Consider the following 56,188-nt stretch of genomic DNA (forward strand, 5'->3'; position numbering starts at 1 on the left):
GCCGGCGCCGCCGCTGCCGCTTCCGCCAGCGCCGCCGCTGCCGCCAGCGCCACCGCTTCCGCCCACGCCGCCGCTTCCGCCGCCGCCGGTGCCGCCGACGCCGCCGCTTCCGCCCACGCCGCCCGCGCCACCACTTCCGCCCACGCCCCCCTGCCCTCCCGCGCCGCTGGACGAGGCTGAGGACGATGACGACGAAACAAACGACCCGTCAGCCCCCGCATCCACGGGCGCAGGCGACACCGTCTCGACCGGCGAGCACGCGAACACGAGGGCGGGGAGCGCGAGCGCGGAGAGCACCCCCGCGCTGCGCAAAAACGAGCGATCTCGGCGGCGAATCACCCCCGAGACCTTATCAGGCAGCCGCTCCCGCCGGGCCGCTTTTCAGATGCCGCCGCGCGTGCGGGCCTCGCGCTCGAGCTGCTCCTGGTACTCCACGCTGAAGCGCGCCCACGGCCGCGAGCGCAGGCGCGGAAAACCGATCGGCTCGCCCGTGCCCTCGCACAGGCCGTACGTGCCGTCGCTGAACTTCGCGAGCGCGCGGTCGATCTCCGAGAGGAGCTGCACGTCCCGTTCGAGCAGGCGCGAAGCCATCGCCGTCGCGCCCTCGATGTTTGCCTCGTCCATCTCGTCGCCGACTTCGCGCCCGGTGTCGCGCTCTTGCTCCTGGCGCGTCTCGATGCTCGCCAGGATCTCCGCGCGCCTCGTCTCCAGCAAGGTGCGCAGCTCTTCGCGCTGCTCCTGCGTGAGCTCGGGTTGCTCGTCGATCGACTCGGGGTTCAGCGCACCTGCGCGCGTTGCCGGCCTCGCACCGGGCCCTCGCGGCGCGATGCTCCCGATCCCTACTCCCTTTCGAGCGTCCATGGTCCCCTTTGCCGTTCGGCGAATGTTTTCCGGACGAACGGCAAGGGACATGCCCCTCGCCCTGCGCACGAATCGCACGTCGTGCCGGAGACGAGGAGCCTAGCAGGCTCAGCGGCGCGCGCCGCCCACTCCGAGCGTCTTGATGAGCCAGCCGATGTCCTCGAACGTCGCCTTCGAAGCCGTGATGCCTACCTCACCACGGGGTGCGTCCACGGTGCCCGTCGAGCTCGTCGTGACGAAGATCGGCGTCTCGCCTTGGTGCGGCATCGTGGAGACGGCGCGGACGAGCTGCTCGACCTTCGCATCTCCCTGCGAGCCGAAGACGTCCTTCATGCGCTCCAGGCTCTTGACGAGCGGGCCCATCGAGAGGAAGCCCGCGCCCATGAAGGTGCCGCGGCGGAGCGGCTCGAGATCCGTGCGCGACGCGATCGTCCCCGCGTCCGGCGCGCCGGTCTTCACCGCGAGCAGGCGCTTGACGAGCCCGTCGGGCTTGCCGCCCCCGACGGCGAGCCACGTGCGCGACTTGCCATCGGTCATGAGCAGGACGTGCACCTCGAAGCTGACGAGATCCTTCTGCGTGGCGCCCTTGATCTCGAGCAGCGCCGCCGGGACGTTCTCGATCTTGATCGACAGATCCAGCGAGTCGGGCCCGAGGGCCGCGGGGCCAGGGCCGACCTTCACCTTGGGCAGCGCCTTCGAGAGCTCGGGTCCGAGCTCCTTGCGCAGCGGATCCTGAAAACCCTTGCGGTTGTAGACGTCCGCGACCTTGCGGAGCTGCTTTCCGAGGTTCGCCGAGCCCTCCTCGTAGCCGGCGAGGCTCCAGCCGAGCCAGCCGTTCACGAGGGCGTCGGCCTCTTGCTGCGGGGTGCGCTTTCCGCCCTTCACGTCCACGACCTCGCCGCGGCCGCTCGCCGTGACCGTCTCGACGTCCTTGCCCATGGGCCAGTCGAAGAGCTCCCCGACCGCGCGATGATCGGCCTCGGAGCCGATGTTCACCTTCGCGAGGACGCCTTCGACGAGGAGGCGCGCCGTGCGCAGGATCGGCTGGAAGCGCTTCGGGTCGGAGCCGCGGCCGTAGAAGACGCTCGCGCTGTCCTTGGGCGCGCGCCAGAAGATCGCCGGCGGCGGGCCCGCGCGCTCGGGCCGCTCGCCCATGAGGCCGCTCACCCAGGAGTTTTTCCCGCGCATCGCGAGCGAGGTGCTCGAGCGCAGGCACGTGGCCGGATCCATGGAGACGTCGACCGTGAGTTTGTCCGCGTCCTGCGCGAAGGCGACGATCTCGTCCGCGAGGCCCGTGGCCGCGTCGACGATCGCGCGGTCGAACTTGGGCTCACCGATGGCGAGCTCGGCCTGCGCGATCACGGGCAAACCCTGCACCTGCGTGCGAAGCAGCGAGCCATACCGGGCCTCGGCCGGCGCGATGCGCACTTCGAGGTGCATGTCCGAAGCTGCGCCGGCCTGCGCCGGCAACGTGCGCGTGAGGTACGGGGCGAGCGTGGTGACGTCCTTCTCCTTCGGCCCGCACACGAGCCGCGCCGGCGTCGCGCCCGCGGACGCCGCGATCACGCACGTCGAGCTCGACCTGCCGCCGATGCGAAACATGCCCGGGCCGAGCTCCGTGACGGGGCCCGCGCCCTCGACGGCCATCTTCGCCTTTTCGATGGAGGTGAGGCCGAGCGAGAACGCCACGAACGCGCCGGGGCGCTTCGACTGCGTTTCGAGAGAGGCCACCGCGAAGACGGGCGCGTCGAGGGAGACGACGGCCGCGAGGCTGCGCACGTCGACGTTGCTCGACACGACGTCGCGCAGGAGCTTCCGGAGCTCGCCCTCGACGCCGCCCATGAGCGGCTCGGGCGGAATGGCCGCGCACGTCCCGAAGTTGTTCAGCGTGGCCGCGGGGTTCTTCCAGCCGAAGTACGCGACGACGTCCTCGGGCTCCGGCACCGGCGAAAGATCGTAGGCCGTCTCGGTCGGCTGAGGGGCGGCGACTTGCGCTGCGCCCTTTTCTTTCGAGGCATCGGCCGGCGTCTTCGTGGGTTCGACGGTCGCAGGCGACGGGCCACACGCGAGGGCGAGGAGAGCAAAGGCCGGAAGGAGCGACGTACGCATGGGCCGCCTTATACGGCGGGCCGATGCGGGCGTCGAGGAGAGCCAGATTCACGCGCAGGCTCGGGCTTGCGTTCCGCGCGACCTCGTCCTACGCCGAGCTTCATGCGTCTACGGCCCCGCTTCGACAAGCTGCTCCGCATCTCGACCCTCGGATTGCCGGCGCTCGTTGCCGCCTTTGCCGCGGCGTGCGGCGGCGAGTCGACCCCGCCCCCGGCCAACCCCGAGCCGCCCCCCGCGGCGACGACCGCGCCCGCGCCGACGGAGGCCCCGACGGCCGCGCCCGAGACGCCTCCGCCCCAACCGACGGCGTCGGCGAGCGCCGAAGCGCCGCCCCCGCCGAAGTCGTCCGCGGAGGAGCGGCCGCCGGTGCTGATGAGCTCCGACAAGGAGCTGCAATCGGTCTTCACCACGAGCCCCGGCGCGAAGCTCGAGCTCGGCGACGACTCGGGCCGCGCCGTCTTCCGCATCCGCGAAGGCTCGCTCGGCTCGCCGCACATCATCACGTTCAAGATCGACACGAAGGGCAAGTCGACCGGCGTGCCGATCGGCAAGATCTACCGGCTGCTCGTGCAGATCGAGAACTCGCCGGATCTGCCCACGCTCGAGACCCTGGACAAACCCTTCGAGTTCAGCTTCCCCGCGGGCAACAAGAAGGACGCGAACCTCGCGATCGGCGAGTTGAAGGTCGACGACAAGGGCCGCGAGAAGATCACGTGGACCGTGGTCGCGCCCGAGAAGATCGACGACTCGACGGGGATGGCCTTCTTCAAGATCAAGTCGATCGGCAACTACTTCATGCACGTCACGGCGAAGCCCCCGACCGAGGCGCCCAAGTGAAACGCGCCTGATCGATCGCCCAGCCGAACAAAGCCCCCCCGAGATCGAGCGCGCTCCTGCCGAGCGCGCGCCGATCGACTCGTTCACCCGCGAAATAATCCATCCCCGCCCGCGCGAGCGCGTGCGAGCCCGTGACCCATCGTTCGATCACGGGGCGCGCGCCGCCGTACACGAAGCGCGCCGCACGCGCGCGGAGTCGTAGATCCAAACCGAGGCGGCTCGCGCGGAGCACCGAGGGGAACGCGGCGAACGAGAGGTCGCCCGCGTCGAGCGCACGCGCGAGGAACGGGCCTGCGACGGAGCCGTACTGGATCGCCTGCGCGATGCCCTCGCCGAGCGCCGGATCGATGCCCGCCGCCTCACCCACGAGGAGCACGCGCGGCCGCGCGAAGGGCTCGTGCAAGGAGAGGCCTCGTTCGGCGAAACGTCGCAGCGAGGACGCGGGCACGGGCACGCCCTGATCGTTCGCGCGGGCGAGGAGCCGCTCGGCCGGCGCAGGTTCGGTCGCGGCGCGCTCGGGTACGCCGTCGGCGCGGAGCTCGTAGATGCCACGACAAACCAAGGCTTCTCCGTGGACGAGCGTCGGAAAATCCCACGCGTACCCGGGCAAACCCCGCGCAGCCATGTCGAAATGGAGGACGTCGCGCGGGCCGTCGCCGCGCGCGTCGGGCGTGTCGACCTCCACGGCCTGCGCCATGAACGCGCCGCGCGGCAAGCCGAGCGCGCGCCGCACGACGCTGCCGACGCCGTCTGCGCCGACGACGGCGCGGGCGCGAATCTCGCCGATCGAGGTCTCGATCCGCGCGTCGTGCGCGCCGACCACGAGGCCGGTGACCTTCACGCCGTCGCGCACGCGGATGCCACGCGCCAAGGCCTGCCGCGCAAGAGCGTGATCGAACTCGAAGCGGCGGACGACACGGCCGATCGGCGGCCCCTCGGCGCGCGCGGCGAGCCTTCGGCCCGAGGCGTCCACGGACAAACCGTGGATCGGGACCGACGGGACGAAGGCACGCACGCCGATGGACGCGAGCAGCCGATCCGCGCGCGCGCCGATCGCACCCGCGCAGATCTTTTCGCGCGGATAGGTCCCTCGTTCGAGCACGACGATCCGCTCGGCGAGCCGGGGCGCGGCGTGCGCGAAGAAGAGCGCCGTCGAGATGCCGGCGGGGCCTCCGCCGACGATCACGATCTCCGCGTCGAGCATGGCGCGAACGCGGGCTCAGCCCATGGGGAATTCTTCGCCCTCTTTGGGCGCACCGGCGCGGATCATCGTGCCGACGCCGCGCGAGGTGAAGAGCTCGGCCACCACGTTGTGTGGGACGCGGCCGTCGATGATGTGCACCGTCTCCACGCCGCCTTCGAGCGCGCGCAGGATCGACGCCGCCTTCGGGAGCATGCCGCCCGTGACCGTGCCGTCGCGCATGCGCGCGTCGAGCTCTTCCGCGCTCATCTCCGACACGAGCAGCCCGTTCGAGAGGATGCCCGCGACGTCGGTCAGGTAGATGAGCTTGCGCGCGCCGCACGCGACCGCGACCTCGGCGGCGACGGTGTCGGCGTTGATGTTGTACGTGTTCCCGTCCTTGCCGAGGCCGATCGGCGAGATGACGGGGATGTACCCCTTGCCGAGCAGAAGCTCGAGCACGTCGGGATCGATCCGCGCGACCTCGCCGACGTAGCCGAGGTCCTTGCCCGGCGGCATGTTCATCTTGCGCGCCTCGATCAGGCCGCCGTCCTTGCCGGACAAACCCACGGCCTTCGTGCCCGCGCGCGCGAGCGAGGCGACGACCTCCTTGTTGATCTGGCCCGTGAGGACCATCTCGACGACACGCAGGCTCGCGGCGTCCGTGACGCGCAGGCCGTCGACGAACTCGGTCGTTTGCCCCATCTGCTCGAGCGTGCGCGAGATCTCCGGGCCGCCGCCGTGCACGATGATCGGCCGGAGACCGACGGCCTGGAGCAGGCGCACGTCCTCGGCGAAGCGATCCTTGAGGTCGGAGCGCACCATCGCGGCGCCGCCGTACTTGATGACGGCGCGCGTGCCGGCGAAGCGCTCGATGTAGCGGAGCGCCTGCACGAGCGTGTCGGCCTTGAGCTCGGGCGTCTTGTGGTCGAGGCTCGGGTCGCGGCGGACCGGGCCCTCGGGGTCGACGAGCACCGCGGCGTAGTCGGCGTTGATTCGTACGTAGTCGTAGGAAAGGTCGCAGCCCCAGGCCGTCGCCTCACCCACGCCCGTGCCGACCTCGATGTCGACGAAGACCTCTTCGCCGCGGAGGAGCGCGCGGAGCGCGTCGGCGTCGAACGGCTGCGGCTTGCCCTGCGCGTAGACGAGGACGTTCTGCAGGCGCACGCTCGCGACGGCCGGATCGAAGCGAAGGTGCTGCTCGGCCGCGCGCGAGCCGACCGCCGCGAGGACACGGCCCCAGTTCGGGTCGGTCCCGAAAAACGCGGCCTTCGCGAGGTTCGACTCGGTGACGGCGCGAGCGAGCGCGCGCGCGGACGTGAGGTCCTCGGCGCCGCGCACGGTGACCGTGATGAGGTGCTGCGCGCCCTCGCCATCAGCGGCGATGCTGCGCGCGAGCTCGCGGCAGATGTCGATGAGCGCCGCCGCGAAGCTCTGCGCCTCGGGCGAGTCGCGGCGCGTGATCGGGTCGTTCTCCGCCATGCCGTTCGCGAGCACGAGGACCTGATCGTTCGTCGACGTGTCGCGATCGACGCTGACCATGTTGAAGGTCTCGTCGACCGCCGCGTGCAAGATCCCGTCGAGCACGGAGACGTCGATCGCCACGTCGGTCACGAGGAACGCGAGCATCGTGGCCATGTTCGGGTGGATCATGCCCGAGCCCTTGGCGATGCCCGCGATGCGCACGCGATCCCCGCCGAGGAAGATCTCCCGCGAGGCGAGCTTCGTGCACGTGTCCGTCGTGAGGATCGCCTCGGCCGCAGGCGTGGGATCCTGGCTGAGCTTGGCGATGAGGCCGGGGACCGCGGCGGAGACCTTTCCGTGCGGCAGAGGCACGCCGATGACGCCGGTCGAGCACGTGAGGACCGCGTCGACGGGGACGCCGAGCGCATCGGCGACGGAGGCGGCCATGCGCTGGTTCGCCTGGACGCCTTCTTCACCCGCGAGGCAGTTCGCGTTGCCGCTGTTCGCCACGATCGCGCGTGCGTCCTTGCGAGGCAGCCGCGCGACGTTCCAGTCGACGCACGCCGCGCGCGACTTCGAGCGCGTGAAGCATCCGGCCGCGACGGCGGGCACCTCGGAGAGCACGAGCGCGAGATCGGGGCGTTTGACCTTGATGCCGGCAGAGGCCCCGGCAAACGAGAATCCAAGCGGTATTTTCACGGGCCACCTCGGGGTAGGGGGAAGCCGCGGCGCGCGTCGCGACGCGGGGGAGCCCTTCTTGGGTCAGTCAATGCGGCGAAAGCGGCGGCGCGCCGATCATGGCGCAGAGGTTCTGGAGCGCCTGGGAGGCGGCCCCCTTCAGCAGGTTGTCGAGCGCAGACGTGACGACGACCGAGCCCCGCTCGGCATCGGCACGAACGCCGAGGCGCGCATACGGAGTGTACGCGACCTGGGCGAGCGTGACGTCCTCCGGCGCGCGCACCTCGACGAGGTCCGCAGGAGCGTACGCGCGGCGGAAGAGCGCCTCGATCTGGTCGGGCGCGACCGTGCCCGAGAGGCGCGCGAAGGCCGTGACGAGCAGGCCGCGGCGCACGGGCAAGAGGTGCGGGACAAACGTGACGGAGGCGCGCGCGCGGCCCGCGCGCGAGAGCGCTTGCTCGATCTCGGGTGTGTGCTGGTGGTTGCCCACGCGATACGGCGAGAGGTTCTCGTCGACCTCCATGAACGTGTAGCGCTCTTCGACCTTGCGGCCCGCGCCCGACACGCCGCTCTTGCCGTCGACGTACATCGACGCGGGGTCGATCGCGCCCGCCTCGACGAGCGGCGCGAGCGCGAGGATCGCGGCCGTCGCGTAGCAGCCGGGGTTCGCGATGAGGCGCGCGTCCTTCGCGCCGCCGGTGCGCGTCGAGGCCGAGGCGACCTCGGGCAAACCGTAGTGCGCCTCGGCGAGCAGCTCGGGCGCGGGATGCTCGAAGCCGTACCAGCGCGGATACGCGGCCGGATCTTCGAGGCGAAACGCGCCCGAGAGATCGACGACACGCACGCCGTGCGCGAGCAGCTCCGGCGCGAGCTTGGCCGAGACCTCGGCGGGCGTCGCGAGCAGCGCGACCTCGCTCTGCCGCGCCACCGCGACGGCGTCGCTCATCGGCGCGACCGGGAGCTTCGAGACGCTCGCGGGCACACGCACGCGATCACCGAGCTTCGATCCTTGCCACCGATCCGCGGCGACACCGACGAGCGAGAGGGAACCGTGGTCGGCGACGAGCCGCGCGAGCTCGCTGCCGGCGAAGCCGCTGACGCCGAGGATCGAGACGGGGACTTTGGACGCGCTCACGGGCGCGCTTCCCTACAGAGCGTCGGAGCCCTTGTCAAACGGTTGTGCATGCCCGCCGCATGATGGCACCTCGGTTGCTCGTCCCAGTCGCAAGCGAGGTGACCTGTGCGGATCAGAAGCAACGTTGGCGCCCGGGACGGACGATATCGGCAAGCGAATCGCGGCGCATGGATTTTGCTGCCGTTTTTCGCATTCTCGATGCTGGCCGCGGGCTGTACCGCGACGCTGTCGGCCGGGACCCCGAACGTGGGCGGGTACGACGTGGCGTACGCGGAGGCCGTTCCCATCGATGTAAATCGGTACCCGGCCGCCGAGTATCGGGGCCGGCTCGCTTACCTCGTCGAGGGGCGCTGGTACTGGCCGACGGACAGCGGCTGGGTCGTGTTCCTCGATGAGCCGCCTGAGCTCGCGTATTACCGCTCGCGCGTCCAGGCCGCGCCGCGCGCCGTGCCGCCGCCCGCGGTCGAGTACGGCTATCCGCCGGTTCGTCCCACGAAACCGCGCGAGATCCATCGCGAGTACCGGCCTCAATGACGGACAACTGACAGGGGGAGGTGTTTCCATGCGCGATTCGATCATCAAATGGGCAGGCTCCGCGGCCTTTCTGCTTTCGCTCGCGCCCGCCGCGATGGGGTGCCAGGCCGAGGGGTCGGTCGTGTACGTGCCCGTCGGCCGCAACACGGGGACGGTGACGCAGAGCTGGTCGATCGGAGGACGCTTCGACCGGAGCCTCTGCCGAACCTACGGCGCCGATCGCATGGAGCTCGTCATCCGTGACACGTCCGGGCGAACCGTGGCGCGCGCGTATCAGCCCTGCGAGGAGATGCAGATGAGCGTGAGGCTGCCCGAAGGGACGTACAGGGGCGACGCGACGCTCATCGCCCGCGACGGGTCAGAGGTGAGCACCACGCTCGAGCTGCAGCCGTTCCGCATCCTTTCGAACACCGACACGTTGATCGACACCGACTTCCCGACGTCGTCGATGCTCACGGTGCTCTCGGTCGACGCGGTCGCCGCGAGCGAGTCGGTCGACGAAAGCGCCCCCTGATCCAAGGGACGCGCCGAGGGGACGCGAGAGACGCGCGCCGACAGACGCGTCGGTCTTGATCTGCGTCCCCCATTTCATCCATGCTCTTCGCGCTCGCCTCCTTCGTCCAGCAAGGCGGCGCCTCGCCCACGTGCTCGTACCCGACGCGCTTTTTCACGGCCGATACCGCGTCATCCGCTGCATCAAGGCGGGCGGCATGGGCGCCGTGTACGAGGTCGCCGACGAGGCGACGCGTCGCCGCCGCGCGCTCAAGGTGATGCTGCCGGGCACCATCGAGGACCCGATCCTGCGCGAGCGGTTCGCGCAGGAGGCCACGATCACGGGCGGCATCGAGAGCGACCACATCGTCCACGTCTCCGACGCAGGCATCGACGAGAGCACGCGCATGCCGTTCCTCGTGATGGATCTGCTCTCGGGCGAAGAGCTCGGCAGCATGATCGCGCGGCGCGGCGCCCTGCCGCCGGCCGAGGTCGTGCTCTACCTGGGACAGGCGGCGATCGCGCTCGACAAGACGCACGCGGCGAACATCGTGCACAGGGATCTCAAGCCCGAGAACCTGTTCGTCACGACGCGCGACGACGGAGGCCCGTGCGTGAAGATCCTGGATTACGGCGTCGCCAAGGTGATGGTGGAGACGACGTTCCAGCGCCGCACCGCGATCGTCGGCACGCCGCTCTACATGGCGCCCGAGCAGGTCCAGGGCGACGGCGCGATCGGCCCGCGCGCCGACGTCTACGCGCTCGGCCACCTCGCCTACACGCTGCTCTCGGGCGAGGCGTACTGGATGAGCGAGGCGAAGAGCTCGCTCTCGTTGTTCGTGCTCTTCAAGCGGATCATGGCGGGCCCGCCCGAGCCCGCGACGACCCGCGCGGCGCGGCGCGGCGTGCGGATCACGCCCCCGTTCGACGCCTGGTTCTCGCGGACCACGAACCTCGAACCGCAGAAACGCCCCGAGCGCGCGACACAGGCGATCGCCGAGCTCTGCGAGGCCCTCGGCGTCGTGACCTCGAACGCGACGATCGCGGTCGCCCTGCCCCCGCCGTCGAGCCCGCGCCTGCCGCCGTCGATGCCCGCGCGTCCGGCGCCGGCCCCCGAAAGACCACTCCTCTACGCGGACGCGCCGGCGACAGCCCCGCTCTCGGCGAAGCCGCCGAAGAGCAAGGCGAAGCCGGTGGACGAGTCCTGGGAGGACAACGTCCCGCTCTTCCGGGATCCGGCGACGGGCGCCTACAGCGAGCGTTATCTGCGCCTGACGCTCGACGAGGCGATCGCGAAGGCGAAGATGACGGGAACGAAGTTCTCGATCGTCGTCTTCGAGCTGCCGCTGCGGGGCCTCGATCCGACGCGGGACAAGGCGACGATCGAGGCCGACCTGCGCGAGCTCGTGACCACGCTGCACGGGCTCTACGGGCGAAAGAACTTCCTCGGCCGGTACGGGCCGTCGAGCCTCGTGCTCATCGTGCCGGACGCGGGCAGCAAGTTCTCCCGCGCGCTCGCGAAGGCGCTCAGCGAGAAGCTCCGCGAGGAGTTCGGCAAGCGCAAGGAGACGCGGCGTCTCACGCTGCGGCTGCGCGTGGGCGCGGAGCGGGTCGATCCGCTGGAGAAGTCGGCGAGCGATTTGATCGAGCGGGCGGCGCGGGCGGCCCTGGGCGACGCCTGATCGATGCGTATTGCCCTGGCCTGCCTCGGCGTTCTCCTCGCCGCGTGTTCGAAGGCGCCGGAAGCCGCCGCACCAGAGGCCGAGCCGAAAGAGACGTATTCGTTCCCGGCCGAATTCGAGCCGCACGCGTCGATATGGATGTCGTGGCCGCGCTACGAGAACAAAGCGGGCCACCCGACCGAGCCGGTGATGGAGGCCATCCTCCGCGCGCTCCACGGCCACGTCTCGGTCGATCTGCTCGCTCATGACGAGGTGGAGGCGCGGGTCATCTTGGATCGATTCGCCCGAAACGGCGTCCCCTCGGACCACGTGAAGATCCACGCGGTCGAGCACGGGGACATCTGGATGCGGGACATGGGGCCGATCTTCGTGAAGACGAGCGGCGACGGACGCGCGGTCGTCGATTATGCCTTCAATGCCTGGGGATATCCCGATTTCGACCGATCGAGCCGGACGGGTTTGATCGAGGACGCCGTCGATCAAAACGTGGCCGCGCTGCGGGGCCTGCCGACCGTGCGATCGAGCATGTCGAGCGAAGGGGGCGATCGGGAGTTCAACGGGGCGGGGACGTTGATGCTCACCGAACGGGTGGAGCGGCAACGAAACCCGGGGCTCTCGCGCGAGCAGATCGAGGCGGAGTTGCGGAGGACGCTCGGCGTGCGGCATTTCGTGTGGCTGCCGCAAGGAATCGCGGAGGACGACGCGACCTGGGAAGGGCCACTGCCGGGCGGCATTTACACGCCGCTCACGCCGGGAGGACACATCGACGAGTATGCGCGTTTCGCGGACGCGCACACGGTCCTGCTCGGCGAGGTGACGGAAGCGGAGGCGCGTGAGGACGCGATCCAAGCGATGACACGCGAGCGGCTCGAAAAGGCGCGCGCGGCGATCGAGGCGGCGGGGGATCAGGACGGCCGCCCGTTCAAAATCGTTCGGGTCCCGATGCCCGAGCCGCTTTACGACACACTCGGGCCCGAGGACGGCGTCTACAAGTCGATGAAGGAGATGCGATACACGAGCGGCGTGCCGTTCCCGAAGGGCAAACCGGTGCGGATCATCGTGTCGACGAGTTATCTGAATTTCCTGGTCACGAACGGCCTGGTCCTCGCGCAGGTGTATGCGAAGGAGGGGCGGTCACCGCGCGTGAAAGAAAAAGACGAGGCCGCGCTGCGCATCCTCGGCGAAGCGTTTCCGGGCCGGAAGATCGTCCCGATCGATGCCGAGGCCGTGAACCTCGGCGGCGGGGGCATTCATTGCATCACGCAGCAGGAGCCGCTCTGACGCGGCCTACTCGCGCACCCATTTCACCCGGCCGAACCGCGCCGCCTTGTGAAAATTCCCCATCCCGAGGATCGGGGACCAGGCGACGCCGCCGTTGTTCTGCATCGCATACAAATTCATCCGCCACGTATCCCCGGGCGCGGGGGGCGATGCCTTCGCTTTGGCGAACGATTTCCAGGGGATCCGTGCCTCCACGGTGTATCCCTCGTCCTTGTCCCCGTCCGCGTCGATCGTGCCGCGCAGGACGACCGCGCTTTCGAGACCCGCGCTCCAGTCCTGGTGCCCGAAGGGCCCCGCGTTTCCGCCCCGCGGACGATTGTAATCGTCGAACTGCGAGTCGAAGACGAGGTTCTGCGGGTTGATCTGGATCTCGTAATAATCCTTGTTGTCGCCGTCGCCGTCGGGATCGATCATCACCTCGACGGTATCGCGCTCCCAGAGGTGCGGATCGGGCGCGTCCGTGGGAAAACCGCCGCGGATCGTGGTGTCTTTGACGTCGAAGCCGACGTAAAGCCATTGATCGTCCCAGGCGAGCCGCGCGCTGCCCTGCACCGGGATCCGCGGGTTTGGCGCGCCAGACGAGACGTCGCCGAACGGCCCCGTGTCCGCGGCCTTCGCCCACGCCGGCTCGTCGAGCTTGCCGTCGATCGTGATCGTTTCGCCGGACGCGAGCGCCTTCACGGCGATCTCTTTGATCACGCGCCGGGGATCCTCGCCCGGCGCGCCCTGCGTGTTCGCCCCGCCAACCTGTTTTTCCGGCGGGGTGATCGAATCCCGCGAGCACGCGGCGACGGCGAGCGCGCACGCGACGAAGAGAGCTCGACGCATGCGCCCCGCGTCTCCTACTTCCGGCCCTTCTTCCGCGCGTCGCGCTCGCGCTTGCGTTGCGCCTTCTTCGCGTTCTTCTCGGCCTGGCTGAGCGTACGCATCTTCGTCATGCTCGGCCCCTCGGCGCCGCCGCCCGGCATGCCCATGCCCGGCATCCCCATCCCAGGGAAGCCCGGCATGCCCATGCCCGGGAAGCCCGGCATCCCCATCCCAGGGAAGCCCGGCATGCCGCCCATGCCCGGCATGCCGCCCATGCCCGGGAAGCCCGGCATGCCGCCGCCACCGGCCATGGCCTTCTGCATGTTCCGGAGCTGGGCCATCTGCTTCATGCCGGGGATCTTGCCCATCAGGCCCATGTTCTGGCCGAGGCCCGACATCATCTGCTTCATGAACAGGAACTTCTGCACGAGCTCCGCGACGGCCTCGGGGTTCGTGCCCGAGCCCTTCGCGATACGCTCGGCCCGCTTCGGCTCGCGGATCAGCGCGTAAGGATCGCGCTTCTCGAACTTCGTCATCGACTGGATCATCGCCTCGATCCGCACGAGCTCGCGGTCGTCGAGGTTCACGTCCTTCGGCAAACCGCCGGGGAACATGCCGCCGAGCGGGAGCTTGTCGACGAGGTCCTTGAGCGACCCCATCTTCTGGATCATGCGGACCTGCTCGAGGAAGTCCTCGAGCGAGAAGTCGCCCTGGAGCAAGCGCTCGGCGTCCTTCTCGGCCTTCTTCTGATCGACGACCTGCTCGAAGTCCTGCATGAGGCCGACGACGTCGCCCATGCCGAGGATGCGGCTCGCCATGCCGTCGGCACGGAACTCCTCGAACTTGTCCGTCGTCTCGCCGACGCCGCTGAAGAGGACGGGCGCGCTCGTGACTTCCTTGATGCTGATCGCCGCGCCGCCGCGCGCGTCGCCGTCGAGCTTCGTGAGCACGACGCCGCTGATGCCGAGACGCTCGTGGAAGGCGCGCGCCGTCTTCACCGAGTCCTGGCCGATCATCGCGTCGACCACGAGGAAGATGTTGTCCGGCGCGACGCGCGATTTGATCTCCGCGAGCTCCTGCATGAGCTTCTCGTCGATCGCGAGTCGACCCGCGGTGTCGTAGATGATGACGTCGCGGCCGAGCTTCTTCGCCTCGGCCTCGGCCGCCGCGCAGATCTCGACGGGCGTCTTGCCCGCGATGTTGAAGACCGGGATCTTGATCTGGTTGCCGAGCACCTTGAGCTGCTCGACGGCCGCCGGGCGCTGCATGTCGGCCGCGACGAGCATGGGCTTCTTGCCCTGCTTCGCGATGTAACGAGCGAGCTTGGCGCAAGTCGTCGTCTTACCGGAGCCCTGGAGGCCGACCATCATGAGGCCGGTCGGGCGGCCCGACGCCCACACGATGGGCTCGCCCTCGTGCGACATCATGGCCTCGAGCTCGTCGTGGCAGATCTTGACGAAGTGATCACTCGCCGAGACCTGCATCGTCTCGCCTTCGTGCTTGACCTTCGCATCGAGCGTGCGGCCGACGGCTTTCGCCTTCACGCGGCTCAAGAAGGCCTTCACGACGCCGATCTCGACGTCGGCTTCGAGCAAGCTGAGCCTCACTTCACGGAGCGCGGGCTCGATGTTGGACTCGGTCAGCTCCGTGAGCCCCGCGAGGCGGTTGCGGGCCTGACGAAAACCTCGGGCGAGCGTGTCGAACATACGGGGGCGCTCTTTAGCACGAGGCGCGGGCGTCCCGTACCCCCTCGATCGCGTTTTCCCTTGCCTACTTCCAGGAGGTCCGTCAGCGGCGGCGATGGCGCAGCTCGGCCGTCGCCTTTTCGCAGGCCGGCATGGCCTCGTCGCTGCTCTTCTTGATCTTCTCCTCGGCCGCGGCGAGGTCGGCGAGCAAGGTCGCTGGCACGGGCCCTGCGCCGCCGAGGGCGCGCTTGACAGCCTCGGTGCCCTCCTTGCCTTCGAGGAGGAGCCGGTACGCCTCGACGCAACTGTCCCGGGCACGCAAGGCCTCGGGGCTTCGGGCCGGCTTCTTTTCGAGCGCCGATAGGAGGTTCTTCCGTCCGCCGAGGTCCTCCGCGGGCGCGTCGCGGAGCGCCTCGATCGCCGCGAGGAGCACGCGCTCCTCCTCGGCCTCGGCCGACATGCAGCCGACGAAGGCGCCGACGAAGCCCAGCGCGAAGAGGAGCGTGGTCCGGACGGTCAATCCGCGCCCGCGCGCTTCGGCGCCGGGCCCATCTGGATGCGCTCGCCGATGTACGAGCCGACCATCGTGAAGAGCACGCCGATCACCGCGAGGATGACGTACATGAAGAGCGGCAGCGTCCGGACGGTCTGCGACTTCATGAGCTGAAAGACCGTGGGGATCGCGACGAGCAGCGTGGCGACGACCGGCTCGGCCACCGTCTTTCCAGGCGAGATCATGCCGAGCAGGATGCCCCCGACGAACCAGACGGGCACCGCGACCATCATCCCGTAGCGGCCCTCGAAGTCGAAGGCGCTGACGACCATCGGCAAGCCGACGACGATCGCCGCCGTGAGGACGGCCTGCACGAGCAGCGCGATGCCGGCCCAGGCGACGCTGAAGCCTTCGCTGCCGCGCCGCCCATCGCCGTCGTCGCGGCTCCGGCCGAGCTCCATCGACGCGCCGCACGAGACGCACCGGCCGCTCGGCGGGACGGGCGAGTTCGTCGCGCCGCAGGAGGGGCAGACGACGGAGGAAACCTTCTTCGCGGACGTTGCCACGCGCGTAGGCTAGAAAAGCGAGGGCACGAGGGCAAGAGATCCCCCGCCCGGCCCCGAGGAACCGGACGGGCAGGCGGCGGAAATCCGACGCGGGGCCTGCGGAACCCGGCCCGCCCGGCGATGTCCGTCGGTTATACTCGTGACCGGACACCGCTACCCGACCCCCACCGCCCTGCTCGTGCCCCGCGATCCGTCGCCCACCCTGACCGCGCCCCGCCCGCCGTCCCTCGACGCCGCGGGCTCGGATCCCGAGCTCATCGCGCTGCCCGCGCCGCCGAAACGCGAGCGCACGGCGACGGTGGTGCTGATGGGGATCACGGCGCTCGCGGCCGCCTGGATGGCGTTCGTGCTCTCCGGAGAAGCGCGCTACGCGCTCACGCCGGGCCAGCTCATGGAGGTGCCGGACCTCGCGACGCTCACGCCCGGCGCGGACGTGGAGAACCGCTACGTGCGCACGTCCGGGCTGCTCGGCACGACGGGGGCGATCCGGTACGGGCGCGCGGCGGAAGGGGATTCGTTCCGGCTCGCGCCCGTCGCGGGCAACGAGAAGATCTGGGTGGAGATCCGCGTGCCCGAGGGCTTCGAGGGTCCACGCTTCGTGCCGCCGACGAGCTTCGCCGGCCGGCTCGTGCCGTTCCGCAAAGCAGGCCTGCGCCACGCGCGTCTGCCGGAAGCCGTGCACGCGCAGACGAGCAAGGTCGTGCCCGAGGACGCGTGGGTGCTCATCGACGGAAGCTCGCCGCGCGCGTCGCGCTGGGCCGTCGCGCTGGTGGCGCTGTTCCTGGGCTTCGCGGCGTGGAACCTCGCGGGCATCGTGCGCGTGCTCGCGCGCGTGCGTGACGGCGAAGCGCGCTAGCCTAGCCCTAGCCGCGCGTCACGGCGCGCCGAGGAAATCGAGCAGGATCGGGTTCACGATCTCGGGCCGCTCGAGGTGCACGAAGTGGCCCGCGCGCGGGACCGTGTGCACGCGGATGCCCGCGAGGAAATGTCGCTCGATGCCGCGCGTGAGCTCGACGCCGACGCAGCCGTCGTCCTCGCCGTGGATGTGAATCGCAGGGACGGTCGTCTGCGCGAGCAGCAGACGCCGCGCCTCCCCGAAGAGCGAGCTCGGCGTGAAGAACGCGCGGTAGTAGGCGAGGACCTCGGGCACGCGCGGCGCGATGCCTGCCTTGATGTGATCGAGGTCCTCGCGTGACGCGACGTAGCCGGGGGACCAGTCGCGCCAGAGTCGATCGATGAGCGCGAAGTCGTTCTTCGCGAGGCCACGCTCGGCGATGCCGCGGAGCTGGAAGAACGCGATGTACCAGGAACGGCGGAGCTGCGCGGGGAGCGCGAGCAGCGGGAGCGTGGCGCGGATGTGCGGCACGGCGATCGTGACGAGGTGCGAGAAGCGCGCGGGCGCGAGCGCGGTCGCCGCGTACCCCGCGATGGCGCCCCAGTCGTGACCGACGAGGCGCACGGGCGCGCCGGGCGAGAGTCGATCCGCGAGCGCGACGAGGTCACGGCCGAGTGCTTCGGCGTCGTAACGACGGCTCTTCGGGATGCTGCTCGGCGCGTAGCCGCGCATCGTCGGGCACGCGACGCGGAAGCCTCGCGCGACGAGCGGATCGATCTGGGCGCGGAAGGAGCGCGCGTCGTCGGGGAAGCCGTGCACGCAGAGGACGAGGGGTCCGTCGCCGTGCACGATGCAGGAGAGCTCGACATCGCCGAGGTCGAGCGTCTTCGTCTCGGCCATGACGAAAGCGTACCCGAAGCGCGCGGGGGGGGCGAAGCGCGCGACGCGCGACCACGTGCTAGCGTCAGCGGTGATGAAGCTCGAGCTCGGGATCCCGGTCTGGCTCCTCTGCGGCATCCTCGGCGCCTGGATCGCCACGACGAAGGGCCGCGGAGGCTGCTTCTGGTTCCTCACGTGCGCGGTGCTCGGCCCGATCGGCCTCGTCTTCGCGGCCGTCGTTTCGAAGAAGTCGCAGAAGGACTGACGACGGACGCGTACGTCCCGATCGACTCTCCTCGGCGCGTCCGGCGCGTGTGCGCACGCTCGGGTCGTGGGCGAATAGACGGGGGCAAAATCGGCGCACGCCCGAACGCGCCGGACGAACGCGCTGCGAACCGCCAGCGGCGACGCCGATCGCCTCGGGGCGGACGCGGCGCCAAAGCGCGGCGATCCGTGGAGAGCGCGTGCCGCGTGGTCCGCGAATTCCCCGCATGCGCCTCCGCGCGTTCACGCAGGCTGGATGCGCGGAGCCGGCTCGGCCGACGGCCGCAGCCTTGCATTGCGAGGTGAGCGCGCGCCTCGACGACGAGCACCGCTGCTGGTCACGAGGCGTCGTCCCTACGCGCGGCGCACGCTACGCGCGAGGGCACCACGCGAGACAAGGAGAGGTATCTCGATGAAGAAGTCGATCAAACTCGTCATGGCGGCGGCGATCGCCACGAGCGCACCCTTCCTGAGCATCGGCGACGCGTCGGCGGAAGGTAGCAGCTGCGGCTACACCGGCACGCAGTACGGACCGAGCACGGGCGACATCCAGTACGGCCCGAGCAAGGGCGATCTCCAGTACGGCCCGAGCAAGGGCGGCCTCCAGTACGGACCGAGCAAGGGCGACCTCCAGTCCGGACCGAGCAAGGGCGGGGCGTACTACGGCGACGACGATCAGTACGACATGAACGACGATCAGTACGACATCGACGATCAGTACGAGGGCGACGACGATCAGTACGACGTCGGCGGCGACCTCCAGTACGGGCCCAGCAAGGGCGACCTCCAGTACGGCCCGAGCAAGGGCGACCTCCAGTACGGCCCGAGCAAGGGCGGTTCCCAGTACGGACCCAGCCAGGGCGACCTCCAGTACGGGCCCAGCAAGGGCGGTTCCCAGTACGGCCCCAGCCAAGGCGACCTCCAGTACGGCCCCAGCAAGGGCGGTTCCCAGTACGGACCCAGCCAGGGCGACCTCCAGTACGGGCCCAGCAAGGGCGGTCTCCAGTACGGGCCCAGCAAGGGCGGTCTCCAGTACGGGCCGAGCAAGGGCGGCCCCCAGTACGGGCCCAACAAGGCCTACTGATCGTCGCGGTCGTCGGCTCCTCCTCCCGATCCCGGGCTTCGGTTCGCCCGGGATCGGGTTTTTCTTTTCGAACCCCCGATCACCACGAGCCGTCGCGGAGCGGCTCGGCGCCGAAGAGCTCGGCGAGCACCTTGCGGTACTGATCGGCGAGCCGCACGAGGTCGTGGAAGACCGCAGCGACGTCGTGCTCGCTCGCGAACGCAGTGACGGGCTCGGAGAAGGAGAGCACGACGACGTCCCCCGCGATCGACAGGCGACACACGCCCGAGGTCTGATCGTTCGCCGTGAGCAGGAGCCGGTAGAACGGCTCGTGGTTCGCCGAAGGCACACGCACGAGCGGCACGCGCAGGATCACCTGCAAGCCCGCGTCGTCGAGGCGGATCGTCACCTCGGAGGGCGTCGCGTCTCCGCCGAGCGCGCGATGATGAATGCGCCACGACCGCGGACCGACGCGCGCCTTGTTCGCGACGATCCCGAGTGCGGTGAGCGCATCACGCACCACGCGCTCGGCTCCAGCCGATTGGTTCTCGAAGGCGTGCGGCAGGAGTATGCCGCACGACTCGCAACGATCGTTGTCCGCGGAGAACGCCTCGGTGCAGCCCGGGCAGCGGTGGATGAGCGTGCGCTCGCCGAGCTCCGTCGCAGGCACGTCGAGCGCGCGAAGGTCGCGCGAGAGGAGACCCACGGGGAGGATGCATCGGGCGCGATCGAGCGGATCCCGTCCGCCGCGCCGCGCCGTCGTGATCACGCCGATCACGCGCCCAGCCGTGTCGATCACGGGAGAGCCGCCGCGCCCTGCGCGCGCGCCGAGATCCGGATCGAGCGCCGCGAGCTCGCCGCCGCGCCCCTCGGCGCACACGACGGCCATCGCCGTCACGATCGTATCGCCGGGCGCCGCGATCAGCGTGGTCACGGCCTCGCCGAGCCGCGGCAAAGGATCGGCGCGCAAGGGCAGCGGCGCCGCGCCGATCGCCTCGAGCGGGAGCACGAACGCGAGATCCCGCTCCGCATCCACGGCGACGACGCGCCCCGCCGCGCGCCTTCCCTCCTCGGTCGAGAGCGACACCTCGGCTTGAAACCCGACCGTGCGCCAGCTCGTCACGACCACGCCGTTGCCGAGCGCGACCCACCCCGTGCCGCTCGACGTCCCCGACGTGACCGTCACGATCGATCGCCGCGCGACGCCGAGCACGCTCTCCCCCGCGCCGCCGTGCTGCATGGAATCCCCGAGCGACGAGGCGATACGCGAGCTCATCCGGACGCGATCCTCTTCAGCGCCGTCATCATCAGATCGAGCGCCGCCTGCTTGGGCACGTCGCGATGCGCGTGCGCCACGATGTCCTTCAAGCGTTGCGATGTCTGCGCGGGCAAGCGCGTCCGCGTGAGCAGCTCCGTCAGCGCGCCGAGCGCGAGGAAGTGGCGGAGCGTCGCGTCCTGCGGCGCGAGCTCGATCTCCTCGACGTACTTCGCCAGGTGCTCACGCGCCTGCGCCGCCGTCGCGAGCGGCTCGACGATGAACGCGCGCTCCTTCGGGAGAAGCGCGCGCGCCGCGACGATCCGCTCCATCGCGAGCAGCGCCGGCTCGGCCATCGGGATCGGCGACGACGGACGCTTGCCGCCCGGCGACGCGCTCGGCCAGATCGCCCGCGTCACGCCCGACGCGTTCCGGTAGAGGTACGAAACCGCGTCGGGCACGGCCTCGCCGAACTCGTAGATCGCGCGATACACCGCGGCGCGCACGAGCAAGAGCATCGTCGCGGGCCGCTCCTCGTAGCTCAGCGCCGTCGCGAGCGCCTGCGCCTGATGCAAGAGCTCGCAGAGTTTGTCCGCGGGCGTCAGCGCGCGGCGCGCCGCAGCGTCGTCGAGGTCCGGCGAGCCGGGGCGTGTTACGCCCTCGACCGCGGGCATCCCGGGCACCGTGCGCCGACGCGCGACGGGCGCGGCGAACGGCATCGGCGTCGTGAGCGAAGGGATCGCCCCGAGGCGCGCGGTCTCCGGCGGCGGCTCGCGATCGGGCGGAGGCGGCGCGGCGAACGCGGACGTCTGCGGAACACCGAGCCGCGCGGTCTGCGGCACGTTCTCGGGAGGCGCGAGCACCGGCGGCACGCCGTCCTCGCCGCGCCACGTATCGGAGAGGCGGAACGGCGCGAGCACCGGCGGCAGCTCCTCCTCCGCGACCGGGCCCTTCGCCGCATCGTTCGCGAAGGCCGGCGCGAGGATCGGCGGCAGATCGTCGTCCGGCGGCGACGTGTTGTCCGCGGGCCGGAGCGTCGAGGGCGGCGGCGGCACGACCGATCGTCGCTGCGGCGCGGGCTGCAACGTCGACAGCGTCCGCTTCCTCCCGAGCGACTCCCACCCGCCGCCTCCGCGCGCATCTCCGTGTGCCGCGGTGCGCGCGTCGAACGCCGCCACGAAGATCTCCGCGTACCGCTCCGACGTCGCCATCATTTCGCGGATCACGTGCCGCACGAGCGGCGGCGACGCGGCGCCGAGCTGCGTGACGAACCGCAGGAGGAGCAGATCGTCCCGCAGGCACACGCGCGACGTCATCGCCTCCTCGTCGCAGAGCTCGAGCGACAGACGCATCGCGGGGACACGCTGGCTGCGCGGCAGACGCGCCACGGGCGATTCCACGATGAGGTGCATCGACTGCATGTCGAGCGACAGGAACACGCTCGACTCCTTGCCGATGAGCGCCCAGCCCGGCCCCTCGGGGAGGTTCACCGCGCGCGCCGTCAGGTTCGACTCGGCGGAGGCCACGATGCCGAGCGCGCGCGCATACTCACCACGCCGGAACGCCTCCGTCGCTCGCTCCAGGCCCGAAGGATCGAGCGACGCGTGCCCGCGCGGCACGAACCTCCGCATCGAATCTTCGAGCGCCAGCGGGGCGCGGTACTCCCCGCAGGCGTCGCAGCGTGGCCCGTGGACGGGCCATCCGCACACCGTGCAGAACTCCCGGGCCGTTCGGCTCGCGGCACCCACCGCGCAGAGGATAAAGCGAACGCGGCCCGCCGCGGGCACAATGTGCGCGCGCCGTGATCCGCGCCGCTTTTTCCGCCCCGTTCGCCCCGATCAGATCAGGGGGTTCAGGTGCAGCGGGGTCCGCGTCTCCCGCAGGTCCACCTGAATCCGACGCACGAAATGCGCGGCGAAGGCGGCCCAGGTCACGAACGTCACCACTCCGCTCACGAGCCCCGCGTTCCGGCCGAAGCCGATCGTCGTCGTCGCGAGCGCGCCGAGCAGAACGAACGCCGAGGCCACGATCGCGAGCGGCAAGAACCACCGCAGCGCGATCCGCGATCGCTCCTCCGCGCAGAGCCGCGGCAGCGCCCAGCGCAGCCACACCACCGTCAGCACGAGGCCCCAGCTCTTCAGCAAGAAGAGAAGCGCGCCCACGACCTTCAGCGAGCCCGCGGTCTCCTGCGTCGCGCCCGCCACGCCCGGGAGCTGCCAGCCGCCGAGGAAGATCGCGCTCGCGATCCCGCAGGCCACGAACACGTGCGCCCACTCCCCGAAGTAGAAGAGAAGCTGCCGCGCGCCGACCTTCGCCGGCGGCGCGAGCTCTTCCCCGCTCGCCTCGGCCTCCCGCAGCGCGCCCGACGCGCGCCCGTCGGCCGTGATCATCGACGTCACGTACGCGAGAAACAGCGCGAACGTCGCCGGGTTCCGGAACACGAACCAGTGCCAGGGCCACCCGCCTGCATCGAGCGGCGATCCACCCTGCCCGCCTTGCGCCGCCACGATGTCCTCGAGCCGGAGCGACCCCGCGCTCGACACGACGCACACGATCGCCACCACGGCCGGCAGCTCTTGCAGGAACACGCGTCCTGCACCGCGCAGACCTCGCAGCACGGACCACTTCTCCCCCGCGAGCGATCCACCCGTCACGAACCCGAGCCCGAGCAGCGCCACGAGAGCGAGCAGAAAGAGCATCCCGACGTCGAGATCAGCGCCCACGAACCGCTGCGAGAACGGCATCACCACGAACGTCGTCGAGATCGCCGCGAACGCGAGCACCGGCGCGAGCTTCGACAAGATCGGATCCGCGTCCGGCGGCGCGATCGCCGAGGCCACCTCGCGATGCACCTCCGCGGCGAGCCGTGCGACCGGCGAGCGCGCGAGTACCTTCTTCCCGCTCCGCTGCACTGCGAGCCGCGACGCCACGCGCCGCACCAGCCACGCCACGAGCGCGCCGAGCGGCGTCGCGAACACGAGCAGCGTCGCCGCGGACAAACCAAGCACGATGGCCGCGCCGAGCAGATCCGAAGGCGCGCTCGCGTGAAACCCCTCGATCGAGATCGGCACGATCCGCGGCTCCTCCGCGCCGCGCCGCACCGCCACGAGCGGCGCGCGCTCCTCGCCGCTCGGGATCACGTCGGCCAAGCTCGTCACCTTCATGCCCTCGAAGCTCGTGAGCACGTCGCCGCCCTCGATCCGCGCCGCGGCCGCGGGGCTGTCCGGACGAACCGCCGCCACCACGAGCCCGTTCGACGTGGGTGCGTCCGGTGAAACCGTGATCCCCAGAAAGTCGAGCGCCCGCTGCCCGTCGCGCTCGCGAGCCAGCGCGATCGCGCGCCGCGGCGCCTTGGGCCGCACGTCGATCGTCACGTCCTTGACCGACCCCGTCACGGGCAACGCGCCCTCGGCCTTCGTCTCCAGCGTCACCGTCACGTCGCCGTGGAACGTCGTGTGCGCCGAGTCATCGCCTTGCCCGCAGAACCGCGCCACGAGCGCCTCGCTCACCGCGGCGCTCACCTTGTCGGTCGAGATCCTCGCCTTGTCGACGACGATCGTCTGCCCTTCGATCGGCGCTTCGCCGGGCCGCTTCAGCGTCCCGCGGAACGTGATCGTCGCCTCGCGCGCTTCGCCCGTCGGCAGGTTCGTCCCGAGCACCTCCAGCCGATCGCCCGACTCGAGCTCGCGCGGCGCCACGTCGACCACCCGCAGGAGATCGGGCGCGCTGTCGTTCACGTTACAGCCGATCGCCAGGAGGCAGGCGAGGGCGAGCGTGATCCTTCCATGTCCGGGCATGGCCCGGGCTTATCCATCGCGCCGCGGCAAAGGGCCAAGTTGAGGGCGAACCGGCAGGAAATACCGGGCGTTGTCGAGCTCGTTCACGCCCACGTAGAGCTCCGCCTCGAACACCTCCTTGAGGCGCCGGTACGTCATCACCTCCTCGATCGTCCCGTGCGCCACGAGCCTCCCCGCCTTCAGCAGCGCGATGCGATCCGCGTACTGCGCCGCCGCGTTCAGATCGTGCAGCACCATCAGACACGCGAGCCCGCGATCCCGCACCTCGCGCCACACGAGCTCCGACAGCGCGAGGAAGTGCCGCACGTCGAGGTGCGCCGTCGCCTCGTCGAGCAACAGCACCGGCGCCTCCTGCGCGAGCGCCCGCGCGATCGCGACCCTCTGCTGCTCGCCGCCGGACAGCTCCGATACGCGCCGATCCGCGAGCGCTTCGAGCTCGCACGCGGCGATCGCCCTCTCCACGGCCTCTTCATCGTGCTTCGACGCGCGCATCCACGCGCCCTGGTACGGCGCGCGGCCCATCATCACGATCTCGCGCACCAAAAAGCCCACCGCAGGCTCCGACGACTGCGGCACGAGCGCGATCCTCTTCGCGATCTCCCGACGCTCCATCCGCGCGAGCGGCTCGCCGAGGACGTGTACCTCTCCACGCTGGGGGGGAAGCGCGCCCGAGATCACCTTCACGAGCGTCGACTTCCCGGCGCCGTTCGGCCCGAGAACTGCGCAGATCTCGCCTTTTCGCACGGAAAGGTCGATGTTCTCGAGCGCCACGCCGCCGGCCGCGTAGCGAACCGAGACCCCGGATAGTTCGATGGCATTCATGGCAACCGCGACATTTCAGGCCCTCGGACGATTCACGCTGTCATCACCTTGCACATATGAGTTACAGGTGGTCCAATTCGGTCGCAGCGCGAAGGGGAGATCATGGATACGGTGAAGGAGACCTCGGGGGCCAGTGCGACGCCGCGGCGCGTCATCAAGCGGTACTCCAACCGTAAGTTGTACGATACGAAGGACAGCCGCTACGTGACCCTCCAGCAGATCGGGGAGATGGTCCGTGCCGGCGAAGAGGTCCAGATCATCGACAACGCGACCAAGGAAGACAAAACCGAGGTCACGCTGGCGCTCATCATCTCGGAGGACCTCAAGTCCCAGCCGCGCAGCGTGCCTCTCGGGACGCTGCGGGACCTGATCCAGGAGCGCGGCGAGCGCCTGCTCAACACGCTCCGCGAGGGCCCGATCGGGCGGCTCATCCCCGGCGGCGGACCGGAAGACGCCCCCGCGGAGGCCGCGCCGGCCCCCGCCGCAGCCGAAAAACCGCCCACGCAGCCGCCGCCCGCGCCCGCCGCGGCTCCGACCGAGGCGGACAAACCCGCCGCCGCCCAGGGCGCGAAGGCGCGTTTGTCCGAGATCGTCGAGAGCTCGAAGCAGACCCTCGACCAGTGGCAACACGCCGTGGACGAGCGGATCCGTCACATCCTGCCCGGCGTCGGCCTCTTCCGCGACCTGCAGGCCGACGTCCAGCGCCTCTCGCAGCGCGTCGAGGAGCTCGAAGCCCTCGTCCGCAAGCTCGGCGGTGATCCGGCCAACACGTCCGAGACGCCTTCGCAACCTGAGACCACGGCCGAGGAATAGTCGGAGGGGTGCTCCTGTTGGGAGACCGCGATGGCGTTTTTCTTCAGTAAAAAGCCAGCTTCGGTCGCCCAGGACCTGAGCATCTCCGGCGCTGGGGACAGCACGCCGGGGCTCGACACGTTCGAGGTGGAGCTCCTCGGCCACCTCGACACGCTTTATGCGGTGAGCTGCCGCATGACCCGGAGCACGACCGAGGCCGAGGATCTCGTCCAGGACACGGTCGTGAAGGCCATGCGCGCCCGCGACCAGTTCGAGCCGGGCACGAACCTCAAGGCCTGGCTCCTTCGCATCCTCACGAACACCTTCATCAACCGCTACCGCCGCGGCGGACTCGAGCGCGACATCCTCGAAGGTCCGGACGTCGAGTCGCTGACCGACGGATGGATCGGCGCGACGACGATGCGTGGCATGCGGGATCCCGAGACGGCGGCCCTCGCGCCGCTCGTCGAGGCCGAGGTGCAGCGCGCGCTCGACGATCTACCGCCGGAGTTCCGCGTCGCGGTCGTGCTCTCCGACATCGAGGAGCTCTCCTACAAGGAGATCGCCGAGGCGATGGGCACGCCGATCGGAACGGTGATGTCGCGGCTGCATCGCGGCCGGAAGCTCTTGCAAAAGACGTTGCGCGACCATGCGGTCGCCATGGGCATCGTGAGCGAGGGGTCGTCGAACAAGGCCGAGCAGGCTCCGACGGACCTCGCGGCGTACCGGAAGCGGAAGCGGAGTGCTGCGGTATGAATGGGCTCAAGGTGATGACCGACGAGTGCTCGTTGTTCTCGCGTTGCATGTCGGCGTACGTGGACGGAGAGCTCGATCCTGGACACGCCGTCGACATGGAGACGCACGTCCTCCGTTGCGGCACGTGCTCCGAGCGCGTGACGTTCCTCCGGGCGATGCGCGCGAGCATGAAGCGCACGGCCGAGAAGCGTGTCCCCGACGCGATGCGCGCGCGCATCCACGCCGCGATGGTCGCCGAGAAGCGCCGCGTGAAGGAGGCCGATCGCGAAGACCATTCGGCGAAGCTCGTGAGCTGGAAATACGCGGCGACGCTCGCGGCTGCGGCCGGCGTTGCGCTCACGGTGGCGGCCGCGAAGAACCAGAAGGACGTGGCGGTCACGCCGGAGCTCGCGCGGAGCGGCGCGACGACGGAGATGGCTGCGGCGGCTGGCATGGACTCGCTGCTCGACGATCTCGTCGCGCTCCACGCGCATCCCTTGCCGCCCGAGACGACGAACCCCGAAGAGCTCGTCCGCTTCGATCCGCTCGTCGGCGTGCCCGTTCGTCGCCCTGCGTTCCAGCCGTTCGTGGCGAGCTTCAACGGCGCGCGCGTGCACGCGATGCGTGATCAACGTGCGGCGCTCCTGCAGTACACGGTCGACGGCAAACACCGCGTCACGGTGTACGTCTTCGATCCGCGCGCCGTCCCGATGCGCGCGACGCGCCTCGAACCGCGCGTCGTCCGCGAGCGAGCCGTCTACGTGGGCAAACTCCGCGGCTACTCGGTCGCGGCGGCCGAGAAGAGCGGCGTCGGATACGCGCTCGCGACAGACTTCGACGACGAACGCAGCGCGCAGCTCGTCCTCGCGGCCGCGCAGCAATAACAAAGCACGAGGGGTTCGCCAGGACGAACCCGGCGAACCCCTCCTCTCCCCCGACAAACCTTCCCTACTGCACGAGCCCGGCGCCGCCCTTGCGCGGATCCGCGCCAACCAGCAGCACCCGCGCTCCGTCCGGGCCCTCTTCGATCGACACGGCCTGCACCGCCGAGAAGTTCGGCTTGCTCGTGTCCACGACCTCGCCGCGCTTCTCCAGGTCCTGCAGCACCTCCGTTCCGATCGCCGCGTCGATGAACAACCCGCCCGTCGGCGGCGTCTCGAAGCGCGGCGCGGCCACGGCCTTGTCCACCGGCATCCCGAACACGAGGTGCGACAGGAGCACCTGCGTCGTCCCCGTCGCGATACGCGTCCCGCCCGATCCGCCGAGCGCGAGCACTGGCTTTCCATCCTTCAGCACGATCGTCGGCGTCATGCTCGACGTCGGCCGCGCTCCGGCCTTCGGATAGTTCGGCCCGTTCGACATGCCGAACAGCTTCTCCACGCGCTCGGCCGTGAAGTCCGCGAGCTCGTCGTTCAGCAAGAACCCGGCTTCCGTCACGAGCTGCGCGCCGAACATGTTGTTCACCGTCGTCGTGAGCGACGCGACGTTCCCCTCCGCGTCCACAGTCACGATGTGCGTCGTGCCCGCGTCGTTCACCGGAAAGTTCTCGGCCTTCGTCGTCGACGTCATCGAGATCCTCGCGCGCCGCGCCTTCATCCGCTCGGGGCTCACGAGCTTCGCGACGTCCATCTTCACGAACTTCGGATCGCCGAGCAGCCGCACCCGATCCGCGACCGCGCCGCGCATCGTCTCGGCGAGCAGGTGCGTGTACGCGCCCGTGTTGTGCCCGAGCGCCGCGAGATCCGCCTTCGTGTGCATGTTCAAGGTCTCGAGCATCATCACCCCGCCTGCCGAGGGCGGCGGCATCGTCACGACCTCGTAACCTTCCCACTTCGTGCGCAGCGGCTCCCGATCGATGACCTTGTAGTCCTCGAGATCCTTCTTCGTCATGCGGCACTTGCCGGCGCGCGCCGTCGCAAGGATGTCCGCCGCGATCGATCCCTCGTAAAACGCCTTCTTCCCCTCGGCGCCGATCCTTCGCAGCGTCGCGGCGAGCGCCGGGTTCTTCACCATCTCGCCGACCGGCACGATCGCGCCGGCCTTCGCGAAGAGCCCGTATCGCGGCGTCGAGAGCAGCCACTTCTCGTTCCACTTGAGCGCCCGCACCATGTGCGCGCTCACGGGAAAACCCTTGTCTGCCGCGTCCGCCGCGCCGCGCACGAGCTCCGTCATCGCGAGCTTGCCCCACCGCGCGTGCAGCTCCGCGATGCCCGCGACTTCACCGGGCACGCCCGTCATCACGCCGCGTTTGTCGTCGGGCACCGGCCGCTTCACGAGCTCCGCGGGCACGAGGTCCTTCGGCGCGGTCTCCCGGAAGTCGATGATCCGGATCTCCTTCGTCTTCGCGTCGTACACCGTCGCGAACCCGCCGCCGCCGAGCCCGCTCGACACCGGGTGCACCACGCCGATCGCGAACGCCCCCGCGATCGCCGCGTCGACTGCGCTCCCGCCGCGGGCGAGCACGTCCATCGCGATCGCCGACGCCGTCGCGTTCTCCGTCGCCACGGCGTATTTGTGCTTCGTCAGCGCGGCCGGCGCGGCCGGCGCGGGCGCTTCTGCGGAGCCTTGTGGGATCAGGTTCGTGGGGGGCGCGGCGGGCGTGGGCGCGGGCGGCGGGGCCTTCGCCGTGGTCTCGTCCGGCGAGCGTGCGGCCGGCGCGCTGCAGCCCGAACCGGGCAGGGCGACGAGCAGCGCGAGGGCGGCGGCAAACGATGCCGTCGAGAGGGCACGGAGAGTTCGCATGGAGTAGCTCCTCTGCGCGGGCGCCCCGCGCGTGCGCTAGGATGCCCCGGCCGTGCCGCGGGGATCAACCGTGGCCGGAGAGAGCATTCGATCCCCGACGGGAGAGCCAAACCATGCGCTTCGTGTTCGTGATGGACCCCCTGACCCGCGTGACGCCCGACAAGGACACCACGTTCGCGTTCATCCGCGCGGCGCAGGCCCGGGGTCATCAGAGCTTCCACTGCTTGCCGCAGGACCTCTACGTCTCCCAGGGTTTTCCGTTTGCCACGGCGCATCGAGTCGAGATCCTCCCCGATCCGCCTTACATCACGCTCCGTCGGGACGAGGGCGCGCAGCGCCTGCCGCTGCACGACGTCGAGGCCGTCTTCATCCGCAAGGACCCGCCCTTCGACCAGGCCTACCTCTACGCGACGCTCATGCTCGAGCCCGCGCGCGGCAAGACGCTCATCATCAACGACCCGCGCGGCCTTCGCGACGCGAACGAAAAACTCTACGCGCTCGGCTTCTCCGAGTGGACGCCGAAGACCCTCGTCACGGCCGATCGCGACATGATCCACGACTTCGTCCGCGACGTCGGCGGCAGCGCCGTCATCAAGCCGCTCGACGGCGCCGGCGGTTGGGGCGTCATGATGCTCCGCTCGGACGACAAGAACGCCCGCGCCATCGCCGACATGCTCACGGGCGAAGGACAGCGGCTCGCGATGGTGCAGGAGTTCCTCCCGGCCGTGTCCGAGGGCGACAAACGTATCCTCCTGCTCGACGGCGAACCGCTCGGCGCGATCCTCCGCGTCCCTCGCGGCGACGAGATCCGCTCGAACATCCACGTCGGAGGCCGCGTCGTCCCGACCGATCTCACGCCGCGCGAGCGCGAGCTCGTCCGCTCCGTCGGCGCGCGCCTCAAGGCCGACGGCCTCTACTTCGTCGGCCTCGACGTCATCGGCGAGCACCTCACCGAGGTGAACGTCACGAGCCCGACCGGCATCCAGGAGCTCAGCCGCTTCACCGGCAAGGACCAGGCGGCCACCGTCATCGAGTGGGTCGAAAAGACCGCCCGCTCGCGTTAGTCCCCACCCCGTTAAAAACTTGGCCCGCGTGGCTCCTCTCCGCGAGGGTTCGCGCATGGCCCCGCCTGCCCACGCATGCGCCGTCTGTGCCGCCGAGGCCTCGGCGACGACCTCGCTCGTCCGGGTTTACGTCGAGGGACGCACGCTCCACCTCTGCCGCAACCACGCTGCCACCGTCGTCGCCGCGCGCCCGGAGACATTCGAAGAGCTCCGCGCGCTCTTCGTCGGCGTCACCGTACGCACGGGCAGCGGCGTCGAGCGAAGGTCGCCCATTCCGCGCCGCTGGGGCGAGGATCGACGCGCCTTCCCGCCGCGCCCCGAAGGCCGCCGCGCCTCGAATGGCCGCCGCGCCACCGATCCTCGAGACTGAGCCCGCGCCCTACACGACACACATGCAAGAGGCCCGGCGCATCGCCCTCGCCCTCGGCTCGAACCTCGGCGACCGTGCCGCCACGATCGAGCGTGCCATCGCCGAACTCGACGCCACGCCTGGGTTTGTCGTGGTCGACTGCTCGCCGCTCTACGTCACGCCGCCGGCGGGCGGACCTCCCCAGGGGGATTACTTGAATGGCGCCGTCCTCGTCGCGACGGCCCTGCCTGCGCGAGACGTCCTCGCGCGGACGCAGGCCATCGAGCGATCGCTCGGCCGCGTCCGGCCGGATCCCGTCCGCTGGGGGCCTCGCACGATCGACATCGACATCCTCTGGATCGAGGGTGAATGCATCGACGAGCCCGGCCTCGAAGTGCCGCATCCGCGCCTCGAAGGCCGCGTCTTTGCGCTCCGCCCGCTCCTCGACGTCGCCCCGGACGCGGCGCACCCGCGCACGGGCAAACGTTACGACGAGTTACCTGCGGCGCACCTCCCGATCACGCGCGCATAAAACATGCGCACGGAAGTGTCCTCGACATAGTTGCTGGAAGCAGCTATCGTCGCGGCATGCAAATGCTTCGCATATCCTTGGTTGGGCTTTTTCTTTTGGGTGCCGCGCAAACCCTCATGGCGTGCGGCGGCGACGTCACGAATAACGGGCAAGGCGGCGCGGGCGGCGCAGGAGGAAGCGGCGGCGCGGGCGGCAGCGGCGGCGCAGCGCCGGGCGACGCCAAGCAGGCTTGCATGGATTTCTGCCACATCGGCGAGGTCAACAACTGCGGCATGCAGACCGGCGATTGCAGCCAGTTCTGCGACGGAGTCTTCGCCGACACCGCCCCCGAGTGCGAGAACGCAATCGGCTCGCTCTTCGCGTGTTACATCCCCGCCGCGAAGGACTGTCCGGACGACCCGCCGCCCGAGTGCAACGACGAGGCGGATGCGGTGGACGCGTGCCAGGAGGCGAACGGCTGCGTCGAGAACGGATGCTTCGAAGGCGCCGGGCCGGACGGCGCGTCGAGCTGCGGCTGCGACACCACCTGCAAGGGCGTTGCTTATTCGACGAGCTGCGAGACCCCGGCCGGCGGAATGACGACGTGTACGTGCACGCAGGGCGATATGGTCGTCGGCACCTGCACGAACACCGAGGCGCAGGGATGCGGCATCGAAACGAGCTGCTGCGCCCAGTTCTTCGCCCCCTGACCGTCAGCCCACTTCGGGCTCGGGCGGCATCACTTTTTCCACGAAATACCTGAGCACGTCGAGCGGGGTGATGATCCCGACGAGCCGTCCGCTCCGCACCACCGGCAAATGGTGAATCTGGCCGGTGCGGAGAATGGCCATCACCTCGTCCGTCGTGGCGAACTCGTCGACGACGATCGGCGGGTGGCTCATCACGTCGCGCGCCGCGGCGCCGGGCGTCTGCCCTTGCAGCAGCGTCGCCATCAGATCCGTCTCGCTCACGAATCCGACCACGCGCTCGTGCTCGTCGACGACCGGGACGCCGCCGATCCGCGCGTCCACGAGCAGCCGTGCGATCTCCTCGAGCGGCGTCCCGAGCGAGACGGCCTCGGCGTGATGCGTCATGATGTGGCGCGCGTGTCCCTTCATGGCCGGGGGAAGAATGCAGCCTCGTGACCGGCCTGTCCACCCCTCGTGAGCATCCGTCCCCACATGAGCGGATCGGATCTCCGTATCCGTATCAAACGAGGCGGGTTCGTCCGCGCCCCTTGAGCGCCGCGACCACTTCTTTCACGTCCTGCGCCCGCGCCCGCGGCACCACGAGGAGCGCGTCGTCGGTTTCCACCACCACGAGATCCTCCACGCCGACGAGCGCAATCACGCGTTTGCCGTCCTCGGCGCCCGCGCGCAGATCGAGCACCAGGTTCCGCCGCGCGTCGACGAACAGCGCGCTCGGGGGCGCCGCATTCTGTTGCGCGTCCTTCTCGGCGAGGTCGAACGCGGTCTGAAAGCTCCCCACGTCGCTCCAGCCGAAATCGCCGGGGACGACGGCGAAATGGTCGACGTGGTCCATCACGCCGTGATCGATACTGATCGACGGCAACGTCGGAAAGATTCGTTCGATCGCGTCCTGCTCCTCGCCCTCCTCGGCGGCGCGATCGATCGCGTCGAGCCCCTCGGCGAGGGCGGGCATGTGCGCGCGGATCGCCGCCACCATGTCGCGCACCCGGAAAAAGAACATCCCCGCATTCCAGAGGTGCTTGCCGCCGGCCACGAAAGCCTCCGCGCGTGCAGCGTCCGGCTTCTCGACGAATCGCTTCGCCAGAAGCGCCTCGACGCCGCGCGCTTCTCTTTCGAGCTCGATGTACCCATACCCCGTCTCGGCGTGCGTGGGCTTGATTCCGATCGTCGTGATCGTCCCGCTCGCGGCCGAGGCCACGGCGCGCTCGAGCGCGCGCCGGAAGCCCGCGACGTCGCGCACGTGGTGATCACTCGGCAGGACCATCAGCACCGCGTCGGGGTTCGTCCGGGCAATGTGAAAGGCCGCCCAACCAATACAAGGCGCCGTGTTCCGCGCGGCGGGCTCGACGAGCGTGTTCTCGGCGAGAAGCTCCGGCAAAGCCTCGGCCGTCTGCTCCACGAGGTGTTTGCCCGTCGCCACGAAGAGCCGCTCCCAATCGACGAGCGGCGTGATCCGCTCGGCCGTTTGCCGGATGAGCGGGGCCTTTCCGACGAGGGGCAAGAGCTGCTTCGGCCGCGCAGCGCGCGAGGCCGGCCAGAAACGCGTGCCGGCGCCGCCGGCGAGGATCAGGGCGTAGACGGAAGGAGCGGATTGCATGGTTTGTCATCCATGGACAGGACGGCCATCACGGCGGACGCCGGCGCCTCCCGCCTCGAAACCTCGCCGAACGAACGGCCGTACGAGACCGTGGCGAAGCCCAAGGGGAGAATCCAGAACGCGAGCCGCGCGAGGGCGTGTTTTTCGAGCAAGCTGCGCGCGAGGCCGATCGCGACCGTCGCGCCGAGGAAAGCCGTCAAAAGGCCGAAGACGATCGCCGGCGCGCCGATCGAAAGGGTCCCCGCCACCCCGCCGAGGCCCGAGACGAACGACACGAGCAACGTGACGCCCGTGAGCGCGAGCGAAAGATCGAGCGCGCGATCGGGCTTCGTGCCCATCCACATCGCGATCACGAGCGCCGCGCCCACGTCCGAGCCGCCGGGCAGCACGCCCGTCCCGTGCACGAGGCCGAGGAGCGCGGCGAGCGAGAGCGGCGGCGCCTCCAGCCGCCCGGTCGGGGCGAGGCTCATCGTGGCCACGATGAGCCCCGTCCAGACGAGGCCGAAGCCGATCGCGAGCGGCGCGCCGCTCCAGAGCTCGACGTAGGGCGCAGCCAGCGCGCGCGCGAGCAGGCTCGTGCCCGCGGCGATCACGAGCACGGCAGCGTCGTGCGCGCCCGGCGACGAGCGCACGAGCGAAGGACGCGCGACGGCCCGGAGGCCCTCGGAGACCGCGGCGACGAGGTGCCGCCGGGCGCCCACGAGCAGCGCCGAGGCCGTCGCGACGTGCAGGATCGACTCGAGCGCCGCCGCGCTCCGGCCCGGATCGAGCCACAGGCGGGCGACCGCGTCGTGCCCCGAGCGCGAGATCGGCAGCGCCTCGGCGAGGCCCTGAATCCCGGCCAAAAGCACGACCTCCGCGAGCGGCAGCACGCGGGCAGTGATAGCAGCGCCGCGGCGCTCTTGTAAATCGGCCTGCTACGCAGCCTTCTCCCGTGAGCCGCCCTGCGTCATGCCCTGTTCACTGCTCCCCGCGCCCGTCGTGGCCTGCGAGGTCCCGTGCGTCCCGGCCGAAGTGCCACCGGCCGCGCTCGTCGCGCCTGTCGTGCCTGTCGTGCCTGTCGCGGAGGGTTGTCCCGCGGTCGTGCTCGCGCCCGTGCCCGAAGCGCCGCTCGCCGAGGTTTGCGGACGCACGCTCGATTGCGCGCCTTGCTCCTCGGCGCGGCCTTCACCTCGCTTCACGCTGATGCGCTTCGGCTCCTCCGCCTTCGATTTCGGGATGAGCACCTCGAGGACGCCGTTCGACAGGTTCGCGTCGATCCGGTCCGGATCGATCCCCTCGGGCAGCGTGAACGACCGCGAAAAACTCCCGTACGAGCGCTCGTAGGCCCAGTATCGCTCGCCCTCGTCGCGCTGCTCCTCCTCACGTTTGCCGCTGATCGTGAGCCGCCGGCCGGAGACGTCGATCGAGACGTCGTCCTCCTTCAGGCCCGGCAGATCCGCGCGGATCAGGTATCCGTCGCGGGTCTCGCGCACCTCCATGTCGGGCATAAAGGCCCGGCCTTGCGGCAGCCAGGATTCCATTTCGGCGAACGGATCCCACGCGAGCATCTCGCGCATGCGCCGGAACGGATCTCCGTAGCCGAGCGTGCGGAACGGATCCGTGGTCGCGAGCCGCTGCTCCCGCCCCGGCTCCCGGGCGCTTGCCTGCGTCATCTCTCGAGATTGCCCCTGCCCTTCTCTGCCTTCTCGTCTGCGCATGAATCCAGCCATGACGACCCCCTCCAATCGATGGATTTGCGCGCGCGATACATGCACGATGCGTGCACAGGGCGGAGGGTTGTCGCGATTGCACACTTCGCGGAGGAGCTCGTCTCGATGGGTCGCGAACGGGCGTCCTGGAAAGGCCATCGCTCCCCTTGCATGAAGGTTGCACGGATCGAGGGACATGCGCCGTATGCTCCTCGCGCTCGCGCTCGCGCTCGCCGTGACCGGATGTGCTGCCAATTCGTATTATTATCAGCCCGCCGAGCAAGCCAACGCGTCGGTCTCGGGCTATCCGGCGGCGCGGTACGTCATCCCGCCGGGCTCGGGCAAGGGCGACGTGCGGGTGAGCTCGTTTGGCGTGACGGACGTACGCCTCTCGGAGGAGGACGAACCGGTCCGCTCGCTGCACGTCCGCCTCGTCGTGGCGAACGAGGACGGCGCCGAGGCCTGGACCGTGGACACGCGCGAGCTCCGGGTGCATTTCGGCGGCGTGACGGGCGACGTCGCGCCTGCGTTCGCGAATGCGACGGACGCGGGCATGCCCGTCGTGGTGGTCCCGCGCGGCGGCTCGACGACGATCGACCTCTACTATCCGCTGCCCGAGTCGCTCCGCGGCGCGAGCGACCTGCCACAATTCGACGTCGTCTGGCGGGTGCACACCGACGATCGTGTCGTCACCCAGCGGACCCCGTTCGAGCGGCGCACCATCGAGCCTCCCCCGCCCACGATGGCCTATGGGTATGGTTATGGCTGGGGCGCCGGACCGTATCCGTACTGGTGGTACGATCCGTTCTTTTATCCGCGCACGGTGGTCATTCCGCAGCGAACCCCGGCCCAGCCGCGCGTTTTTTATTACGGGTATCCGCACCGCTGAGCGGTCGGGATCGTCGTGCAGGGAGGAGGGCCCGGGATGGCGACGCGCGTGGAACTCGGGATGACGGGCGTCGCGAAAAAGGCGCTCATGGCGGTGAGCGGGATCGTGCTCACGGTGTACGTCGTCCTGCACCTCGCGGGCAACCTGCTTTATTTCGCGGGCCCCGCGGCGCTCGACGCGTACGGCGCGCTCCTCCACAAAAACCCCGCCCTGCTCTGGTCGGCCCGCGCCGTCCTCTTCGCGTCGTTCTGCATTCACGTGGCCGCCGCGCTCGACCTCTACATGCGCAAGCAGGTCGCGCGTCCGATCTCGTACGGCCGCTACGAGCGCGCCGCGAGCAGCCTCGGCGCGCGCACGATGATCTGGACCGGGCTCATCCTCCTCGGGTTCGTCGTCTATCACGTCCTCCACTTGACCCTGGGCATCACGCATCCGGCGTACGTCCCGGGGCGCGTGTATTCGAACGTCTCGGTCGCGTTCGCCTCGGTCGTGCCCACGGTGATTTACGTGGTCAGCATGATCGCGCTCGGCTTGCACGTCTCGCACGGCGTGCTCGCGATGACGCAATCGCTCGGCCTCACCTTGCGGCGTGACCGGCTGCGTGGGCTCCGGCGGTTTTCCGTCGTCCTCGCGCTGATCGTCGCCCTGGGCCTCGCCGCCATTCCGATCACCGCGCTCGCGCTCTCGTTCGCGAGGGGGCGGTAGGGGAAAGCATTCATGCACCTCGACGGCAAGATCCCCGGCGGTCCTCTTCCGCAAAAATGGGAGCGCCGCAAGTTCGAATACGCGCTCGTGAGCCCGGCGAACCGCCGCAAATACCGTGTGCTCGTCGTCGGCACGGGACTCGCCGGCGCCTCCTGTGCGGCCACGCTCGGCGAGCTCGGCTACCGCGTCGAATGCGTCATCTTCCACGACAGCCCGCGCCGCGCGCACAGCATCGCCGCCCAGGGCGGCATCAACGCCGCGAAGAACTACCAGAACGACGGCGACAGCGTCCAGCGCCTCTTCCAGGACACGATCAAGGGCGGCGATTACCGGGCCCGCGAGGGCAACGTCTACCGCCTCGCCGAGGTCAGCCTGCGCATCATCGATCAATGCGTCGCGCAGGGCGTCCCGTTCGCCCGTGAATACGGTGGAAAACTCGCGAACCGCTCCTTCGGCGGCGCCCAGGTCTCCCGCACGTTTTATGCGCGCGGCCAGACGGGCCAGCAGCTCCTCCTCGGCGCCTACCAGGCCTTGCTCCGCCAGGTCCAGGCCGGCACGGTGCGCATCTCGCCGCGCACGGAGATGCTCGACCTCGTCGTCGCGAACGGCAAAGCCCGCGGCATCGTCGCGCGTGATCTCGTCACGGGCGAGCTCCGCACGTTCGTCGCCGACGCCGTCGTCCTCGCCACGGGCGGTTATGGCAACGCGTATTTCCTCTCGACGTACGCGCGCAACTCGAACGCGACCGCGATCTGGCGCGCGCATCGTCGCGGCGCGTATTTCGCGAACCCCTGCTTCACGCAGATCCACCCCACGTGCATCCCCGTCAGCGGCGAGCATCAATCGAAGCTCACGCTCATGAGCGAATCGCTCCGCAACGACGGCCGCATCTGGGTGCCGCTCCGCGCCGGGGACGAGCGCTCGCCCGAGCAGATCCCCGAGGCCGAGCGCGATTATTACCTCGAACGCCGCTACCCGAGTTATGGAAACCTCTCGCCGCGCGACGTCGCCTCCCGCGCGGCCAAGGCCGTCTGCGACGAGGGCCGCGGCGTCGGCCCGAGCGGCCTCGGCGTCTACCTCGATTTCTCGGACGCCATCCGCCGCCTCGGCGCGAACGTCATCGCCGAGCGGTATGGAAACCTCTTCGACATGTACGCCGAGATCACCGGCGAGGACCCGTACCGCACCCCGATGCGCATCTACCCGGCCATCCATTACACGATGGGCGGCCTGTGGGTCGATTACGACCTCATGAGCACGATCGACGGCCTCTTCGTCACCGGCGAGGCGAACTTCTCCGATCACGGGGCGAACCGGCTCGGCGCGAGCGCGCTCATGCAGGGCCTCGCCGACGGCTATTTCATCGCTCCGCTCGCCGTCGGCAGCTACCTCGCGCGCGCCAAACCGCCGGCCGTGGACGCAACACATCCCGCGTTCGAGGCGGCGCGCAAGGACACGGCGGCCCGCATCGAGCGGCTGCTCTCGGCGCGCGGCAAGCGCACCGCCGCCTCGTTCCACCGCGAGCTCGGCAAGCTGCTCTGGGACGAGTGCGGCATGTCGCGCAATCGCGAAGGCCTCGAACGCGCGCTCGCCCGGATCCCCGAGATGCGCGAGAGGTTTTACCGGGAAATCCTGATCCCCGGCCACGGTGAATCCTTGAACCGGGAGCTCGAGACCGCCGGCCGCGTCGCCGATTATTTCGAGCTCGCCGAGCTCATCTGCCGGGATGCCCTCCACCGCGAGGAGTCCTGCGGCGGCCATTTCCGCGAGGAGCACCAGACGCCGGACGGAGAAGCTCTGCGCGACGACGAGCATTTCGCCTACGTCGCCGCGTGGGAATGGCGCGAGGGCGAGCCGCCCGCCCTGCACAAGGAGCCGCTCGTCTTCGAGGCGGCCCCGCCCATGCAAAGGAGCTACAAGTGATGCGGATCGCGCTCGAGGTCTGGCGCCAGCGGAGCCCCGAGGAGCCGGGTCGGTTCGTCCGGTACGAGACCACGGAGGCCTCGCCCGACATGTCGCTGCTCGAGCTGCTCGACGTCATCAACGAGGGCCTCGTGAGCGAGGGTGAGGAGCCGATCGCATTCGACAGCGATTGCCGCGAGGGCATCTGCGGCACGTGCGGATTCATGGTCAACGGGCTCGCGCACGGCCCTCTCCAGGGCGCGGCCACGTGCCAGGTCTACCTCCGGAGCTTCCGCGACGGAGAGACGCTCTTCCTCGAACCTTTCCGAGCGCACGCATTTCCCCTCATCAAGGACCTCGTCATCAACCGCAGCGCGCTCGATCGAATCATCACCGCGGGCGGTTACGTCTCGGTGAACACGGGCAATGCGCCGGAGGCAAACACCTCGACGATTCCCAAGGACCTCGCCGAGCAAGCCATGGACGCGGCGGCGTGCATCGCGTGCGGCGCGTGCATCGCGGCTTGCCCGAATGCCTCGGCCGCGCTCTTCACGGGCGCGAAGATCACGCACCTCGGAAAACTCCCGGAGGGTCAGCCCGAACGAGGACGGCGCGCACTCCGCATGGTCCGCGCGGCCGCCGCCGAGGGCTTCGGCCATTGCACGTTCGCGGGTGAATGCGAGACCGCGTGCCCGAAGAGCATTCCCCTCCAGGTCATCACCCAGATGAACCACGACTACCTCGCCGCCCGGCTCCGGGGCGAGGGCCGCGCGACGGCGCGGCACATCGAGCCCGGCACGCCGAAGAAGCGCCGCTGACGCTCTCTATCCGGCCTCGCCGCCGCCGTGGTATCCTCGGCGCCGCGCCATGCTCCCGACCTTCCTCGAGCGGCTCGCCGATCCTGACATCAAGACCATCCTCCTCTGCGGCTGCGGCGGAGGCTTCGACTTTTTGCAAGGCGCGACGCTCCTGCCCGAGCTCGAACGCCTCGGCAAGCGCGTGATCCTCGGCAGCTATTCGTTCGGGGAGCCCGAGCGTATCGACGACGCGCCCGTCGTGTACACGGCCGAGACAGGCGCCGTCGTGAAGCGGGTCCTCGGGCATTCGAGCCCCCCGCCCGATTACGGCCCCGAGGTGCACCTCGCGAGCTTCCTCGATCAGGAGCGCCCCGAGGGCGCACCACATTTCGTTTACGCCTATTATGCGCGGTCCTTCACCGTGCCCGCCCTCCGCGATTTTTATGCCGAGCTCGTCCGCCGCCACGCCGTCGATGCGGTGCTCCTCGTCGACGGCGGCTCGGATTCGCTGATGCGCGGCGACGAGGAGGGGCTCGGCGATCCGATCGAGGACGCGGTCTCCGTCGGCGCGGTGGCCTCGCTCTCCGGCTTGAAGCTCAAGCTGCTCTGCTCGATCGGCCTCGGCGCCGACCGCTTCAATGGCGTCTCGGACGCCGCGAGCCTACGCGCCATCGCCGAGCTCACCGAGGCGGGCGGATTCCTCGGCGCCGTGAGCCTCGAGCCGACGAGCCCTGGATTTTGCTTCTACAAACGCCTGGTCGAACACGTCTATGCGAACCAGACGTTTCGCTCGGCGCTCACCGGATTCATTCTCTCCGCGGCCGAGGGCCATTTCGGCGGAGAGCACGTCCCGCCGGCCCTGCTCAGCCGGGTGAGCCCCGGCCGGTTCTTCGTCTGGCCGCTCATGGCCATGATCTGGGCGTTCGACGTCGAGGTCGTGGCGCGCCGCTCGAAGATCGTCGACTGGATCCGCGATTGCACCACGGTGCGGGATTGCCACCTCGCGCTCCGCCGCGGCCGCGCTTTGCTCGCAGAGGGCCCGCGCGAGGTGGAGAATTTGCCGCGGCAGGAGGACATGGTCGGATACTGACGCCGCCTGTTTCGAGCGTCAGCCCCTCGACGCACCTTGCCGACCTGACGACAATCGTCTCCGCGCAAGAATTTCGTAAGATTTCCCGTCTAGAATGTCCGCATGTCCGAGATCAAGAAGACGACGCGGCGTGACGTGATGAAAATGGTCGGTGGACTGGGAGCGATGGCGCTCCTCGTCAACTGCGGCGACGATTCGACCGCGACGACGGGCGCGGGCGGCAGCGGCGGTGCGGGCGGCAGCGGCGGCGCCGGCGGCTCGTCGAGCAGCAGCAGTGGCGGTGGCGCGGAGTGGGCGACCGAGGGGACCTCCGTGCTCACGGGCAAGGACTATGGCAATCCGTTCGCCTCGGGCGTGGGCCCGACATGCACGGTGTACAAGTCGTCGACCGGGGGCCCCTGTCACGCCACGAGTGATCAACTGGTCCGCAAGGACATCAGTGAAGGATACCCCGGCCTGCCGACCCGGCTCGAGTTCCTAATCGTCGACAGCAACTGCAATCCGGTCCCGAATGCCACGCTGGAGATCTGGCATTGTGACACGCTCGGCGTCTATTCGGGCGACATCGACGGAGACAACGACGCGATGTGCACGGGCGGCGATGCAGAGGCCGCGGCCGCGCTGTGGTACCGTGGTATCCAGACGGCCGGCGCCGATGGTCGCGTGACGTTCGACACCAACTTTCCGGGCTGGTACGGAAGCAGAGCCACCCACATCCATTTCAAGGTGACGGTGGGCGCGACCGCGTACCTCACGTCGCAGCTCTTCTTCGACGAGGACCTCAAGACCGAGATCTACAACTCGCAACCCAACTACGAGCCGACAAACGGGCCCGGTTACCAGGTGAATGCCACCGACAAGGTGATCACCGAGTCCAGCTTGACGTCGAGTGAAGTGGTCATGTCGACCGAGAAGCAAAGCGACGGCGCGCTCCTCGCGTGGAAGGCGATCGCGATCAGCGCATGAGCTAGAGCGCCGGACTGTTCTAGGCGCGCGGGCGACCCTCCTCCGCCATCCGCCGAATGCAGAGCCTGAGCCCCTCCCGCAGGTTCGCGCACGTCGTCAAACTCGACAGATCGAGCCCGAGCGTCACCATCGTCTGCGCCACCGTCGGCCGGATGCCCGTCACGATGCCCTCTGCGCCGAGCAGCCGGATCGCGCGCAGGAGGCTGAAGAGGTGGCTCGCCGTCATCGTGTCGACCATATCGACGCCGGTCAAATCGAGGATCGCGAACCGCGCCGATGTGCGCACCACGGCCGAAAGCAGGTCGTCCATCACGCGCGCCACGCGCCGGCTGTCGACGACGCCCATCATCGGGAGCGTGAGCACCTTCTCCCAGACCTGAATCACGGGCGTCTCCAGGTTCCGGATCACCTCTTCTTGCCGCTCGATGAGCTCCATCTTCGACCGGAGCTCGATCCTCGCTTGCTGCACGTCGTTCTTGGCGAGCGTCAGGCCGAGCATCCCTACGATTTCGTCCCCCTGGCGCATCGGCAAGAACCAGCTCTCCCACATGATATCGTGGGCATCACTCGTCGCGTGGACGGGCTCGCCCGCGAGCGCGCCGTGGATCTGCGCCATCGAGCTCTCATCGCCGCCGAATATCTCGAAGAGGTTTCGCCCGATGAGGTTCCCGGGCTCGTAGCCGCCGGTCCGGCACCCCTTTCCGTCGTGCAAGAGGTACGTGCCCTCGTGATCGATGATGTACGCCGATAGATCCAGGTTATCGAGGATCGCCCGAAGCACGCGCTCGGGCGCGATGACGGGGAGCGACGTCATGTCCTCGGCGGGGGGCACGGCCAGCCGGCCCGCGGAGAGGCGCGGCATGGGGACGATCGTCGCGTAGATCTCGGAACAACCCGGCGCGCGCCGCGCATGCAAGGAAAACCCGCGATACACGCCCTCGGCGTCTCGCATCTGACAGACGGCATTCCAGTCTTCGCCCTCGTTCATCTTCGCCCACGCCGACGCGACCGCGTCCCTGTGATCGGGGTGAAGAGAATCGAACAAGGAGCCGCCTCGCACGCGCTCGGCTCCGAGGACACGCTCGGCTTCGGGATTGAAGCCACGAACCGCGCCCTCCCGGCTCGTGGCCACGAGGATGCCCGGGCAATGCTGGAACCAAGCCGAATCCATTACACTCTCCAAGAACCTATGGGGTCCAACGAGCGGATTAACACGTCGGTTGTAGGACCGTCGAGCAGGAAGTACGAAAAAGTGACCTTCGCCGGGAAACGATTCCCGATGACACGTCAACGGTGTGACGCGTGGATCCTGGGCCGTTTAGTCGTCGACACGCGCGGCGAGCGCCTTCGGGGCGATCATTTTGTAGCTTCCCGCGACGAGGGCCCGCACCTCGTTCCAGTCGAGCGGCCCATCGTTCGCCTCGTCGATCCGCACGTCGACCCACCCGTGCTTGCCGACGTACTTCGCAATGGTGAACCGCGGGTCGGTCGCGACGAGCCCGGCCTGCATCTCGAACGTGGTCTTCACGCCGAACGACCATACGCCGTTTTCCCCGCCGATCGCCGCGAAGATCTTGTCACGCACCCGGAACGTCGGGTGTCCCCAGGCCTCGACCTCGGTCGCCTCGGGAAAACCCATGCAAATGGCGCGGAACCGCTCGAGCGTCCCGCCGGGCCCCTGCATCTTGCTCTTCCCACGGGCCGCCTTTTTCGCCGGAGGAGCGGCCTTCTTCGCAGTCGCCGTGGCCTTCTTCGTGGCCGCCTTCTTGGTCGTGGTCTTCGTCGATTTCTTCGTGCCGGCTTTCGTGCTCGCCATGGTCCCTCAATAACCGAGGTCACGCGTCTTTTTCGTCGTCGCGGAAGGAAGCGGTTTGGTGGTCTTCGCGTCGGTCGCGGGCAACGGCCCCGGCGCGGCCGAGGCCGAGGCCGGCGGCGCGGCCCCCTCCTCGTCCAGCACGATCTCCTTCGCAGGCTCGGCCGCGGCCTCGCGCGGCGCGCTCGTGGGGACCGGCGGCGGGGGCGCCGCCGCGGGGGCATTGGTATTCTTCGACGAACCCGTCTCCACGGTCGGAGCCGCTTTGACCCCGAACATCATGAATGCCGCGATCCCGCCGACGAGAAGGAGCAGCGCAGCGGCGATGGCTCCGATGAGAATGCCGCGGCCGCCGCTCGGGGCCGGGGCCTGGATCAACGAGGCATTCGTCGCCGGGCCGAGCGTGCTCGGGCCCGTTGCGCCGAGCGGCCCCGTCCGACCCGTATGCGAGGCCAGAAAACCGCCGGAGGCATCAAATGCGCCGTCGAACGAGCGCGACGGCGGAATGGAATGCATCACCGGCGCGACCCCCGGCGCGGCGAGGCGCACGATGTCGGAGAACGCGCGGGCGAGCTCGCGCGCCGAGGTGAATCGCATCGCCGGATCCTTGGCGAGCGCCCGATCGAAGAACGCGTCGAGCTCGGGCGGCAAGGTCGGATCGATCGTGACGACACGCGGGACCGGATCCATGCAGATCCGCACGATCAGATCCCCGATCGCATTCGCCTCGAAGGGCTGCCGTCCCATCACCATGCGGAACAGGATCACCCCGAGCGACCAGAGATCCGCGCGGTGATCGATATCCGTCTTTCCACGCGCCTGCTCGGGGCTCAAATAATAGGGCGTGCCGAGGACCGTGCCCTCCTCCGTCACGTCCTTCGCGTCCTCGGCGACGGCGAGCGTCTTGGCGATGCCGAAATCGAGGATCTTCGGGATCTCCTCGTCGCCCTCGCGCACGAGGAACACGTTCTCCGGCTTCAGGTCGCGATGCACGAGCTTCGCCTCGTGCGCGCGCTCGAGCCCGCGGGCCACCGGAATCAAGATCTTCTCCGCGTCCACGAGCGAGAGCCGCCCCGCGCGCCGGATCCGCGCCGCGAGGTCCTCCCCTTCGAGCAGCTCCATCACGATGTACGGCAGCCCCTGGTCGATCCCGTAATCGTGAATCTTCACCACGTTCGACGAGCGGATCTGCGCAGCGGCGCGGGCCTCGCGCTGGAAACGCGAGAGCGCCGCCTCGGCCGAGCCCGTCATGAACTTCACGGCGACCGGGATGTCCAGGCCGAGGTGCGTGCCCACCCAGACCGAGCCCATGCCTCCCTTGCCGAGGAGCTTGTCGAGACGAACCTTTCCGGCGATCACCAGGCCGGGGACGGGCTTTGCGACCTGCGTATACGGCGTCTTCACGGGAAAACCACGGGCACGGGGGCCGTCTGATCGGCGCCTTTCATGCCGGTCCCGAGCTGGCCGAAGTCATTGCGACCCCAGCAGCGCACGGGCCCGCTCACGAGGCGCACGCAGGTGAACTGCAAGCCGAGCGCGACCTCGGCGATGGGCGGGACGTTGATCGTCTGGGGCGTCGATTGGTTCGTCTTGTCCCCCGTGCCGAGCTCGCCGCGCGTGTTCGCGCCGAAGCACCGGAGCCCGCCGCCCGCGAGCACCACGCAGGAATGGCCGCCGAGCGTGTTATCCGCGCCGAGCGAAAGCCCCGTGATGTCCATGAGCCCCGGGACGAGCACCGGCGCGTTTTGCTGCGTCGTATTGCCGATCCCGAGCTGGCCGCCCGCATTCTCGCCCATGCAGCGGAGCGCCGTGCCCCCGGCCGACACGACACACGTGAATCGATTGCCCGCGGAAACCTGGCTGATTCCGGTGAGTCCCGGCACGAGCGTCGGGACCAACCGATCCGCGATCCCCGAGCCGAGCTGCCCGTCGGTGCCGTCGCCCCAGCACCGCACCTCGCCCGTTTGCAGGACCGCGCAGTTGTGCATGTCCCCGGCGGCGAGCGCGGTCGCGTTCACGTTCGCGAGGTCGCCCGTGGGCGTGGTCCGATTCTCCTGCAAATTGTTGCCGAGTTGCCCCGCCGTACCCGCCCCCCAGCACCGCACCGCGCCGCTCATCAGGCGCGCGCAGGTATGACGGCCGCCCGCCGCCACCTGCACCACGTTGGTCAAATTGACGGCCTTCGGCGTCGACGAGGCCGCCGTCGAGCCATTGCCGAGCTGCCCCGTCGCGTTGCGCCCCCAGCACGAGACCTTGCCGTCGCTCGTCCGGGCGCAGACGTGCGTGCCTTGTGTATCGACCCGGTTCGAGCCGACCGAGATCTGCGTGACGCCGGAGAGCCCCGACACGGCCGTCGGCACGAGCTTCTCGACGACCGTGCCGTCCCCGATCTGCCCCTGCGTGTTCGCGCCCCAGCAATGCACCGTGCCGTCGCCGAGGAGCACGCACGCATTCGTGCCCCCCGCGGCGATCTGCACGATCGAGGAGCACGTCCCGCCGAGGCAAACCTCGCTCGCGCAATCGGTGTGCACGACGCAGGCCTTTCCGCTCGCGCACGGCGCGCAGCCCATGCCGCCGCAATCGACGTCCGTCTCGGCGCCGTTCTGCACGGCGTCCTCGCACGTCGGCGCCTGGCACACGCCGCCTGTGCAGACGCCGCTCACGCAATCGGAGGCGATCAGACAGCTCTCCCCGTCCTCGCAATCGGGGCAGTCGCCTCCGCCGCAATCGGCGTCCGTCTCGGTCCCGTTCTGCACGCCGTCGCTGCACGTCGCCGCCTGGCACACGCCGGCGATGCAGACCTTGCTCTCGCAGTCGGCGATGGCCCCGCACCCCTTTCCCGTACCGCAAGGCGGACAAACCGGCCCGCCACAATCGATGTCGCTCTCGTCGCCGTTCTTCGAACCGTCGGTGCACTCGGGCGGCACGCAGAGGCCGTTCGAGCAGGGGCCGCCGCCGCTGCAATCCGCGCTGAAGTTGCACTCGACGCACTTGCCACTGCCGTCACACACGGCGCCGCCGCCCTGCGTGCACTCGTAGCCTTGCTTTCGCGGCGCGAGCGACGGTACGCCCTCGGGGCTGCATTCCCCCACGGTGCATTCGAAGCCGTCGTCGGGCACGTCGCTCGTGTCCACGACCGTGCGCGCCTGCCCGGCCCCGTCGCACTCGATGCGCATGCAATCGCCGGGGGTTTGTCCCTGCGCGAGCGGGCCCTCCGGCTGCGTCGTGAGCTCACAACGGCCCGCGACGCAGGCCCGCGTCTGGCATTCGTTCGTCTGGCCGGGACAATCGAGCTCGGTCGAGCACGTCTGCCCCGCCCCCGAGGCCCCGCCTCCGAGGGCCGGATCGACCTCGAATCGATCGAGCCCGGTGATCGCATTACAAGCGGGCGCGGCGAGCCCGGCGAGGGCCACCATCGCCATCGTGCCGAAGAGCCCGGCGCGAAGGGTTCGTCTCATCAGAACCTCCCCCGGATCCCCGCAGAAAGAGGCCCGGCCCAGGGCACGACCTCGATACGCCCCGTGGTAGGCGTGCGTTTCGGTTTGCCCAGGAACAACATGACCCCGCCGGCTGCGGCCGCCGCGCCTCCCACGACGAACAGCGCCGTGGAGACATTTCCGAGCGTGCCCGCTGCGTCGATGCGGCCTTGCGCCGACGGCGGACACCGCCCCTCCGATGTGCAGAGATCTTCGAGCTCGCCCACGCGCCCGAGCGACATCGCGCCCGTCACCGCGCCCGCCACGAGCGAGGCCGCGCCCACGCCGAAGGCCGCCATCGCCGGCACGAAGAGCGTCCGGCCACTCGAAGGCGCGGGCTTCGGCGCGACCACGTCCTCCTTCTCGTCGCGCACGGGGCGCGCGCTCGCGACTTCGAGGTGCACGGGCACCTTGATCACGCCGCCGTGCTCTTCGAGCTCGATCGTCTTTTCCACCGGGGAAAACCCGTTCGCCTCGACGCGCAGCACGTGTTTGCCCGGATCGAACCGCGTGGCCATGCCGGTCCCGAGCGCGAGTGGTTTGCCGTCGACCGTCGCCTTGGCCTCCTCGGTCGCCGCGCCCGTCACGACGACGAGCAGCGACGGCACGCGCGCGAGCAGCGCCCGCTCGCGCTTGCTGCCTTCCTCGCGTGCCTTGCGAAACGCGGGCGGCGACGTCGGGCCGAGTGGTTCGGCGGCGAGGCGCTCATAGGTCTCGAGCGCTTCGGCGAGCCGGCCGAGGCCTTCGAGCGCCTCGGCGCGCATGAGCAAGTGCGTCGGCGCGTGGTAGAGCGCCTCGGCCTGCGTGACCTTCTCGAGCGCCTCGGCGAAGCGTTGCGCGTCGAGATCGTCGGCCGCGGCGAGCGCGATCTCGCGCGCCTTCGAGACGTTGTCCGCATCGCCTGCGCGCGCGAGCGGGCTCGCGGCGAGGCCGAGGACGAGCGCGGCGCAAGCGACCCATCGGAACATGGCCCGCCATTCTGCCGCCCCCTCGCGCCGGATGTCGAGGGGTAGAATCGCGCTCTCGATCCGGCCCCGGGGCGCGGCCACTCCGCCGTGACGCGCCCCGTCACCCTTGACTTCGCCGTACGAAGGAGCGAGGTGTGCTGGATGCGCGCCCCCCATTCCCAGGACAAACCCTCCCTCGCGCGCCGGCTTTCCGGCGCTCTCCTCGCGATCGCCGTGCTCGTCGGCCCCGCCTCCGCGGCCGCGGACTTGATCGGACCGGCGGAAGAGGCCTGTCAAAACAAGACCGCCGGTGCTGCGTGCGCCGAACCCGGAGGCGCGGCCGGCACGTGTACCGCCGTACAGGACCGGGGCCGGGAGCGGCTCCGCTGCGTGGTGGGCGCAAATGCCCCGACCGACGCGAAGACCACGACCCCGCAGCCCGCCGACGCAAAAACGCCGGCGCCGACGCCGTCCGCCGCGACCGTGTCCGAAAAAAAGGGCTGCTCCGTGTCCGCCGCGGGAAGCTCGAACGAAGGCGCGCCGCTCGGGATCACCGTCGCCCTGGCCGCGCTCGCCCTTTGCCGAGCGAAGCGCCGCGCGCGGCCCGCGGTGTGAGCGGTGGACTGGTTCTGAGCATTCGTTTCACGCAGGTCGTCGAGATCCCCATTTACGTCGAACGGGGGTACAATCGCGCTCTCGATCCGGTCCCGAGCGCGGCCGCCCTGTCATGACGCGCCCCGTCACCCTTGACTTCGCCGGGCGAAGGAGCGAGGTGTGCTGGATGCACGCCCCCCATTCCCAGGACAAACCCTCCCTCGCGCGCCGGCTTTCCGGCGCTCTCCTCGCGATCGCCGTGCTCGTCGGGCCCGCCTCCGCGGCCGCGGACGAGGTCGGGCCGCTGGAAGAGGCCTGTTACAACAAGAAGGCCGGCGATGCGTGCGCCGATACCGCGGGCGCGGCCGGCACGTGCACCGGCATCAAAGACGAACGAGGTCGCGAGCTGCTCCGCTGCGTCGCAGGCGCCAAAGCCCCGGCCCCGCAGCCCGCCGACGCAAAGACGCCGACGCCCACGCCGTCCGCCGCGACCGTGTCCGTGGCCGAGAAAAAGGGCTGCTCCGTGTCCGCCGCGGGAGGCTCGAACGAAGGCGCGCCGCTCGGGATCACCGTCGCCCTGGCCGCGCTCGCCCTTTGCCGAGCGAAGCGCCGCGCGCGGCCCGCGGGGTGAGGGGTGGACTGGTTCTGGGCATTCGTCTTCACGCAGGTCGTCGAGATCCCCATTTACGTCTATGGGCTCCGCGTCCGCGTGTACGAGGCATTTGGCGCGAGCGCGCTGACGCACCCGATCGTCTGGTTCGTCATTCCGAACCTCTGGGAGCGCTTCTACCTCGCCGTGTTCGCGCCTCATCCCTCGTTATGGATCTCGCAGGTCCCGCGGTACTGGATCATGGTCGTCATCGCCGAGACGTTCGCCGTGACCGCGGAGGCGGGGTATTTCCGGTTCATCGGTAAGAAAAAGACGCTCGGGTGGGCATTCGCCGCGAACATGGCGAGCGTCACCCTGGGCTTCGCGAGCCGCGCGCTCTTCGATTGGCCGTGACCGCCGGACGCACGCTCTCCTCCCCGCACGACGCCGCGACGCTCGATCCCGCGGAGGGGAGAGCGCGGCCCGGCGCGCTCGGCGAGACGCTGCCCGCGCCGCCGATGGAAACGCTCATCGCCCGCACCGGAAAGGATGACGGCGAGGACGACGAGGCTCCGGAGAGCACGGCCGCACAGCGCATGCGCGTGGTCGATCCGCGGACGTACGCGGTGGAATCGGAGGTCGCGAAGGGCGGCATCGGCCGGATTTTGCGGGCGTACGACACGCACCTCGATCGCCCCGTCGCGCTGAAGGAGCTCATCACGCGCGACCCGCAAGCCGAGGAGCGCTTCATTCGCGAGGCGCGGATCACGGCGCGTTTGCAGCACCCCTCGATCGTGCCGCTGTACGAGGCGGGCGTCTGGCCGTCGGGCGAACCGTTTTTCGCGATGAAGCTCGTCTCGGGGCGCTCGCTCGACCATTTCATCGAGGAGGCGAGCACGCTCGATCAGCGCCTCGCGTTGGTCCCGCACGTGCTCGCGGTCGCCGAGGCGATGGCGTATGCGCACAACGAGCGCATCATTCACCGCGACCTCAAACCGCAAAACATCTTGCTCGGTCCGTTCGGCGAGACGGTGGTCATCGATTGGGGGCTCGCGAAGGACCTCGACGAGGAATCCCCCGAGCCGCCGCCGTCATCGACGTTGCCGCCGAGGAAATGGCCCTCGTCTTCGTCGTCGGGCTCGATGGCGCTCACCGTGCTCGGCGTGGTCATGGGCACGCCTGCATACATGCCGCCCGAGCAGGCGGCGGGGCGCAGCGTGGACGAGCGCGCCGACGTGTATGCGATCGGCGCGATTCTGTATCACCTGCTCGCGGGCAAACCGTCCTACGAGGGCAAACACCCGATGGACATCGTGCGGCGCGTACTGCGCGAGCCGCCGGTGTCGATCGAAAAGCTCCAGCCGGGCGTGCCGCGCGACCTCGTGACGATCGTGCAAAAAGCGATGGCGCGCGCGAAGGCCGAGCGTTACCGGACGGCCGGCGAACTCGCCGCGGATCTGCGTCGGTTTCAAACCGGGCAGATCGTCCAGGCGCACCATTATTCGGCCCGCGAGCGGATCCTCAGGTTCGGACGGCGCCATCGCGCGACGTTGCTCATGGCCTTCGTCGCGGTCGCCGCGCTCGCGGTCACGGGCGCGCTCGCGGTCGGACGGGTCCTCGACGCGCGCGACGAGGCGCGGCGCGAGCGCGACAGGGCCGCGGAGGCCGAGCGACGAGAATCGGAGCGCGCCGATACGCTCACGCTCGTCGAGGCGCGTGGGGCGGCGGCGCGTGATCCGCTCGAAGCGCTCGCCTGGCTCAAGACGCTCTCGGCGTCGTTCCGGGGGCATCGGCGCGAGCGGCTCGTCGCGGCGGACGCGATATCGAAAGGCGTACCGCGGCTCTTGCGGGGCCACATGGCGGGGATCAATCGCGCGGCCTTTTCGCCGGATGGCCGGCTCGTGGCCACGGCGAGCGACGACCGGACGCTGCGGCTCTGGGACGTGGCGACGGCCGAGTCACGCGTGCTCGAAGGACATACCGACGAGGTGTGGGACGCGGCCTTCTCTCCGGATGGCGCCTGGCTCGCCAGCCGCAGCAAAGACACCACGGTCCGGCTGTGGAACATGAAGACCCGCGAAACCAAGGTCCTCGCGGGACACACGGCGCCTCTCGGCGCGATTCAATTTTTCCCGGAAGGACGGCGCCTCGCCTCCCGGGGCCGTGATGGATCGGTATGCTTGTGGGACCTCGCCGCGGGGGAATGCAAGCGCGCGTGGCCCGCGGGCGGCACGGAGCGAAAGCTCGCGATCTCGCCGGACGGGCGCACCCTCGCGTTCGTGGGCGCGGGTTCGCTCGTTCTTCACGACATCGAGGCCGGGTCCGAGCGCCGCTTCGAGGGCGACTCGCCGGAGACGGAGGCCATTGCGTTTTCTCCCGATGGAGCCTTCGTGGCCACGGGCGATCGAAAAGGCGATGTTCGATTGTGGGACGTCTCGACGGGCCAATCGAAGCGCCTCGAAGGCCACACCTCGAAGCTGCGATCCCTCGTGTTTTTCCCGGACGGGTCGCACGTCGTGTCGTCGGGATTCGACCGCGCCGTCCGAATCTGGAACGTCCGCACGGGCGAGGCGCGCGTGCTCGCGGGGCACGAGGGCGCGATCTATACGCTCGCCGTGTCGCCGGACGGGAAAACCTTGATGACGGGCGCCGCCGACCAGACGGCGCGGGTATGGGACGTGGCCTCCGGCACGTCGCGGATCCTGCGGGGATGGAAGGACTCCCTCTCGGATGTCGAGTTTTCCCGCGACGGCAAGCGCGCGCTCGTCGCGAGTTACGACAACAGCCTGCGCGTCTATTCGCTCGAAGCCCTGCGCGACCGCGTCGTTTCCGTGCACGAGCGCGAGGCGGGCGTGATTGCCGTCTCGCCCGACGGAACGTGTGTCGCCTCGGGCAGCGCCGACGGGGCGGTCGTCTGGACGAACCTCGCGGAGGGCACGACGCGCACGCTCGGAAAACACGCGGGCGAGGTGCGGGGCGTCGCGTTTTCCCCGGACGGCGCGGCGATCGCCTCCGCAGGCGCGGACGGCCGCGTGCGTATCTTCAGCACCCACGGCGCGGCGCTCTCGTTCGAGGCCCACGTCGGCGCGGCGAACGTCGTCCTGTTTTCCCCGGACGGCGCGCGTTTCGTCTCCGCGGGCGAGGACGGGGTCATTCAAAGCTTTCCCGCGAAGGGCGGCGAGGGGCAGGTCCTCGCGCGGCATTCCGCGGCGGCGACCGCGCTCGCGTTTTCCCCGGACGGGACGCGCCTCGCGTATTCGTTCGCCGATGGACGGGTCGTCTTGCGGGAGGTGGTCACGGGTCGAGAAACCATTCTCGCCGGCCACCACGACTCGGTCCACGTGCTCGTGTTTTCCCCGGACGGCGGCATGCTCGCATCCGGCGGCATGGACCATTCCGTGCGGCTCTGGGACGTGACCGGAGGCGCCGCGCGCCACGTCATCGACGCGGCCGGGACGGGGCTCACGCGGCTCGTGTTTTTCCCGGACGGCAAGCGATTCGCGACGCTCGGCGGCGAGGCCAACGTAAAACTCTGGAGCGCGGTCGACGGCCGATTGCTCGACGTACTCCGGGGATATCGAGGCGTCGTCGATGGGCTCGACGTCTCGCCCGAGGGGAGCCGGCTCGCGACGGCGGGCGCGGACGGCATCGTGCGATTGTGGGACCTCGAAGCGGGCGAGAGCCGGCTGCTCGAAGGGCACGCGGGCAACGTCGTCGCCGTCACGTTCGCCGAGGGAGGAAAATCCCTCGTCACGGCCGGAAAAGACCGGACCGTGCGGCGCTGGATGGACGATTTGCCCATGGATGCGACGAGCCTCCGCGCCTTCGTGGAGTCCGCGACGCCGGAGACCGTCGTATCCCTCGGCCTTCACCCGGACAAACGTTGATCGTTCAGGCGTCGTTTTGCCCGCGCGGCCGTTTTCGCGGGGGCCCGCCACCGCCGAACGACGCCTCGGCGCCCGGCTCGGGCGGCGCCTCGTGGCCCGTGCCGTAGGCCCGCAGGAAAGCCTCGATGTGCTCGTCGGCGAATTTGTCCCATTCGAGCGGGCGCGCCTTCGCCCCGCCAAGCGAGCCTTGATGCAAGAGGACGACCAGGGGCGGCGCGACCAGCGCGAGGGCCATCTGCCGCACGTCCCCGGCGCGGAGCTCGCCCCGCGCCACGTGCCGGGCGAGGCGCGCCTCCACGGATTCGAGCGTCGGATCGAGCACCTCGCAGAGGTATTTCGGGCCGAGCGTGGGCTCGCGCAGGCCGCAGGCCAGGCCAATCGCGTGCACCTCCTCGACGCCGCTCCGGAAGCCGAACTCCAGATAAAACAAGAATCCCCGCAGCGACGCGCGCACGGGCAGGAGCGGGCCCGTCGCGACCTCGAGCAGGTACCGCTGCCCGCGCTCGTGCCATTGCGAGAGCACCGCCGAGACCACGCCCTCGCGCGAGCCGAAATAATGCCGCAGGGTCGCCACGCTGACCCCCGCGGCGGCCGCCATTTCGCGAAAGCTCGCGCGCGAGCCGTCGGGCTCCGAGAGCCGCTTCTGCACGGCCGCGACGAGCGACGCGCGCGTCGCCTCGAAGTCCGGATTGCGTGAGCCTGCGGGCCTGCCCATCTCTTTGGTCGGTACTCTAGATCATCCGTCCTTCAGTTCAAGCGTCGGTCGCGGCCTCCGCGCGGGCCCGACCCGGCCACCTTGACGACGCTCTAATTTTTCGTAACTCTAGCGTTCTACAAAACGGAGGCTTCCATGTTCGAGGGCTTCGCGAACGTCTGGACGCCGGTCTTGTCCGCGCGGGATCTGCGGGACGAGGCACGGCGGGTGCGGGTCGCCGGGGAGCCGATCTTGCTCTTCCGCGACGGGCGCGGGGAGCCCTTGGCGTGTCTCGACCGCTCGCCGTCCGTGCCGCGCGAGGTGCTGACGCTGCAAGCTCGCCTGCCCGCGCGCGAGGCCCTCGGGCTCGTGTGGATTTTCACGGGCCGCGAGACCCCAGCCGAGGGTCCGGCGTTGCCTGCGATCGATCCGGTGCGGCCTCTCGTGGTCCACGGAGAGACCTGGTCCGCGCCGTTCGCGCGCGTGATCGAGGCGCTGCTCGATCCTGCGAACCTGCCCTGCACGTGGGCCCGAAACGCGCCCGAAGAGTCCGTGCTCGCGTTTCACGCGCCCGGCTGCGTCGAGCTTTTTTTGCCGCCGCGCACCCCCGAGAAGCGCACGCTGCTCTATTGTTTCCCCGAGAGCGAAGCGACGACGCGTGTCCTCTACTGCGCCACGCGCGCGCCGGGCGAGGGCGACGTGACCTCCTGGATCACCGAGTATTTCGCAGCCACGGATCTCGCCCGCGAGCGCGCCTCCCGGGCCGCCGCGATCCCCGCGGACGAAGGCTTGACAACAGCCCCCGATTTCCTAGAACACCTGGTGTAACAAAACGGGAGGCAAACGTGTTCGAGAGCTTCGCCAACGTCTGGACTCCGGTCATCCTGGCCAAAGAGCTCGGGAAGAAGCCGCTTTCGGTGAAGGTCGCGGGCGAGACGATCGCCCTCTTCCGGGATGGAAACGGCGGCGTCGGGGCGCTCGTCGATCGATGTCCGCACCGCGGCGTCGCGCTCTCGCTCGGCCAGGTCGACGAGGACGGCTGCCTCGCCTGTCCTTTTCACGGCTGGGCGTTCAAGAAAGACGGCGCCTGCGCGAAGATCCCGCTGAACGACGTCTCGCCGGAGAAACGCGCTCGTTATGGCGCGACGCCCGTGCCCGTGCGCGAGGTCGGCCGGCTCATCTGGATCTTCACGGGCGCGGATCCCGCGGGCACGGAGCCCGAGCCGCCGCCCGCGCTGGTCGAGAAGGGGTGGCACGTCGGTTTCAACCAGGAGATCTGGAAGACGCACTGGACGCGGGCCATGGAGAACATGCTCGACACGCCCCACCTGCCCTTCATCCATCGCAAGAGCATCGGCCGCGACATCCGCAAAAAACTCCGCCCGGACACGACGCTCGCGATGCGCGTCGAGCCCGCTCCGTTCGGCGGCCTCATTTACTCGAAATGGGACTACGAGGAGTCCGAGCAGCAGTTCTTGAAGTGGCGCAAGCCGAACGCGATGGAGCTCCACATCATGGACGAGCCGAAGCGCCGCATGCACCTCGCCGTTTATTGCATTCCGGTGGACGAGGGGCACACGAAGATGATGCTCGCCTCGGCGCGGACGTTTTTCGGGTCGGAGGTGCTCACGTGGTTCGCCACGAAGTTCAACAACATCCTCGCCGAGGATCGAGAGGTGCTCGAGACCTCGAACCCGCCCGAGGTGCCGCCGCCGGGCGAGGAGCCGTCCGTCGCGACCGACGCGCCGACGCTGTTCTTCCGAAAGTATTACTTCCGCGAGCTGCGCGGCTCCACGTCGACGCTCGTGCCCACAGGCCGGCTCGTCCGTAAGCCGGGCGCCGTGCAGCCGGAGGCCGAAGAAGCGGGCATGCCCGACGGGGCCGCCGTCGTCCACTGACATCGGCATCGGCCGCACATTCTTCATGTCCCGGGCGCCCGGAATGCGCTATCTCCCGGGCTGCCCGTGAGTTCGCCTGCCCTCGAACACAATCCTCCCCTCGACGATGGGGGTTCCGCTCGGACGAGCCGAGCTACACCCCCAAACCCCCTGCGCCGCGCCACCATCCCGCATTTGCCCGCGCTCGACGGCCTGCGGGGGCTCGCCGTGCTCGGCGTGCTCTTGTTCCACGACGGAAGGCTCGACGGCGGGTATCTCGGCGTCGACCTGTTCTTCGTGCTGTCCGGATACCTCATCCACTCGCTCCTGCTCGCGGAGTGGAACAAGGCCGGGACGATCGATCTCAAGGCTTTCTGGGTTCGCCGCGCGCGCCGCCTCTTCCCGGCGCTCCTCGCGCTCCTGCCGGCGGTCGCGGCGTATGCACATCACCTCGCAAAACCGGAAGAGCTCGATCGGATCCGCAAAGACGGGCTCGCCACGCTGGCGTACGTGGCGAACTGGCGCGCGATTTTCTCGGGGCGGAGCTACTGGGACATGTTCCAGGTGCCCTCGCCGCTCGAACACACCTGGAGCCTCGCGATCGAGGAGCAGTTTTACGTAATCTGGCCGCTGCTCGCGTTCGGCGTGCTGTACCTCTCGCGTGGTTCGCGACGGGTGATGCTCGCCGTATCGCTCGCGCTCGCAATGGTGTCGGGCGCGGCGCTGGTTTGGCTGGGCAACCGGGTGGATACGTCGCGGGCCTACATGGGCACGGATACCCGCGGCGTGGCGATCCTCCTCGGCGCGTCGCTCGCGTGCTTGATGGCCGAGCGCGGGACGTCGAAGAACAAGACGGTGGTGCGGGCGCTCGATGGGCTCGGGCTGCTCGCGGCGATCGGGCTCGCTTTTGCGTGGGTGAAGCTCGACGGGCAGAACCCGCTGCTCTACCGCGGAGGGTTTTTCGGGACGGAGCTCTGCGTGCTCGTGCTCATCACGTGCGCGGCGCACGGCGAGCAGAGCCTCGTGGCGCGGGCGCTCGCGTTCCGCCCGAT

At 69.5% G+C, this 56,188-nt stretch carries 52 protein-coding genes and 2 pseudogenes (1 of these 54 cut by a window edge); 28 read left to right on the forward strand and 26 right to left on the reverse strand.

The genetic code is table 11. The annotated features are described in order from the left end of the window. The 3 genes and pseudogenes from QHF84_RS36775 to QHF84_RS36785 all read right to left on the reverse strand — a co-directional run. Window positions 1–339 (reverse strand): annotated as a pseudogene (locus QHF84_RS36775) (hypothetical protein); the annotation flags it as partial. 42 nt (window positions 340–381) lie between these two features. Then, complete coding sequence (locus QHF84_RS36780; RefSeq protein ID WP_281318206.1) at window positions 382–861, reverse strand: TraR/DksA family transcriptional regulator; 480 nt, start codon at window positions 859–861, stop codon at window positions 382–384. A gap of 108 nt (window positions 862–969) precedes the next feature. Beyond that, window positions 970–2,970 (reverse strand): hypothetical protein, encoded by a 2,001-nt coding sequence (locus QHF84_RS36785; protein WP_281318207.1) that lies wholly within the window; start codon window positions 2,968–2,970, stop codon window positions 970–972. Window positions 2,971–3,072: 102 nt separating this feature from the next. On the opposite strand from QHF84_RS36785, the gene QHF84_RS36790 reads away from it, so the two are divergent. After that, entirely contained in the window at window positions 3,073–3,807 is a 735-nt protein-coding gene (locus QHF84_RS36790; RefSeq protein ID WP_281318208.1) for a hypothetical protein, read from the forward strand. Here QHF84_RS36790 and QHF84_RS36795 read toward each other — a convergent pair. The 3 genes from QHF84_RS36795 to argC all read right to left on the reverse strand — a co-directional run bounded on the left by QHF84_RS36795 (window position 3,773) and on the right by argC (window position 8,264). Next, window positions 3,773–5,011 (reverse strand): NAD(P)/FAD-dependent oxidoreductase, encoded by a 1,239-nt coding sequence (locus QHF84_RS36795; protein ID WP_281318209.1) that lies wholly within the window; start codon window positions 5,009–5,011, stop codon window positions 3,773–3,775. The two genes, QHF84_RS36790 and QHF84_RS36795, sit on opposite strands and share 35 nt — an antisense overlap. A gap of 15 nt (window positions 5,012–5,026) precedes the next feature. Then, window positions 5,027–7,150, reverse strand: a complete 2,124-nt coding sequence (gene argJ / locus QHF84_RS36800; protein WP_281318210.1) for a bifunctional glutamate N-acetyltransferase/amino-acid acetyltransferase ArgJ — start codon at window positions 7,148–7,150, stop codon at window positions 5,027–5,029. A gap of 67 nt (window positions 7,151–7,217) precedes the next feature. Further along, complete coding sequence (gene argC / locus QHF84_RS36805) at window positions 7,218–8,264, reverse strand: N-acetyl-gamma-glutamyl-phosphate reductase (protein WP_281318211.1); 1,047 nt, start codon at window positions 8,262–8,264, stop codon at window positions 7,218–7,220. 198 nt (window positions 8,265–8,462) lie between these two features. On the opposite strand from argC, the gene QHF84_RS36810 reads away from it, so the two are divergent. From QHF84_RS36810 to QHF84_RS36825, 4 genes are all read left to right on the forward strand, one after another. Then, window positions 8,463–8,798: a hypothetical protein gene (locus tag QHF84_RS36810; RefSeq protein ID WP_281318212.1), complete on the forward strand. Its 336-nt coding sequence runs from the start codon at window positions 8,463–8,465 to the stop codon at window positions 8,796–8,798. 28 nt (window positions 8,799–8,826) lie between these two features. After that, window positions 8,827–9,312, forward strand: coding sequence for a hypothetical protein (locus QHF84_RS36815; protein ID WP_281318213.1), 486 nt, complete (start codon window positions 8,827–8,829; stop codon window positions 9,310–9,312). A 130-nt stretch (window positions 9,313–9,442) separates the two neighbouring features. Beyond that, window positions 9,443–10,972 (forward strand): protein kinase, encoded by a 1,530-nt coding sequence (locus tag QHF84_RS36820; RefSeq protein WP_281318214.1) that lies wholly within the window; start codon window positions 9,443–9,445, stop codon window positions 10,970–10,972. A gap of 3 nt (window positions 10,973–10,975) precedes the next feature. Next, a complete protein-coding gene (locus QHF84_RS36825) occupies window positions 10,976–12,253 on the forward strand; it encodes an agmatine deiminase family protein (RefSeq protein WP_281318215.1) in 1,278 nt (425 codons plus the stop codon). A gap of 6 nt (window positions 12,254–12,259) precedes the next feature. On the opposite strand, the gene QHF84_RS36830 is transcribed toward QHF84_RS36825, so the two are convergent. The 4 genes from QHF84_RS36830 to QHF84_RS36845 all read right to left on the reverse strand — a co-directional run bounded on the left by QHF84_RS36830 (window position 12,260) and on the right by QHF84_RS36845 (window position 15,804). Further along, a complete protein-coding gene (locus QHF84_RS36830) occupies window positions 12,260–13,081 on the reverse strand; it encodes a carbohydrate-binding family 9-like protein (RefSeq protein WP_281318216.1) in 822 nt (273 codons plus the stop codon). A 14-nt stretch (window positions 13,082–13,095) separates the two neighbouring features. Then, window positions 13,096–14,766 (reverse strand): signal recognition particle protein, encoded by a 1,671-nt coding sequence (ffh, locus tag QHF84_RS36835; RefSeq protein WP_281318217.1) that lies wholly within the window; start codon window positions 14,764–14,766, stop codon window positions 13,096–13,098. Between the two features lie 82 nt (window positions 14,767–14,848). Beyond that, window positions 14,849–15,265: a hypothetical protein gene (locus QHF84_RS36840; RefSeq protein ID WP_281318218.1), complete on the reverse strand. Its 417-nt coding sequence runs from the start codon at window positions 15,263–15,265 to the stop codon at window positions 14,849–14,851. Continuing rightward, complete coding sequence (locus QHF84_RS36845) at window positions 15,262–15,804, reverse strand: hypothetical protein (RefSeq protein WP_281318219.1); 543 nt, start codon at window positions 15,802–15,804, stop codon at window positions 15,262–15,264. Before QHF84_RS36845 ends, QHF84_RS36840 begins: the two co-directional genes overlap by 4 nt. 139 nt (window positions 15,805–15,943) lie before the next feature. Here QHF84_RS36845 and QHF84_RS36850 point away from each other — a divergent pair, with 139 nt between their 5' ends. Next, window positions 15,944–16,660, forward strand: coding sequence for a hypothetical protein (locus tag QHF84_RS36850; RefSeq protein ID WP_281318220.1), 717 nt, complete (start codon window positions 15,944–15,946; stop codon window positions 16,658–16,660). Between the two features lie 18 nt (window positions 16,661–16,678). Here QHF84_RS36850 and QHF84_RS36855 read toward each other — a convergent pair whose 3' ends face one another. Beyond that, complete coding sequence (locus QHF84_RS36855) at window positions 16,679–17,539, reverse strand: alpha/beta hydrolase (RefSeq protein ID WP_281318221.1); 861 nt, start codon at window positions 17,537–17,539, stop codon at window positions 16,679–16,681. Window positions 17,540–17,612: 73 nt separating this feature from the next. On the opposite strand from QHF84_RS36855, the gene QHF84_RS36860 reads away from it, so the two are divergent. After that, a complete protein-coding gene (locus QHF84_RS36860; protein WP_272418041.1) occupies window positions 17,613–17,783 on the forward strand; it encodes a hypothetical protein in 171 nt (56 codons plus the stop codon). Between the two features lie 411 nt (window positions 17,784–18,194). Next, window positions 18,195–18,866: a hypothetical protein gene (locus tag QHF84_RS36865; protein WP_281318222.1), complete on the forward strand. Its 672-nt coding sequence runs from the start codon at window positions 18,195–18,197 to the stop codon at window positions 18,864–18,866. Window positions 18,867–18,945: 79 nt separating this feature from the next. Here QHF84_RS36865 and QHF84_RS36870 read toward each other — a convergent pair whose 3' ends face one another. From QHF84_RS36870 to QHF84_RS36885, 4 genes are all read right to left on the reverse strand, one after another. After that, window positions 18,946–20,121 carry a serine protease gene (locus QHF84_RS36870; protein ID WP_281318223.1) on the reverse strand — a complete coding sequence of 392 codons (1,176 nt, stop codon included), beginning with the start codon at window positions 20,119–20,121 and terminating at the stop codon, window positions 18,946–18,948. Then, window positions 20,118–21,848, reverse strand: coding sequence for a hypothetical protein (locus QHF84_RS36875; RefSeq protein WP_281318224.1), 1,731 nt, complete (start codon window positions 21,846–21,848; stop codon window positions 20,118–20,120). The genes QHF84_RS36870 and QHF84_RS36875 overlap by 4 nt, the downstream gene beginning before the upstream one ends. 90 nt (window positions 21,849–21,938) lie before the next feature. Then, the gene (locus QHF84_RS36880) at window positions 21,939–23,897 is read right to left on the reverse strand and encodes an NADH-quinone oxidoreductase subunit H (RefSeq protein ID WP_281318225.1); all 1,959 of its coding nucleotides are present in this window, start codon (window positions 23,895–23,897) and stop codon (window positions 21,939–21,941) included. Between the two features lie 9 nt (window positions 23,898–23,906). Then, entirely contained in the window at window positions 23,907–24,719 is an 813-nt protein-coding gene (locus QHF84_RS36885; protein WP_281318226.1) for an ABC transporter ATP-binding protein, read from the reverse strand. 102 nt (window positions 24,720–24,821) lie between these two features. Here QHF84_RS36885 and QHF84_RS36890 point away from each other — a divergent pair, with 102 nt between their 5' ends. The 3 genes from QHF84_RS36890 to QHF84_RS36900 are packed head-to-tail and all read left to right on the forward strand — an operon-like array spanning window position 24,822 to window position 27,130. Next, window positions 24,822–25,532, forward strand: a complete 711-nt coding sequence (locus QHF84_RS36890) for a polyhydroxyalkanoate synthesis regulator DNA-binding domain-containing protein (protein WP_281318227.1) — start codon at window positions 24,822–24,824, stop codon at window positions 25,530–25,532. Between the two features lie 30 nt (window positions 25,533–25,562). Beyond that, window positions 25,563–26,267: a sigma-70 family RNA polymerase sigma factor gene (locus tag QHF84_RS36895; protein ID WP_281318228.1), complete on the forward strand. Its 705-nt coding sequence runs from the start codon at window positions 25,563–25,565 to the stop codon at window positions 26,265–26,267. Next, on the forward strand, window positions 26,264–27,130 hold the full coding sequence (locus QHF84_RS36900) for an anti-sigma factor (protein WP_281318229.1): 867 nt from the start codon (window positions 26,264–26,266) through the stop codon (window positions 27,128–27,130). Before QHF84_RS36895 ends, QHF84_RS36900 begins: the two co-directional genes overlap by 4 nt. A 64-nt stretch (window positions 27,131–27,194) precedes the next feature. Here the strand turns inward: QHF84_RS36900 and ggt are convergent, their stop codons facing one another. Then, complete coding sequence (ggt, locus tag QHF84_RS36905; RefSeq protein ID WP_281318230.1) at window positions 27,195–28,988, reverse strand: gamma-glutamyltransferase; 1,794 nt, start codon at window positions 28,986–28,988, stop codon at window positions 27,195–27,197. 113 nt (window positions 28,989–29,101) lie between these two features. On the opposite strand from ggt, the gene gshB reads away from it, so the two are divergent. From gshB to QHF84_RS36925, 4 genes are read left to right on the forward strand one after another with little or no spacing between them, the layout of a single operon-like run. After that, window positions 29,102–30,052 (forward strand): glutathione synthase, encoded by a 951-nt coding sequence (gshB, locus tag QHF84_RS36910; protein ID WP_281318231.1) that lies wholly within the window; start codon window positions 29,102–29,104, stop codon window positions 30,050–30,052. A gap of 55 nt (window positions 30,053–30,107) precedes the next feature. After that, the gene (locus QHF84_RS36915) at window positions 30,108–30,422 is read left to right on the forward strand and encodes a hypothetical protein (protein ID WP_281318232.1); all 315 of its coding nucleotides are present in this window, start codon (window positions 30,108–30,110) and stop codon (window positions 30,420–30,422) included. A gap of 22 nt (window positions 30,423–30,444) precedes the next feature. Further along, window positions 30,445–30,933, forward strand: a complete 489-nt coding sequence (folK, locus tag QHF84_RS36920) for a 2-amino-4-hydroxy-6-hydroxymethyldihydropteridine diphosphokinase (protein ID WP_281318233.1) — start codon at window positions 30,445–30,447, stop codon at window positions 30,931–30,933. Between the two features lie 56 nt (window positions 30,934–30,989). Then, window positions 30,990–31,622, forward strand: a complete 633-nt coding sequence (locus QHF84_RS36925; protein ID WP_281318234.1) for a hypothetical protein — start codon at window positions 30,990–30,992, stop codon at window positions 31,620–31,622. A gap of 3 nt (window positions 31,623–31,625) precedes the next feature. Here the strand turns inward: QHF84_RS36925 and QHF84_RS36930 are convergent, their stop codons facing one another. The 4 genes and pseudogenes from QHF84_RS36930 to QHF84_RS50310 form a co-directional block, all read right to left on the reverse strand. Then, window positions 31,626–32,030 carry a CBS domain-containing protein gene (locus QHF84_RS36930; RefSeq protein WP_271928406.1) on the reverse strand — a complete coding sequence of 135 codons (405 nt, stop codon included), beginning with the start codon at window positions 32,028–32,030 and terminating at the stop codon, window positions 31,626–31,628. Between the two features lie 91 nt (window positions 32,031–32,121). Beyond that, window positions 32,122–33,219, reverse strand: coding sequence for a mannose-1-phosphate guanylyltransferase (locus QHF84_RS36935; RefSeq protein WP_281318235.1), 1,098 nt, complete (start codon window positions 33,217–33,219; stop codon window positions 32,122–32,124). Continuing rightward, window positions 33,189–34,091, reverse strand: coding sequence for an undecaprenyl-diphosphate phosphatase (locus QHF84_RS36940; RefSeq protein ID WP_281318236.1), 903 nt, complete (start codon window positions 34,089–34,091; stop codon window positions 33,189–33,191). The genes QHF84_RS36935 and QHF84_RS36940 overlap by 31 nt, the downstream gene beginning before the upstream one ends. Window positions 34,092–34,397: 306 nt before the next feature. Further along, window positions 34,398–34,874, reverse strand: a pseudogene (locus QHF84_RS50310) (Hsp20/alpha crystallin family protein); the annotation flags it as partial. Between the two features lie 232 nt (window positions 34,875–35,106). Between QHF84_RS50310 and QHF84_RS36950 the strand changes: the two are divergent. The 6 genes from QHF84_RS36950 to QHF84_RS36975 all read left to right on the forward strand — a co-directional run bounded on the left by QHF84_RS36950 (window position 35,107) and on the right by QHF84_RS36975 (window position 41,259). Continuing rightward, window positions 35,107–35,799, forward strand: coding sequence for a hypothetical protein (locus QHF84_RS36950; protein WP_281318238.1), 693 nt, complete (start codon window positions 35,107–35,109; stop codon window positions 35,797–35,799). Window positions 35,800–35,835: 36 nt separating this feature from the next. After that, entirely contained in the window at window positions 35,836–36,504 is a 669-nt protein-coding gene (locus QHF84_RS36955; protein WP_281318239.1) for a succinate dehydrogenase cytochrome b subunit, read from the forward strand. Window positions 36,505–36,516: 12 nt separating this feature from the next. Then, on the forward strand, window positions 36,517–38,427 hold the full coding sequence (locus QHF84_RS36960) for a fumarate reductase/succinate dehydrogenase flavoprotein subunit (protein ID WP_281318240.1): 1,911 nt from the start codon (window positions 36,517–36,519) through the stop codon (window positions 38,425–38,427). Continuing rightward, window positions 38,427–39,224: a succinate dehydrogenase/fumarate reductase iron-sulfur subunit gene (locus tag QHF84_RS36965; protein WP_281318241.1), complete on the forward strand. Its 798-nt coding sequence runs from the start codon at window positions 38,427–38,429 to the stop codon at window positions 39,222–39,224. The genes QHF84_RS36960 and QHF84_RS36965 overlap by 1 nt, the downstream gene beginning before the upstream one ends. Window positions 39,225–39,273: 49 nt before the next feature. Continuing rightward, window positions 39,274–40,293 (forward strand): DUF1152 domain-containing protein, encoded by a 1,020-nt coding sequence (locus tag QHF84_RS36970; protein WP_281318242.1) that lies wholly within the window; start codon window positions 39,274–39,276, stop codon window positions 40,291–40,293. A 102-nt stretch (window positions 40,294–40,395) separates the two neighbouring features. Next, complete coding sequence (locus QHF84_RS36975; RefSeq protein ID WP_281318243.1) at window positions 40,396–41,259, forward strand: hypothetical protein; 864 nt, start codon at window positions 40,396–40,398, stop codon at window positions 41,257–41,259. Between the two features lie 19 nt (window positions 41,260–41,278). Here the strand turns inward: QHF84_RS36975 and QHF84_RS36980 are convergent, their stop codons facing one another. From QHF84_RS36980 to QHF84_RS37000, 5 genes are all read right to left on the reverse strand, one after another. Continuing rightward, window positions 41,279–42,430 (reverse strand): STAS domain-containing protein, encoded by a 1,152-nt coding sequence (locus tag QHF84_RS36980; RefSeq protein ID WP_281318244.1) that lies wholly within the window; start codon window positions 42,428–42,430, stop codon window positions 41,279–41,281. Between the two features lie 147 nt (window positions 42,431–42,577). Then, window positions 42,578–43,075 (reverse strand): MmcQ/YjbR family DNA-binding protein, encoded by a 498-nt coding sequence (locus QHF84_RS36985; protein ID WP_281318245.1) that lies wholly within the window; start codon window positions 43,073–43,075, stop codon window positions 42,578–42,580. Between the two features lie 6 nt (window positions 43,076–43,081). Beyond that, a complete protein-coding gene (locus tag QHF84_RS36990; protein WP_281318246.1) occupies window positions 43,082–44,476 on the reverse strand; it encodes a serine/threonine-protein kinase in 1,395 nt (464 codons plus the stop codon). Next, entirely contained in the window at window positions 44,473–46,530 is a 2,058-nt protein-coding gene (locus tag QHF84_RS36995) for a hypothetical protein (RefSeq protein ID WP_281318247.1), read from the reverse strand. The genes QHF84_RS36990 and QHF84_RS36995 overlap by 4 nt, the downstream gene beginning before the upstream one ends. Then, on the reverse strand, window positions 46,530–47,516 hold the full coding sequence (locus QHF84_RS37000; RefSeq protein WP_281318248.1) for a PEGA domain-containing protein: 987 nt from the start codon (window positions 47,514–47,516) through the stop codon (window positions 46,530–46,532). Before QHF84_RS37000 ends, QHF84_RS36995 begins: the two co-directional genes overlap by 1 nt. Window positions 47,517–47,657: 141 nt before the next feature. On the opposite strand from QHF84_RS37000, the gene QHF84_RS37005 reads away from it, so the two are divergent. From QHF84_RS37005 to QHF84_RS37020, 4 genes are all read left to right on the forward strand, one after another. Then, entirely contained in the window at window positions 47,658–48,110 is a 453-nt protein-coding gene (locus QHF84_RS37005) for a hypothetical protein (protein WP_281318249.1), read from the forward strand. 166 nt (window positions 48,111–48,276) lie between these two features. Continuing rightward, entirely contained in the window at window positions 48,277–48,720 is a 444-nt protein-coding gene (locus tag QHF84_RS37010) for a hypothetical protein (protein ID WP_281318250.1), read from the forward strand. 3 nt (window positions 48,721–48,723) lie between these two features. Then, window positions 48,724–49,092, forward strand: coding sequence for a hypothetical protein (locus QHF84_RS37015; RefSeq protein ID WP_281318251.1), 369 nt, complete (start codon window positions 48,724–48,726; stop codon window positions 49,090–49,092). After that, window positions 49,089–52,565, forward strand: coding sequence for a serine/threonine-protein kinase (locus QHF84_RS37020; protein WP_281318252.1), 3,477 nt, complete (start codon window positions 49,089–49,091; stop codon window positions 52,563–52,565). Before QHF84_RS37015 ends, QHF84_RS37020 begins: the two co-directional genes overlap by 4 nt. Window positions 52,566–52,569: 4 nt before the next feature. Here QHF84_RS37020 and QHF84_RS37025 read toward each other — a convergent pair whose 3' ends face one another. Next, a complete protein-coding gene (locus QHF84_RS37025; RefSeq protein ID WP_281318253.1) occupies window positions 52,570–53,280 on the reverse strand; it encodes a TetR/AcrR family transcriptional regulator in 711 nt (236 codons plus the stop codon). 135 nt (window positions 53,281–53,415) lie between these two features. On the opposite strand from QHF84_RS37025, the gene QHF84_RS37030 reads away from it, so the two are divergent. The 3 genes from QHF84_RS37030 to QHF84_RS37040 all read left to right on the forward strand — a co-directional run. Continuing rightward, window positions 53,416–54,087, forward strand: a complete 672-nt coding sequence (locus QHF84_RS37030) for a hypothetical protein (RefSeq protein WP_281318254.1) — start codon at window positions 53,416–53,418, stop codon at window positions 54,085–54,087. Between the two features lie 17 nt (window positions 54,088–54,104). Continuing rightward, window positions 54,105–55,157, forward strand: coding sequence for an aromatic ring-hydroxylating dioxygenase subunit alpha (locus QHF84_RS37035; RefSeq protein WP_281318255.1), 1,053 nt, complete (start codon window positions 54,105–54,107; stop codon window positions 55,155–55,157). Between the two features lie 174 nt (window positions 55,158–55,331). Beyond that, window positions 55,332–56,188, forward strand: the 5' portion of a protein-coding gene (locus tag QHF84_RS37040; RefSeq protein ID WP_281318256.1) for an acyltransferase family protein. The gene runs 961 nt beyond the window's last position; only the first 857 of its 1,818 coding nucleotides appear in the window; its start codon is at window positions 55,332–55,334; its stop codon lies off the right edge, out of view.

Source organism: Polyangium sp. y55x31 (assembly GCF_029946505.1).
Taxonomy (GTDB): Bacteria; Myxococcota_A; Polyangia; order Polyangiales; family Polyangiaceae; genus Polyangium.

Bases quoted from the DNA above. Each gene is read 5' to 3' on its own strand.
- QHF84_RS36780 (WP_281318206.1), bottom strand. From the start codon at position 861: ATGGACGCTCGAAAGGGAGTAGGGATCGGGAGCATCGCGCCGCGAGGG.
- QHF84_RS36785 (WP_281318207.1), bottom strand. From the start codon at position 2,970: ATGCGTACGTCGCTCCTTCCGGCCTTTGCTCTCCTCGCCCTCGCGTGT.
- QHF84_RS36790 (WP_281318208.1), top strand. From the start codon at position 3,073: ATGCGTCTACGGCCCCGCTTCGACAAGCTGCTCCGCATCTCGACCCTC.
- QHF84_RS36795 (WP_281318209.1), bottom strand. From the start codon at position 5,011: ATGCTCGACGCGGAGATCGTGATCGTCGGCGGAGGCCCCGCCGGCATC.
- QHF84_RS36810 (WP_281318212.1), top strand. From the start codon at position 8,463: ATGCTGGCCGCGGGCTGTACCGCGACGCTGTCGGCCGGGACCCCGAAC.
- QHF84_RS36815 (WP_281318213.1), top strand. From the start codon at position 8,827: ATGCGCGATTCGATCATCAAATGGGCAGGCTCCGCGGCCTTTCTGCTT.
- QHF84_RS36825 (WP_281318215.1), top strand. From the start codon at position 10,976: ATGCGTATTGCCCTGGCCTGCCTCGGCGTTCTCCTCGCCGCGTGTTCG.
- QHF84_RS36830 (WP_281318216.1), bottom strand. From the start codon at position 13,081: ATGCGTCGAGCTCTCTTCGTCGCGTGCGCGCTCGCCGTCGCCGCGTGC.
- ffh (WP_281318217.1), bottom strand. From the start codon at position 14,766: ATGTTCGACACGCTCGCCCGAGGTTTTCGTCAGGCCCGCAACCGCCTC.
- QHF84_RS36855 (WP_281318221.1), bottom strand. From the start codon at position 17,539: ATGGCCGAGACGAAGACGCTCGACCTCGGCGATGTCGAGCTCTCCTGC.
- QHF84_RS36860 (WP_272418041.1), top strand. From the start codon at position 17,613: ATGAAGCTCGAGCTCGGGATCCCGGTCTGGCTCCTCTGCGGCATCCTC.
- QHF84_RS36865 (WP_281318222.1), top strand. From the start codon at position 18,195: ATGAAGAAGTCGATCAAACTCGTCATGGCGGCGGCGATCGCCACGAGC.
- QHF84_RS36870 (WP_281318223.1), bottom strand. From the start codon at position 20,121: ATGAGCTCGCGTATCGCCTCGTCGCTCGGGGATTCCATGCAGCACGGC.
- QHF84_RS36880 (WP_281318225.1), bottom strand. From the start codon at position 23,897: ATGCCCGGACATGGAAGGATCACGCTCGCCCTCGCCTGCCTCCTGGCG.
- QHF84_RS36885 (WP_281318226.1), bottom strand. From the start codon at position 24,719: ATGAATGCCATCGAACTATCCGGGGTCTCGGTTCGCTACGCGGCCGGC.
- QHF84_RS36890 (WP_281318227.1), top strand. From the start codon at position 24,822: ATGGATACGGTGAAGGAGACCTCGGGGGCCAGTGCGACGCCGCGGCGC.
- QHF84_RS36895 (WP_281318228.1), top strand. From the start codon at position 25,563: ATGGCGTTTTTCTTCAGTAAAAAGCCAGCTTCGGTCGCCCAGGACCTG.
- QHF84_RS36900 (WP_281318229.1), top strand. From the start codon at position 26,264: ATGAATGGGCTCAAGGTGATGACCGACGAGTGCTCGTTGTTCTCGCGT.
- ggt (WP_281318230.1), bottom strand. From the start codon at position 28,988: ATGCGAACTCTCCGTGCCCTCTCGACGGCATCGTTTGCCGCCGCCCTC.
- gshB (WP_281318231.1), top strand. From the start codon at position 29,102: ATGCGCTTCGTGTTCGTGATGGACCCCCTGACCCGCGTGACGCCCGAC.
- QHF84_RS36915 (WP_281318232.1), top strand. From the start codon at position 30,108: ATGGCCCCGCCTGCCCACGCATGCGCCGTCTGTGCCGCCGAGGCCTCG.
- folK (WP_281318233.1), top strand. From the start codon at position 30,445: ATGCAAGAGGCCCGGCGCATCGCCCTCGCCCTCGGCTCGAACCTCGGC.
- QHF84_RS36925 (WP_281318234.1), top strand. From the start codon at position 30,990: ATGCAAATGCTTCGCATATCCTTGGTTGGGCTTTTTCTTTTGGGTGCC.
- QHF84_RS36930 (WP_271928406.1), bottom strand. From the start codon at position 32,030: ATGAAGGGACACGCGCGCCACATCATGACGCATCACGCCGAGGCCGTC.
- QHF84_RS36935 (WP_281318235.1), bottom strand. From the start codon at position 33,219: ATGCAATCCGCTCCTTCCGTCTACGCCCTGATCCTCGCCGGCGGCGCC.
- QHF84_RS36950 (WP_281318238.1), top strand. From the start codon at position 35,107: ATGCGCCGTATGCTCCTCGCGCTCGCGCTCGCGCTCGCCGTGACCGGA.
- QHF84_RS36955 (WP_281318239.1), top strand. From the start codon at position 35,836: ATGGCGACGCGCGTGGAACTCGGGATGACGGGCGTCGCGAAAAAGGCG.
- QHF84_RS36960 (WP_281318240.1), top strand. From the start codon at position 36,517: ATGCACCTCGACGGCAAGATCCCCGGCGGTCCTCTTCCGCAAAAATGG.
- QHF84_RS36965 (WP_281318241.1), top strand. From the start codon at position 38,427: ATGCGGATCGCGCTCGAGGTCTGGCGCCAGCGGAGCCCCGAGGAGCCG.
- QHF84_RS36970 (WP_281318242.1), top strand. From the start codon at position 39,274: ATGCTCCCGACCTTCCTCGAGCGGCTCGCCGATCCTGACATCAAGACC.
- QHF84_RS36975 (WP_281318243.1), top strand. From the start codon at position 40,396: ATGTCCGAGATCAAGAAGACGACGCGGCGTGACGTGATGAAAATGGTC.
- QHF84_RS36980 (WP_281318244.1), bottom strand. From the start codon at position 42,430: ATGGATTCGGCTTGGTTCCAGCATTGCCCGGGCATCCTCGTGGCCACG.
- QHF84_RS36985 (WP_281318245.1), bottom strand. From the start codon at position 43,075: ATGGCGAGCACGAAAGCCGGCACGAAGAAATCGACGAAGACCACGACC.
- QHF84_RS36995 (WP_281318247.1), bottom strand. From the start codon at position 46,530: ATGAGACGAACCCTTCGCGCCGGGCTCTTCGGCACGATGGCGATGGTG.
- QHF84_RS37000 (WP_281318248.1), bottom strand. From the start codon at position 47,516: ATGTTCCGATGGGTCGCTTGCGCCGCGCTCGTCCTCGGCCTCGCCGCG.
- QHF84_RS37005 (WP_281318249.1), top strand. From the start codon at position 47,658: ATGCGCGCCCCCCATTCCCAGGACAAACCCTCCCTCGCGCGCCGGCTT.
- QHF84_RS37010 (WP_281318250.1), top strand. From the start codon at position 48,277: ATGCACGCCCCCCATTCCCAGGACAAACCCTCCCTCGCGCGCCGGCTT.
- QHF84_RS37025 (WP_281318253.1), bottom strand. From the start codon at position 53,280: ATGGGCAGGCCCGCAGGCTCACGCAATCCGGACTTCGAGGCGACGCGC.
- QHF84_RS37030 (WP_281318254.1), top strand. From the start codon at position 53,416: ATGTTCGAGGGCTTCGCGAACGTCTGGACGCCGGTCTTGTCCGCGCGG.